The 55,550-nt window shown below is 72.3% G+C and carries 54 protein-coding genes, 2 tRNA genes and 1 other RNA gene (2 of these 57 running past the window's edge); 28 read left to right on the forward strand and 29 right to left on the reverse strand.

The genetic code is table 11. The features are described 5' to 3' along the window. A protein-coding gene (locus ELX43_RS01070; RefSeq protein WP_127781756.1) for a metallophosphoesterase crosses the window boundary here: on the forward strand, positions 1 to 129 show its end. The gene continues 375 nt to the left of window position 1, outside the view; the window shows 129 of its 504 coding nt (coding positions 376-504); its start codon lies beyond the left edge, outside the window; the stop codon is at positions 127 to 129. Here the strand turns inward: ELX43_RS01070 and ELX43_RS01075 are convergent. Genes ELX43_RS01075 through ELX43_RS01085 form a run of 3 tightly spaced genes read right to left on the reverse strand, consistent with a single transcriptional unit; the run spans position 126 to position 3,303 of the window. Continuing rightward, positions 126 to 746 carry a TetR family transcriptional regulator gene (locus tag ELX43_RS01075; RefSeq protein WP_127781757.1) on the reverse strand — a complete coding sequence of 207 codons (621 nt, stop codon included), beginning with the start codon at positions 744 to 746 and terminating at the stop codon, positions 126 to 128. The two genes, ELX43_RS01070 and ELX43_RS01075, sit on opposite strands and share 4 nt — an antisense overlap. Positions 747 to 805: 59 nt before the next feature. Continuing rightward, a complete protein-coding gene (locus tag ELX43_RS01080) occupies positions 806 to 2,011 on the reverse strand; it encodes an FAD-dependent oxidoreductase (protein ID WP_127781758.1) in 1,206 nt (401 codons plus the stop codon). Further along, complete coding sequence (locus tag ELX43_RS01085; RefSeq protein WP_127781759.1) at positions 2,008 to 3,303, reverse strand: cytochrome P450; 1,296 nt, start codon at positions 3,301 to 3,303, stop codon at positions 2,008 to 2,010. The genes ELX43_RS01080 and ELX43_RS01085 overlap by 4 nt, the downstream gene beginning before the upstream one ends. Before the next feature lie 176 nt (positions 3,304 to 3,479). On the opposite strand from ELX43_RS01085, the gene ELX43_RS01090 reads away from it, so the two are divergent. Then, a complete protein-coding gene (locus ELX43_RS01090) occupies positions 3,480 to 4,211 on the forward strand; it encodes a peptidyl-tRNA hydrolase (protein WP_206518067.1) in 732 nt (243 codons plus the stop codon). On the opposite strand, the gene ELX43_RS01095 is transcribed toward ELX43_RS01090, so the two are convergent. Continuing rightward, positions 4,212 to 6,020 carry a thiamine pyrophosphate-requiring protein gene (locus tag ELX43_RS01095; RefSeq protein ID WP_127781760.1) on the reverse strand — a complete coding sequence of 603 codons (1,809 nt, stop codon included), beginning with the start codon at positions 6,018 to 6,020 and terminating at the stop codon, positions 4,212 to 4,214. Between the two features lie 117 nt (positions 6,021 to 6,137). On the opposite strand from ELX43_RS01095, the gene ELX43_RS01100 reads away from it, so the two are divergent. Beyond that, positions 6,138 to 6,647, forward strand: coding sequence for a hypothetical protein (locus ELX43_RS01100; RefSeq protein WP_127781761.1), 510 nt, complete (start codon positions 6,138 to 6,140; stop codon positions 6,645 to 6,647). Positions 6,648 to 6,874: 227 nt separating this feature from the next. Next, positions 6,875 to 8,014: an NlpC/P60 family protein gene (locus ELX43_RS01105; RefSeq protein ID WP_127781762.1), complete on the forward strand. Its 1,140-nt coding sequence runs from the start codon at positions 6,875 to 6,877 to the stop codon at positions 8,012 to 8,014. Positions 8,015 to 8,070: 56 nt separating this feature from the next. Here ELX43_RS01105 and ELX43_RS01110 read toward each other — a convergent pair. Then, positions 8,071 to 8,158: transfer RNA gene (locus tag ELX43_RS01110), tRNA-Ser, on the reverse strand. A 61-nt stretch (positions 8,159 to 8,219) separates the two neighbouring features. Here ELX43_RS01110 and ffs point away from each other — a divergent pair. The 3 genes from ffs to ELX43_RS01125 all read left to right on the forward strand — a co-directional run bounded on the left by ffs (position 8,220) and on the right by ELX43_RS01125 (position 11,880). Next, an RNA gene (ffs, locus tag ELX43_RS01115) (signal recognition particle sRNA small type) lies at positions 8,220 to 8,314 on the forward strand. A 39-nt stretch (positions 8,315 to 8,353) separates the two neighbouring features. Next, positions 8,354 to 9,631: an aminotransferase class I/II-fold pyridoxal phosphate-dependent enzyme gene (locus ELX43_RS01120; protein WP_127781763.1), complete on the forward strand. Its 1,278-nt coding sequence runs from the start codon at positions 8,354 to 8,356 to the stop codon at positions 9,629 to 9,631. 95 nt (positions 9,632 to 9,726) lie between these two features. Continuing rightward, complete coding sequence (locus ELX43_RS01125; protein WP_127781764.1) at positions 9,727 to 11,880, forward strand: DNA polymerase III subunits gamma/tau; 2,154 nt, start codon at positions 9,727 to 9,729, stop codon at positions 11,878 to 11,880. A 54-nt stretch (positions 11,881 to 11,934) separates the two neighbouring features. Here ELX43_RS01125 and ELX43_RS01130 read toward each other — a convergent pair whose 3' ends face one another. From ELX43_RS01130 to ELX43_RS01140, 3 genes are read right to left on the reverse strand one after another with little or no spacing between them, the layout of a single operon-like run. Next, a complete protein-coding gene (locus ELX43_RS01130; RefSeq protein WP_127781765.1) occupies positions 11,935 to 13,740 on the reverse strand; it encodes an alpha/beta fold hydrolase in 1,806 nt (601 codons plus the stop codon). A 3-nt stretch (positions 13,741 to 13,743) separates the two neighbouring features. Continuing rightward, a complete protein-coding gene (locus ELX43_RS01135; RefSeq protein WP_127781766.1) occupies positions 13,744 to 15,063 on the reverse strand; it encodes a class I SAM-dependent methyltransferase in 1,320 nt (439 codons plus the stop codon). 5 nt (positions 15,064 to 15,068) lie between these two features. Then, a complete protein-coding gene (locus ELX43_RS01140; RefSeq protein ID WP_206518068.1) occupies positions 15,069 to 16,487 on the reverse strand; it encodes an FAD-binding oxidoreductase in 1,419 nt (472 codons plus the stop codon). Positions 16,488 to 16,678: 191 nt separating this feature from the next. Between ELX43_RS01140 and ELX43_RS01145 the strand changes: the two genes are divergently transcribed. The 3 genes from ELX43_RS01145 to ELX43_RS01155 all read left to right on the forward strand — a co-directional run bounded on the left by ELX43_RS01145 (position 16,679) and on the right by ELX43_RS01155 (position 18,452). Then, entirely contained in the window at positions 16,679 to 17,011 is a 333-nt protein-coding gene (locus ELX43_RS01145; protein WP_127781767.1) for a YbaB/EbfC family nucleoid-associated protein, read from the forward strand. Positions 17,012 to 17,024: 13 nt separating this feature from the next. Then, entirely contained in the window at positions 17,025 to 17,633 is a 609-nt protein-coding gene (gene recR, locus ELX43_RS01150; RefSeq protein ID WP_127781768.1) for a recombination mediator RecR, read from the forward strand. A gap of 210 nt (positions 17,634 to 17,843) precedes the next feature. Next, positions 17,844 to 18,452: a hypothetical protein gene (locus ELX43_RS01155; RefSeq protein WP_127781769.1), complete on the forward strand. Its 609-nt coding sequence runs from the start codon at positions 17,844 to 17,846 to the stop codon at positions 18,450 to 18,452. Positions 18,453 to 18,548: 96 nt separating this feature from the next. On the opposite strand, the gene leuA is transcribed toward ELX43_RS01155, so the two are convergent. The 3 genes from leuA to ELX43_RS01170 all read right to left on the reverse strand — a co-directional run bounded on the left by leuA (position 18,549) and on the right by ELX43_RS01170 (position 23,378). Next, positions 18,549 to 20,363 carry a 2-isopropylmalate synthase gene (gene leuA / locus ELX43_RS01160; protein ID WP_127781770.1) on the reverse strand — a complete coding sequence of 605 codons (1,815 nt, stop codon included), beginning with the start codon at positions 20,361 to 20,363 and terminating at the stop codon, positions 18,549 to 18,551. 182 nt (positions 20,364 to 20,545) lie between these two features. Continuing rightward, the gene (locus ELX43_RS01165; RefSeq protein WP_127781771.1) at positions 20,546 to 21,781 is read right to left on the reverse strand and encodes an ROK family protein; all 1,236 of its coding nucleotides are present in this window, start codon (positions 21,779 to 21,781) and stop codon (positions 20,546 to 20,548) included. A gap of 262 nt (positions 21,782 to 22,043) precedes the next feature. Further along, positions 22,044 to 23,378, reverse strand: coding sequence for an MFS transporter (locus ELX43_RS01170; RefSeq protein ID WP_127781772.1), 1,335 nt, complete (start codon positions 23,376 to 23,378; stop codon positions 22,044 to 22,046). A gap of 169 nt (positions 23,379 to 23,547) precedes the next feature. Between ELX43_RS01170 and ELX43_RS01175 the strand changes: the two genes are divergently transcribed. The 5 genes from ELX43_RS01175 to ELX43_RS01195 all read left to right on the forward strand — a co-directional run bounded on the left by ELX43_RS01175 (position 23,548) and on the right by ELX43_RS01195 (position 28,755). Next, positions 23,548 to 24,732 (forward strand): LLM class flavin-dependent oxidoreductase, encoded by a 1,185-nt coding sequence (locus ELX43_RS01175; protein WP_127781773.1) that lies wholly within the window; start codon positions 23,548 to 23,550, stop codon positions 24,730 to 24,732. A 102-nt stretch (positions 24,733 to 24,834) separates the two neighbouring features. Next, complete coding sequence (locus ELX43_RS01180; protein ID WP_127781774.1) at positions 24,835 to 25,770, forward strand: TauD/TfdA family dioxygenase; 936 nt, start codon at positions 24,835 to 24,837, stop codon at positions 25,768 to 25,770. Positions 25,771 to 25,927: 157 nt separating this feature from the next. After that, the gene (locus tag ELX43_RS01185) at positions 25,928 to 27,193 is read left to right on the forward strand and encodes an aspartate kinase (RefSeq protein WP_127781775.1); all 1,266 of its coding nucleotides are present in this window, start codon (positions 25,928 to 25,930) and stop codon (positions 27,191 to 27,193) included. Further along, positions 27,190 to 28,245 (forward strand): aspartate-semialdehyde dehydrogenase, encoded by a 1,056-nt coding sequence (locus ELX43_RS01190; RefSeq protein WP_127781776.1) that lies wholly within the window; start codon positions 27,190 to 27,192, stop codon positions 28,243 to 28,245. Before ELX43_RS01185 ends, ELX43_RS01190 begins: the two co-directional genes overlap by 4 nt. A gap of 72 nt (positions 28,246 to 28,317) precedes the next feature. Next, on the forward strand, positions 28,318 to 28,755 hold the full coding sequence (locus ELX43_RS01195) for a Fur family transcriptional regulator (RefSeq protein ID WP_127781777.1): 438 nt from the start codon (positions 28,318 to 28,320) through the stop codon (positions 28,753 to 28,755). On the opposite strand, the gene ELX43_RS01200 is transcribed toward ELX43_RS01195, so the two are convergent. The 3 genes from ELX43_RS01200 to ELX43_RS01210 form a co-directional block, all read right to left on the reverse strand. Further along, on the reverse strand, positions 28,752 to 29,327 hold the full coding sequence (locus ELX43_RS01200; RefSeq protein WP_206518165.1) for an NAD(P)H-dependent oxidoreductase: 576 nt from the start codon (positions 29,325 to 29,327) through the stop codon (positions 28,752 to 28,754). The genes ELX43_RS01195 and ELX43_RS01200 overlap by 4 nt on opposite strands. 157 nt (positions 29,328 to 29,484) lie before the next feature. Beyond that, a complete protein-coding gene (locus tag ELX43_RS18120) occupies positions 29,485 to 31,338 on the reverse strand; it encodes a prolyl oligopeptidase family serine peptidase (protein ID WP_127781778.1) in 1,854 nt (617 codons plus the stop codon). Positions 31,339 to 31,393: 55 nt separating this feature from the next. Further along, positions 31,394 to 31,966, reverse strand: a complete 573-nt coding sequence (locus tag ELX43_RS01210; RefSeq protein ID WP_164860548.1) for a dihydrofolate reductase family protein — start codon at positions 31,964 to 31,966, stop codon at positions 31,394 to 31,396. 127 nt (positions 31,967 to 32,093) lie between these two features. Between ELX43_RS01210 and ELX43_RS01215 the strand changes: the two genes are divergently transcribed. Next, on the forward strand, positions 32,094 to 32,924 hold the full coding sequence (locus ELX43_RS01215; protein ID WP_127781780.1) for a hypothetical protein: 831 nt from the start codon (positions 32,094 to 32,096) through the stop codon (positions 32,922 to 32,924). A gap of 59 nt (positions 32,925 to 32,983) precedes the next feature. Here ELX43_RS01215 and ELX43_RS01220 read toward each other — a convergent pair. From ELX43_RS01220 to ELX43_RS01230, 3 genes are all read right to left on the reverse strand, one after another. Beyond that, positions 32,984 to 33,060, reverse strand: a tRNA-Pro gene (locus ELX43_RS01220). Between the two features lie 67 nt (positions 33,061 to 33,127). Continuing rightward, positions 33,128 to 33,802 (reverse strand): TetR/AcrR family transcriptional regulator, encoded by a 675-nt coding sequence (locus ELX43_RS01225; protein ID WP_127781781.1) that lies wholly within the window; start codon positions 33,800 to 33,802, stop codon positions 33,128 to 33,130. Then, positions 33,762 to 34,751, reverse strand: a complete 990-nt coding sequence (locus ELX43_RS01230) for a metallophosphoesterase (protein WP_127781782.1) — start codon at positions 34,749 to 34,751, stop codon at positions 33,762 to 33,764. The genes ELX43_RS01225 and ELX43_RS01230 overlap by 41 nt, the downstream gene beginning before the upstream one ends. 45 nt (positions 34,752 to 34,796) lie before the next feature. Here ELX43_RS01230 and ELX43_RS01235 point away from each other — a divergent pair, with 45 nt between their 5' ends. Beyond that, a complete protein-coding gene (locus ELX43_RS01235) occupies positions 34,797 to 35,267 on the forward strand; it encodes a GatB/YqeY domain-containing protein (protein WP_127781783.1) in 471 nt (156 codons plus the stop codon). 106 nt (positions 35,268 to 35,373) lie between these two features. On the opposite strand, the gene ELX43_RS01240 is transcribed toward ELX43_RS01235, so the two are convergent. After that, positions 35,374 to 37,719, reverse strand: coding sequence for a transglycosylase domain-containing protein (locus ELX43_RS01240; RefSeq protein WP_127781784.1), 2,346 nt, complete (start codon positions 37,717 to 37,719; stop codon positions 35,374 to 35,376). Between the two features lie 297 nt (positions 37,720 to 38,016). Here ELX43_RS01240 and ELX43_RS01245 point away from each other — a divergent pair, with 297 nt between their 5' ends. Further along, positions 38,017 to 38,334 carry a WhiB family transcriptional regulator gene (locus ELX43_RS01245; protein ID WP_346773859.1) on the forward strand — a complete coding sequence of 106 codons (318 nt, stop codon included), beginning with the start codon at positions 38,017 to 38,019 and terminating at the stop codon, positions 38,332 to 38,334. 77 nt (positions 38,335 to 38,411) lie between these two features. Here ELX43_RS01245 and ELX43_RS01250 read toward each other — a convergent pair whose 3' ends face one another. After that, complete coding sequence (locus ELX43_RS01250) at positions 38,412 to 39,629, reverse strand: ArsA family ATPase (RefSeq protein ID WP_127781785.1); 1,218 nt, start codon at positions 39,627 to 39,629, stop codon at positions 38,412 to 38,414. Then, positions 39,626 to 40,654, reverse strand: coding sequence for an ArsA-related P-loop ATPase (locus ELX43_RS01255; RefSeq protein WP_241249563.1), 1,029 nt, complete (start codon positions 40,652 to 40,654; stop codon positions 39,626 to 39,628). Before ELX43_RS01255 ends, ELX43_RS01250 begins: the two co-directional genes overlap by 4 nt. 34 nt (positions 40,655 to 40,688) lie before the next feature. On the opposite strand from ELX43_RS01255, the gene ELX43_RS01260 reads away from it, so the two are divergent. From ELX43_RS01260 to ELX43_RS01275, 4 genes are all read left to right on the forward strand, one after another. Next, on the forward strand, positions 40,689 to 40,853 hold the full coding sequence (locus ELX43_RS01260) for a DUF4177 domain-containing protein (RefSeq protein WP_127781787.1): 165 nt from the start codon (positions 40,689 to 40,691) through the stop codon (positions 40,851 to 40,853). Positions 40,854 to 40,865: 12 nt separating this feature from the next. Further along, a complete protein-coding gene (locus ELX43_RS01265; protein ID WP_127781788.1) occupies positions 40,866 to 41,345 on the forward strand; it encodes a RidA family protein in 480 nt (159 codons plus the stop codon). Between the two features lie 123 nt (positions 41,346 to 41,468). After that, entirely contained in the window at positions 41,469 to 42,203 is a 735-nt protein-coding gene (locus ELX43_RS01270) for an NUDIX hydrolase (protein WP_241249837.1), read from the forward strand. Next, positions 42,200 to 42,988: an MBL fold metallo-hydrolase gene (locus ELX43_RS01275; protein ID WP_127781790.1), complete on the forward strand. Its 789-nt coding sequence runs from the start codon at positions 42,200 to 42,202 to the stop codon at positions 42,986 to 42,988. Before ELX43_RS01270 ends, ELX43_RS01275 begins: the two co-directional genes overlap by 4 nt. Positions 42,989 to 43,104: 116 nt before the next feature. Here ELX43_RS01275 and ELX43_RS01280 read toward each other — a convergent pair whose 3' ends face one another. The 3 genes from ELX43_RS01280 to ELX43_RS01290 all read right to left on the reverse strand — a co-directional run bounded on the left by ELX43_RS01280 (position 43,105) and on the right by ELX43_RS01290 (position 44,999). Continuing rightward, positions 43,105 to 43,800: a dienelactone hydrolase family protein gene (locus ELX43_RS01280; protein WP_127781791.1), complete on the reverse strand. Its 696-nt coding sequence runs from the start codon at positions 43,798 to 43,800 to the stop codon at positions 43,105 to 43,107. A gap of 113 nt (positions 43,801 to 43,913) precedes the next feature. Then, a complete protein-coding gene (locus ELX43_RS01285; protein ID WP_127781792.1) occupies positions 43,914 to 44,600 on the reverse strand; it encodes a Crp/Fnr family transcriptional regulator in 687 nt (228 codons plus the stop codon). Between the two features lie 114 nt (positions 44,601 to 44,714). Beyond that, positions 44,715 to 44,999, reverse strand: a complete 285-nt coding sequence (locus ELX43_RS01290; RefSeq protein ID WP_241249565.1) for a hypothetical protein — start codon at positions 44,997 to 44,999, stop codon at positions 44,715 to 44,717. A 168-nt stretch (positions 45,000 to 45,167) separates the two neighbouring features. On the opposite strand from ELX43_RS01290, the gene nth reads away from it, so the two are divergent. The 4 genes from nth to ELX43_RS01310 are packed head-to-tail and all read left to right on the forward strand — an operon-like array spanning position 45,168 to position 48,386. Next, a complete protein-coding gene (nth, locus tag ELX43_RS01295; protein WP_127784574.1) occupies positions 45,168 to 45,857 on the forward strand; it encodes an endonuclease III in 690 nt (229 codons plus the stop codon). Further along, positions 45,854 to 46,510: a TlpA disulfide reductase family protein gene (locus ELX43_RS01300; protein WP_127781793.1), complete on the forward strand. Its 657-nt coding sequence runs from the start codon at positions 45,854 to 45,856 to the stop codon at positions 46,508 to 46,510. The genes nth and ELX43_RS01300 overlap by 4 nt, the downstream gene beginning before the upstream one ends. Then, the gene (locus ELX43_RS01305) at positions 46,507 to 47,205 is read left to right on the forward strand and encodes a CoA pyrophosphatase (protein ID WP_127781794.1); all 699 of its coding nucleotides are present in this window, start codon (positions 46,507 to 46,509) and stop codon (positions 47,203 to 47,205) included. The genes ELX43_RS01300 and ELX43_RS01305 overlap by 4 nt, the downstream gene beginning before the upstream one ends. Then, the gene (locus ELX43_RS01310) at positions 47,202 to 48,386 is read left to right on the forward strand and encodes a MarP family serine protease (protein ID WP_127781795.1); all 1,185 of its coding nucleotides are present in this window, start codon (positions 47,202 to 47,204) and stop codon (positions 48,384 to 48,386) included. The genes ELX43_RS01305 and ELX43_RS01310 overlap by 4 nt, the downstream gene beginning before the upstream one ends. A 28-nt stretch (positions 48,387 to 48,414) precedes the next feature. Here the strand turns inward: ELX43_RS01310 and ELX43_RS01315 are convergent, their stop codons facing one another. The 3 genes from ELX43_RS01315 to acs form a co-directional block, all read right to left on the reverse strand. Then, positions 48,415 to 49,347 (reverse strand): alpha/beta hydrolase, encoded by a 933-nt coding sequence (locus tag ELX43_RS01315; RefSeq protein WP_127781796.1) that lies wholly within the window; start codon positions 49,345 to 49,347, stop codon positions 48,415 to 48,417. 1 nt (position 49,348) lies between these two features. Continuing rightward, complete coding sequence (locus ELX43_RS01320; RefSeq protein ID WP_127781797.1) at positions 49,349 to 49,813, reverse strand: phage holin family protein; 465 nt, start codon at positions 49,811 to 49,813, stop codon at positions 49,349 to 49,351. Between the two features lie 138 nt (positions 49,814 to 49,951). Beyond that, positions 49,952 to 51,913, reverse strand: coding sequence for an acetate--CoA ligase (gene acs, locus ELX43_RS01325; RefSeq protein WP_127781798.1), 1,962 nt, complete (start codon positions 51,911 to 51,913; stop codon positions 49,952 to 49,954). A gap of 104 nt (positions 51,914 to 52,017) precedes the next feature. Here acs and ELX43_RS01330 point away from each other — a divergent pair, with 104 nt between their 5' ends. Further along, positions 52,018 to 52,809 (forward strand): oxidoreductase, encoded by a 792-nt coding sequence (locus tag ELX43_RS01330; RefSeq protein WP_127781799.1) that lies wholly within the window; start codon positions 52,018 to 52,020, stop codon positions 52,807 to 52,809. A 107-nt stretch (positions 52,810 to 52,916) separates the two neighbouring features. Further along, a complete protein-coding gene (locus ELX43_RS01335) occupies positions 52,917 to 53,354 on the forward strand; it encodes a pyridoxamine 5'-phosphate oxidase family protein (RefSeq protein ID WP_127784575.1) in 438 nt (145 codons plus the stop codon). Positions 53,355 to 53,696: 342 nt separating this feature from the next. On the opposite strand, the gene ELX43_RS01340 is transcribed toward ELX43_RS01335, so the two are convergent. The 3 genes from ELX43_RS01340 to ELX43_RS18125 form a co-directional block, all read right to left on the reverse strand. Then, entirely contained in the window at positions 53,697 to 54,512 is an 816-nt protein-coding gene (locus ELX43_RS01340) for an HAD-IB family hydrolase (RefSeq protein ID WP_241249573.1), read from the reverse strand. A gap of 245 nt (positions 54,513 to 54,757) precedes the next feature. Next, complete coding sequence (locus ELX43_RS01345; protein WP_127781801.1) at positions 54,758 to 55,354, reverse strand: TMEM175 family protein; 597 nt, start codon at positions 55,352 to 55,354, stop codon at positions 54,758 to 54,760. Then, positions 55,351 to 55,550, reverse strand: partial view of a DapH/DapD/GlmU-related protein gene (locus ELX43_RS18125; RefSeq protein WP_127781802.1) — the final stretch only. Its footprint extends 388 nt past the window's final position; the window shows 200 of its 588 coding nt (coding positions 389-588); its start codon lies beyond the right edge, outside the window — the gene reads right to left on this strand; its stop codon occupies positions 55,351 to 55,353. Before ELX43_RS18125 ends, ELX43_RS01345 begins: the two co-directional genes overlap by 4 nt.

Consider the following 55,550-nt stretch of genomic DNA (forward strand, 5'->3'; position numbering starts at 1 on the left):
CGCGTGCTCAACCCCGGCTCGCCCACCGACCGCCGACGTCAGCCGCACTGCACCTACCTGACAGCCCAGGTGGGCGGCGGGGTGCTCAGCGACGTGGTGCTGCACCGCCTGCCGCCGCGGGCCGGCTAGAGGCGGAAGTAGCGGATCGCGACCTCGGCGACCTGGTGGCTGGTCTCGGCGCTGTCGGCGGCCGGCAGCACCAGGTGGCTGACGGTGAGCCGGACGACGGCGTCGATGCCGTGCCTGGCGTCCGCGTCGGTGACGTCGGGCAGGTGCTCGGTGAGCCAGCTGACCAGCTGGTCGGAGGCGAGCTCGAGCAGCGAGATGGACGTGGTGAGCAGCGGCAGGATCCCGCCGTCGCGGTGGGCCTCCGGCACGGTCTCGGCCTGCGTGGCCGCTCGCGGGCTGGTCAGCACCGCCTTGAGCAGCGGGCTCGCCGCGGCCTGGTCCATGGTGTGCTGCACCGCGGCGGTGATGCCGGTGCGGACGTCGTCGGGGTGGGCGTCGAGCGCGTCCCGGATGCCGGTGAGGAAGCGGTCGGCCTCCTGCAGCACCAGCGCCTCGCCCAGGCCCTGCTTGTCGCCGAACTCGTTGTAGAGGGTGGTGCGGGAGGTGCCGACCGCGGCCGCAACCTCGCTCACCCGAACTCGGTCCCACCCCTTCTCGGCGGTGAGGGCGTGCGCGGCGGCCAGCGCCTGGGCACGCAGGTGCTGGCGGTAGGACACCCGGAGCGAGTCGGCCGACACGCTGGAGACCCTACGGAGCCGGCTCGCGCCGGCCCACGCGCGGGGCAGGGCCTGGCGGGCTACCGGGCACCGGCAAAGTCGAGCGCGTCCGCCCAGCTGCCCCCGGCGGCGATGCGGGCGCGGTACTTCATGGTCTTGCCGGGCAGGTTCAGCGTGAGCGCCCCGGTGAGCTGGTCGCCGCGACGGAACAGCGCCACCCACTGGTCGCCGGCCAGCGCGTCCGGCCCACCCACCACGTGCACCTCGTCACCGTCGGCGACACCCACCATCTGCAGCTTGTTGCCGTACCACTCCGACCAGAAGTAGGGCACCGCGCGGTGCTCCGTGGCGCTGGCGGGGTCCAGGGCGTTGCGGGCGGCGGTGCCCGCCTGCTCGGTGGCGTTGGTCCAGTGCTCCAGGCGCATGCTGGTGCCGAACAGCGGGTTCACCCAGCGGGCGACGTCGCCGGCGGCGTACACCCCGTCGGCGGCGCGCAGCGTGGGGTCGCACACCACGCCGTCGTCCAGCGTCAGCCCCGAGCCGGCCAGCCAGCCGGTGGCCGGCTGCGCCCCGATGCCCACCACCACCAGGTCGGCGTCCAGGTGGGTGCCGTCCTCGAGCACCACGGCCTCCACCCGGTCGGTGCCCACCAGCCGCTGCACCCCGGACCCGCACAGCAGCCGGGTGCCGTACCGGTGGTGCAGGTCGGCGCAGGCCTGGGCCATCTCCGCGCCCACCGCCCGCACCAGCGGCAGCGGGGCGGCCTCCACCACGGTGACGTCCACCTGGCGCCGGGCGGCGGCCGAGGCCACCTCCGAGCCGATGAACCCGCCACCGACCACCACGGTCTGTGCCCCGGCGTCCAGCGCCGCGCGCACCTGGCGGGCGTCGTCGAGGGTGCGCAGGGTGTGCACCCCAGCCAGCTGCTCCCCGGGCAGGGTGCGCGCGGTGGCGCCGGTGGCGATCACTGCCGCGGCGTAGTCCAGCCACTGCCCGTCGACCTGCACGCGGTGGCCGGCGGGGTCCAGCGCGGTGGCGGGGCTGCCCAGGTGCAGGTCCACGTCCAGCTCCGCCAGCTGCTCGCGGGTGCGGTAGCTGCTGGGCGCGGTGCTGCCGTCGGCGTCCAGGAACGCCTTGGACAGCGGCGGACGGTCGTAGGGCAGGTGCTCCTCGGCGCCGAGGAGGGTGATGGGCCCGGTGTGGCCGGTGCGCCGCGCCGCCTCCACCGCCCGCAGCCCGGCCAGCGAGGCGCCGACGACGACCAGCGGCGGTTGGCTGCTGCTCACGCCGGGCGGCGCTCGGGGGTGAAGGTGACCGGCAGGTGGTTCACGCCGTGGAAGAAGTTGCTCACCGTGTAGCTGGGCTCACCGCTCACCGCGATGTCGGGCAGCCGGTGCAGCAGCTCCCGCCAGGTGGCGGTGATCTGGCGGCGGGCGAGCTGGCCGCCCAGGCAGTGGTGGATGCCGCCGCCGCCGAAGGCGATGTGCGGGTTGGGGTTGCGGCCCAGGTTCAGGCGCTCGGGGTGGTCGAAGACCTCGGTGTCCCAGTTGGCGGAGGCGTAGAACAGCACCACCTTGTCGCCGGCGGTGATCTGCGCACCGTTCAGCTCGCAGTCGCGGGCGGCGGTGCGGCGGAAGGTCATGATCGGGGTGGCCCAGCGCACCATCTCCTCCACCGCGGGCTTGATCCGGCCGTCGAAGTCCGCCATCAGCCACTCCCGCTGGTCGGGGAAGTCGGTGAGCGCCTTCATGGTGTGGCTCAGGCTCTGCCGGGTGGTGTCGTTGCCGGCCACGGTGAGCAGGCCGAAGAAGCTGATGATCTCCTCGTCGGTCAGCTGCTCGCCGTCCACCTCGGCCTGCACCAGGTTGGTCATCAGGTCAGCCTCGGGCTTGCGGCGCCGCTGGGCGATGAGGTCGCTGGCCACCTCGAAGATGTAGCCCGACGCCTCGAACAGCCGGGGCAGTGGCTCCGCGCCGTCCAACAGCTCGGGGTCGTTCCAGCTGCCGGCGAACTGGGCCTCGTGGGCGACCTTGGCGCGCACCTCCTGCGGCACGCCCATCATGTCGCAGATGTTGTGCATGGGCACCAGCGCTGCGACCTCGGCGACGAAGTCCACCGAGCCCTTGGCGGCGATGCCGTCCACCACGGCGGCGGCGTTGGCGTCGATCTGGCCGTTGATCCGGTCGAGCTGCCTGGGGGTGAAGGCGGAGGTGAGCAGCCGGCGGATCTTGGTGTGCCGCGGTGGGTCCATCGCGATGAAGCCCTGTGCGGTGTCCAGCAGCTCCTGGGGCATGGACTCCATCAGGATGCCCTCGCCGGAGAGGAAGTCCTCGTGCCGCTTGGTGGCCTCGATGAGGTCGGCGTGCCGGGTGACGGCCCAGAAACCCTGGTCGTTGGGGTCCTCGAACATCAGGCCCTCGATGGGGGCGTGCCAGCTCACCGGACGCTCGGCGCGCAGCTCGGCGAAGGTGGTCTCCCGCTCGGCCGCGGTCTTGGACCAGAACGCGGTGGAGGAGATGTCGGCCGGGTCCTTGGGGCGGGTCTCGCGGGGGTGGGCGGCGTGGGGGGTGGTGGTCACGGTGAGCCTCCTGCTGTACACGGCACCCCCTGATGACCAGAAGGTGAACAAAAAAGATCTAGGTGTCAATCATCTTTACACGCACTGATCCTTTGTCAAGGGTGGGGTGGGCGCGCCGCGAGTGGTGCCGGGCAGCATGGTGACCGGCCGCCCGGGCGCACAGGAGGAGACGACGCATGACTGATCCCGCGGAGGGCGAGCTCGCCGAGGACGGCGGCGAGCTCATCGAGCCCAGCGGTGACGCCGACCCCGAGGGCCAGGCGCCGTGGGTGATGCAGCTGGTCACCCGCATCGAGAAGACCGACCCACCCACCCGCTCGGCGGTGTGCGCGGCCTCGGCCACTGCCGTGGCCACCCTGCTGGACGACCCCCGGGCTCGCACCGGGGGTGAGTGGGCGCCGGAGGTGGTGCGCTGGACCGACGGGCGCATCCGCAAGCACTCCCGCCGCGCCCGCGGGGCGGCGTGGCAGGCGGTGCAGACCCTGCCCGGGGTGACCGCCGAGGTGCAGGGCGCGCAGGTGCGAGCCTTCGTGCCGTGCGCCACCGACGCCATCCCCGCTCCCATCGCCAAGCTGCAGCTGGCCGGCAGCGAGCTGGCCGACCCGGACGCGCGGGCCGAGGTCGAGGCGGTGGTGGACGGACCGGTGGTGGTGACGCTGTGCGCCGAGCCCCCGCTGTCGCTGGGCAAGGCCGCCGCCGCGGCCGGGCACGCCGCGCAGCTGGCCCTCTACCGGATGGACGACCGGCGCCGGGCGGCGTGGGCCGCGGCCGGGTACCCCGTGGTGATCGAGCAGCCCACCCCTGCCCGGTGGGCGCACGAGCGCACCCGGCAGCCGGTGCAGGTGATCGACGGCGGGCTCACCGACGTGGCGCCAGGCACCTGCACGGCCACCGCCCGCTGGCGCTGATCAGCTGCGCGCCTGGCGCTGCTCGGTGAGCGCGTCCTCCATGGCTCGGTAGATCTCCAGCAGCTCACGGGCGTGCTCGCTGCTCGGCTCCTGCTCGAGGCCGGCGCGGAACTTCGCCAGCTTCTCCGCGCCGGCGGGGTAGGGCGGCAGCAGCGGCACGTCGGCATCGGTGAGCACCTCCAGCACCACGGGGCGCTGCGCGGCCAGCGCCTGGCTCCAGGCGTCGCTCAGCTCGGCCGGGTCAGTGACGCGGATTCCGGTGAGCCCCAACAGCTCGGCGTAGCCGGCGTAGGGGAACGACGGCAGCGCCTGGCTGGCCTCGTACCGCGGGTCGCCCTCCATCTCGCGCTGCTCCCACGTCACCTCGCCCAGCTCCTCGTTGTGCAGCACGCACACCACGAACCCGGGGTGCGTCCACCGTGGCCACATCCGCGCCACCGTGATCAGCTCGGCCAGGCCGTTCATCTGCATGGCGCCGTCCCCGGCCAGGGCGACCAGCGGGCGGTCGGGGTGGGCCAGCTTGGCGGCGATGCCGTACGGCAGGGCCGAGCCCATCGAGGCCAGGGTGGAGGACAGGTGCGCGGGCACCCCGGGGGGCAGGCGCAGCTGCCGGGCGTACCAGTAGACGACCGAGCCGACGTCCACGCTCACCTGTGCATCAGCGGGCAGCTGCGCCGACAGCGTCCGCACCACCAGCTCGGGGTTCACCGGGCGGGCGGGGACCTGCGCCCGGTCGGCGCTGACCTGGTGCCAGGCTGCGACGTCGGCGCGGACGCTGCGCTCCCAGGCGTGGTCGGTGCGCTCGTGCAGCAGCGGCAGCAGGGCGGTGAGGGTGGCCGCGGCGTCACCGGCCAGCGGCACCTCAATGGGGTAGCGGTTGCCCAGGTGCTCGCTGGCGGCGTCCACCTGCACCGCCCGGGCCTGCCCCGGCGGTGGGTAGTACTCCGTCCACGGGTCGTTGGAGCCGACGACGAGCAGGGTGTCGCACTCGCCCAGCACGTGGGCGCTGGCGGTGGTGCCGAGGTGGCCCATGGTGCCGGCCACCAGCGGGTGGTCCTCGTCCACGTAGGGCTTGCCCAGCAGGCTGGTGGCGATGCCTGCGCCGAGCCGCTCGGCCACCGCCAGCACCTCCGCCTGCGCGTCTCGGGCGCCCTGGCCCACCAGCAGCGCCACCCGCTCGCCGGCGTTGAGCACCTCGGCGGCGGCCGCGAGGTCGTCGGCGTTGGGGACGGCCACCGGGCGGCGCCACACCGGCGTGGTCACCATGATGGCGTGGGCGTGCGGCAGGTCCGGGGCCGGCAGCTGCTGCACGTCGTGCGGCAGCACCACCACCGTCGGGGTCCGGGTGGTCAGCGCCGTGCGGAAGGCGCGGTCCAGCAGCATCGGCACCTGCTCGGCGGTGAGCGCGGTCTGGCAGAACCGGGCCGCGACGTCGGCGAAGAGCCGCTGCAGGTCCACCTCCTGCTGGTACTGCGAGCCGATGATGGAGCGGTTCTGCTGTCCCACCAGGGCCACCACCGGCACGTGGTCGAGCTTGGCGTCGTAGAGGCCGTTGAGCACGTGCACCGCGCCCGGGCCCTGCGTCGTCATCACCACGCCCACCTGCCCGGTGTACTTGGCGTGGCCCACCGCCATCAGCGCGGCGTTCTCCTCGTGGCGGGCCTGCACGAACTCCGGGTCGTCGCCCGCCCGGCGCAGCGCGGCCATCAGCGGGTTGGCACCGTCGCCGGGGTAGCCGAACAGCCGTGGCACGCCCCAGCTGCGCATCCGCTCGACCACCACGTCGGCCACCAGTCGCTCGTCGCTCACGTCAGATCTCCCTTGGGGCTCGCCGAGATTCACGGGCGCGGCCAGTATGGGACGCCGCTGCGGGGCGGCGCTGAACGAGCCCTTGTGGAGGCTCGCCCCGGCGGCCAGGGTGGTCGGATGAACTCGCGCACCGCTGCCGCCCTCGGGCTCAACGCGCTGTACCTGGCCTCGCAGACGTTCATCGGCCGCCGCCTGGGTCCGATGACCAAGGACCTGTTCCGGCTGCAGCTGACCACCTCGGCGCCCACGTTCCGGTCCATCGTGGACGGCTGGGACGAGGGGCAGCTGGCGCGCTACCGCTCGCACCTGCCGCCGGACATGGTGCACCCGGTGATCTACGGCTGCAGCCTCACCGCCAGCACGCTCAAGCTGGACGAGCTGGTGGCGCTGCCACCGCGGGTGCGCACGGCGCTGCTGGTGGCGCCGTGGGTGGCCGCGGCCTGCGACTACGCGGAGAACGTGGCGCACCTGTACCTGCTCGACCACCGCGAGGCAATAACCCCGCCGGTGATCACCGCGACCGGCGTGGCCAGCACCACCAAGTGGGCGTTGGCCGGGTCCTGCGTGGTGACCCTGGCCGCGGGGTACGCCCGCGCCGGGTGGCGGGCGGCGCACAGCAGCCGGTGACGGCTGGTGCCGGCCGATTGGGACGCGGCGCTCAGGTTCGCCGGCCGCTGGGCGATGGGAACGGTGAGCTCCTCGTCGGAGGTGAAGACCTCCGGGGGTCGTGGACAGGGGCTGCCGAGGCGGACACGTGCCGCTGGCGACCTGCTTCCCGCTGCCGGCGTGCACGCCGACGGCTGCCCCACCGTGCGAGGACGCCTGCTGGGCAAGCGTGGAAGGAAACACTGCAGATGGGTCTCACCGACCGCCTGCGCAGCGTGGCGGTGCTGGCCGCCGTCGCTGCCGCGACCGTGACGGGAGCCGGGCTCCAGCCCGCGGCGGCGCAGGTCGCACCGGCGTGCCAGCCCTACGGGGCCATCGGCGCCTACTGGCAGGGCGTGGGAGCGGAGAGGTCGTTCCTCGGCACCTGCACCAAGGACGAGCACGCGGTGCCCGGTGGGCGGGCCACCGGCTTTGGCGGAGGCACCGTCTACTGGAGCGCGGTCACCGGGGCGCACAGCGTCAAGGGCCTGATCCGGGACGGCTACACCGCCGCCGGAGCCACCGGCTCGTTCCTGGGCTTCCCCACCACCGACGAGGCCTTCACCCCGCGCGTCTTCGGGGCGTTCAACCACTTCCAGGGCGGCAGCCTGTACTGGTCGCCGGGCACCGGGGTCCGCGAGGTGCACGGCTCCATCCGGGACAAGTGGGCCGCGCTTGGTTGGGAGGGCGGCGCGCTCGGGTTCCCCACCACCGGCGAGGCCGGCACCCCCACCAAGGCGGGCGCGTTCAACCACTTCCAGGGCGGCAGCATCTACTGGTCGCCGGCCACCGGTGCGCACGAGGTGCGCGGCGCCATTCGCGAGCGGTGGGCCGGGCTGGGCTGGGAGACCAGCGCGCTGGGTTTCCCCACCAGCGACGAGTACGTGGTGGCCGAGGGGCGGCGCACCGACTTCCAGGGCGGGTCGGTCATCTGGACCGCGGCCAGCAACACCACCCGGGTGGTGGGTGCGGCCGCCACCCCCAGCCCCCCGCCGGCGGCTGAGTCCAAGGGCAAGCGCGCCCTGGCCGTCGCGCACACCAAGCTGGGCGCCCGCTACGTGTGGGGCGGCAACGGCCCCACCGTGTTCGACTGCTCGGGGCTGACGTCGTGGGCGTTTCGCCAGGTCGGGGTGACGCTGCCGCGGGTGGCGGCCGACCAGGCCAAGGTGGGCACCTACGTGGACAAGAGCAACCTGCAGGCCGGCGACCTGGTGTTCTTCTACAGCCCGGTCACGCACGTCGGCATCTACGACGGCAACGGCAACGTGCTCAACGCCCCGACCGAGGGCCAGGGCGTGCAGTACACGCCGATCAAGTACCTGCCCTACACCACGGCCCGCCGGATGTGACGGACCTGCAGAAACGACGTGAGCCCCGACCGCTTGGTCGGGGCTCACGTCGTTCGTGGCGGAGGATAGGGGATTTGAACCCCTGAGGGCGTTAACCCAACCCGCGTTCCAGGCGAGCGCCATAGGCCACTAGGCGAATCCTCCGAGGGGGACTCTACCGGGCGACGGGCGTCGAACCCAATCGCCCCCTGCGGCTACACTGATCCACGGACCCCGCGCGGCGTCCATCCTGTGAACTCCCCCAGGGCCGGAAGGCAGCAAGGGTCAACGGGCTCTGCCGGGTGCGCGGGGTCCCCTTCATGTCTGGACCATCGGCCACCACGGAAGGGCAACGGGTACATGTCACTGACGACGCTCGGTCAGCACGAGCTCGCGGACCTGCGAGACGCCCAGCGCCCGGCCTACGAGGAGCTCGTCGCCAAGGCGGTGTCGCTCGACCTCACCCGTGGCAAGCCCGGTCCCGAGCAGCTGGACCTGTCCAAGGAGCTGCTGGAGCTGCCCGGCGTCGAGCACCACCGCTCCGCCGACGGCACCGACGTCCGCAACTACGGCGGCCTGCAGGGGCTGCGGGAGATCCGCGAGATCTTCGCCCCGCTCGTGCGCGTCCCCGTCGACCAGCTCATCGCGGCGGGCAACTCCAGCCTGACGCTGATGCACGACTCGATCATCTTCTCGCTGCTGCACGGCACGCCCGACTCCGAGCGCCCGTGGAGCCAGCACCCGCGCGTCAAGTTCCTCTGCCCCGCGCCTGGCTACGACCGGCACTTCGCCATCTGCGAGCGCTACGGCATCGAGATGATCCCCGTGCCGATGCGCGAGGACGGCCCGGACATGGCGCTGGTCTCCCAGCTCGTCGCCGCCGACCCGCTGATCAAGGGCATGTGGCTGGTGCCCACCTACGCCAACCCCACCGGCACGGTCTGCTCGCCCGAGGTCGTCGCGCAGCTGGCGAAGATGCCCACCGCGGCCGCCGACTTCCGGCTGTACTGGGACAACGCCTACGCGGTGCACCACCTCACCGACAGCCCGGCGGAGCCGGTGGACGTGGTGGGCCTGTGCGCCGAGGCGGGCAACCCCAACCGGGTGCTGGTCTTCGCCTCCACCTCCAAGATCACCTTCCCCGGCGCCGGGGTCAGCTTCCTGGGCGGCTCGTCGGCCAACGTGGCCTGGTACCTCAAGCACCTGGCCGCGCAGAGCATCGGCCCGGACAAGGTTAACCAGCTGCGGCACGCGCAGTTCCTGCAGAGCCCGGACGGCGTGCGCGCGCTGATGGAGCGCCACCGCCAGATCCTGGCCCCCAAGTTCGCCCTGGTGCTGGAGATCCTGGAGAACCGCCTCGGTGAGCTCAAGGCCGCCAGCTGGAGCGAGCCCGCCGGTGGGTACTTCGTCAGCCTGGACGTGCTCGACGGCACTGCCTCCCGGGTGATCGCGCTGGCCAAGCACGCCGGCATCGCCATGACCCCGGCCGGTGCGGCCTTCCCCTACGGCGACGACCCGCACGACCGCAACATCCGCATCGCCCCCACCTACCCCGGCGTCGAGGAGCTGCGGGTGGCCATCGACGGGCTGGCCACCTGCGTGCTGCTGGCGGCGGCGGAGAAGCTGCTCAGCTCCTGACCTGACCGCCTGAGCACCCGGGCCCGGCCGAGGTCACAGCGGCGGTGTGCTGCTGCTGACTGATGGCTGTCAGTGCGCGCCGGTACCCTCACCCCGTGGCCCTCTACCGCAAGTACCGTCCGGCGACCTTTGCCGAGGTCGTCGGCCAGGAGCACGTCACCGAGCCGCTCAGCGTGGCGCTGACGTCCGGCCGCATCAACCACGCCTACCTGTTCTCCGGCCCGCGCGGCTGCGGCAAGACGTCCTCGGCCCGCATCCTGGCCCGCTCGCTCAACTGCGAGCAGGGTCCCACGGCCACCCCGTGCGGGGTCTGCGAGTCCTGCATCGGCCTGGCCCCCGGTGGGGCGGGCACCCTCGACGTGGTGGAGCTCGACGCCGCCAGTCACGGTGGGGTGGACGACGCCCGCGAGCTGCGCGACCGCGCCTTCTACGCCCCCGCCTCCTCGCGCTACCGCGTCTTCATCGTGGACGAGGCGCACATGGTCACCACGCAGGGCTTCAACGCGCTGCTGAAGATCGTGGAGGAGCCGCCGGAGCACCTGGTCTTCATCTTCGCCACCACCGAGCCGGAGAAGGTGCTCGCCACCATCCGCTCGCGCACCCACCACTACCCGTTCCGGCTGCTGCCCCCGGCCACCATGCGTGGTCTGCTGGAGCGGATCTGCCAGCAGGAGCAGGTGCAGGTGGACGCCGCGGTGTACCCGCTGGTGATCCGGGCCGGCGGCGGCTCGCCGCGCGACTCCCTGAGCGTGCTGGACCAGCTGCTGGCCGGGGCCGGACCCGAGGGCGTCACCTACCAGCGGGCGCTGGCCCTGCTCGGGGTCACTGACGTCGCGCTCATCGACGACGCGGTGGACGCGCTGGCCGCCGACGACGGGGCCGCGCTGTTCGGCACCGTGCAGACGCTGGTGGACGCCGGGCACGACCCGCGCCGCTTCGCCGTCGACCTGCTCGACCGGGTGCGCGACCTGATCCTGCTGCGCGCGGTGACCGACGCCGGGGAGCGCGGTCTGGTGGAGGCTCCCGGCGACGTGCTGGAGCGGATGCGCGACGAGGCCGAGCACCTGGGCGGGGCGACCCTCGCCCGCTACGCCGAGATCATCCACAGCGGACTGGGCGAGATGCGTGGGGCCACCTCCCCGCGGCTGCTGCTCGAGGTGATGTGCGCGCGGATGCTGCTGCCCTCCGCGTCGGACGCCGAGTCAGCCGTGCTGCACCGCCTGGAGCGGGTGGAGCGGCGCATGGTCATCACCCCGCCCACCGAGGAGACCGACCAGGTCGCCCCCGCCGAGCCGGCGTTCCAGCGGCCCTCCCGCCGCGTCGAGCCGGCCGCCGCGCCCGCTCCCGCCGCCGCGCCGGCTCCCGCTCCTGCGCCTGCGGCCGCCGAGCCCGAGCCTGCGGTGGCCGAGCGTCCGGTCGCCGCGCCCGCACCGGCGGCCGCCCCGCAGCCGGCTGCCGTGCGCCGCCCCGAGCCGGCAGCCGAGTCGGCCCCGGCCGTGCCCCGGCAAGCGCCCACGCCACCGGCAGCCCCACCACCGGCAGCCCAGGCCAAGCAGGCGCAGCCCCCGGCCGCACCCGAGCGCCGGGCACCCGCCCCAGCACCCGCCGCCCCAGCCCCCGCCGCGCCAGCACCGGAGGCGCCCGCGGCTACCGGTCCGGTGGCCGGGCAGCCCGACGCCGCCACCGTGCGCACCGTGTGGTCGGAGGTCCGCTCCGCCGTCCGGGAGCGCAGCCGCACCACCGAGGTGATGCTCTCCAGCGCCACCGTGCGCCGCCTGGACGGCAACACCCTGGTGCTCGGCCACGACTCCGCGCCGCTGGCCAAGCGGCTCACCGAGTCCCGCAACTCCGCGGTGGTCTCCGCGGCCCTGCGCGACGTGCTGGGGGTCGACTGGGTGGTGGTGTGCGAGACCGGTGGCGAGCCGGCCGCTGCCCCGGCGGCGCCGCCCGCCGCCGCGCAGCGCCAGGCCCCCGCCGCCCCGCCGCGCTTCACCCGTCCCTCCGGTGGCTCCACCGGGCAGGCGGCGCCGGCCGACGAGGTGCCGCTGCCCGACGGCCCGAGCGACCCCGACGACCCCGACGACGCAGGGCGCCACGCCCCGGAGCCCGAGCCGCTGGACGAGGAGGCGATGCTCGCCGAGGCCGCCAGCGGCGACCTGGGTGACCCGGCCGGCCGACGTGACCCCGAGGAGGTCGCCCTGGAGCTGCTGGCCGCCGAGCTGGGTGCCCGCCCGCTCGACCCCCGCTGAGCGGCGGGCCGAGCGGACCCTCGCGCCGAGCGGTCCGGCAGGCCGAGCGGGCCGTCAGGCCAGGTGCTTGGCCAGGAACTCCACCGCGCGCGGGTAGGCGTCCATCCGGTTCACCCGCTTGGCCAGCCCGTGACCCTCGTCGGGGTACACCAGCAGGTCGCACTCCACCCCACGGGTGGTCAGCGCGTCGTGCAGCTGCTCAGCCTCGCTGAGCGGCACCCGGGGGTCGTTGGCCCCGTGGATGACCAGCAGCGCGGCCTGGATGTCGTCGATGCGGCTCAGCGGTGACGCCTGCTCGAGGAACTCGCGGTCGTGCTCCAGCGTCCCGTACTCGCGCTCCCGCGCCGCCCGCCGGTACGGCGAGGTGTTCTCCAGGAAGGTCACCAGCGAGGACATGCCCACGATGTCCACGCCGGCGCGCCAGCGCTCGGGCTGGAACGCGCACCCGGCCAGCACCATGTAGCCGCCGTAGGACCCGCCGTAGAGCGCGGCCCGAGCCGGGTCGCAGTCCACGGTGGGCAACCAGTCGTGGATCGCGCCGAGGTCGGCCACCGAGTCCAGCCGCAGGCGCACGTCGTCCAGCGACACCCAGCGCTTGCCGTAGCCGGCCGAGCCGCGCACGTTGGGCACCACCACGGTGTGCCCGGCGGCGGTCAGCGCCACGATGACGGGACTGAACAGCGGGCGGCTCTGCCCCTCCGGGCCGCCGTGCACCACCAGCACCGCTGAGCCGGCCAGCGCCGTCCGTGCCGTCGGGGGATAGGTGAAGCAGGGGATCTGCTCGCCGTCGGCGGCTGGGACCCGGTGCACCTGCGGCACCGACACCGGCCCGTCCAGCGCGGCACCGGAGTCGGTGAGCGCACGGATCTCCGCGGTCGCCACGTCCAGCACCAGCACGTCACCGGGCACCGACGGCGCCGCCAGCGACAGCACCACCGTCGCCCCGTCCGGGCTGAACCGCGGATCGGGGTAGGGCGAGGTGACCACGCCCGGGGTGGGCAGGGCCAGGTCGCGCAGGTGCTCGCCGGTGCGCCCGTCGTGCAGCGCCAGCTCGCTCCAGCCCTCGGCGTTGCGCTCCACCAGCAGGGTGGCGCCGTCGGGGGACAGCCAGCCGGTCAGCTCGTGGTCGTCGTCGGTCACCAGCCACGTCAACCGCTCGTCGTGCACGTCGTAGCGGGCGAGGGCGGCCAGGTCCCGGCCGTGGTTGCTGGTGAGCACGAAGCCCGAGGAGTCCGGCAGCCAGTGGGCGTTCTCGTAGGCCGCGTGCTCGTCGGCGGCGGTGAGCGCCCGCACCCGCTGGTCGGCGGTGACGGCCAGGCTGTCCACCAGCACCAGCTGGGTGGACACCGGCTGCGCCCCCACCAGCAGCACCAGGGTGTAGCGGGAGTCCGGCGACACCGCCACCGAGGAGACGTTGCCACCGCCGGAGTAGACGACCTCCTCGACGCCGCTGCTGACGTTGCGCAGCACCACCTCGAAGTCCACCCCGTTGCCGCGGTTGGTCCGGTAGACCACCCGTCCGGGCAGCACCCCGGCCAGGGAGTGGATGTAGTCCGGGTCGTGCACCAGCGGCGTCAGTCCGAGGCTCCCGTCCTCCCACGCACGGTCGGGGTGCAGCAACGACAGCTGGGCACGCTCGTTGCCGCCGTCGTCGTGCTGCACCACGATGGTGCGCTCCCCGGGCAGGTACCGCCCCGAGCACGACCCGGGCAGGTCGGTGAGCACGGTGGGCGGGCCGTCCGGCGACAGCTCCACCAGCTGGACCGACCCGGAGTCGTCCCAGCCGGCCAGCACGCGGCCGGAGTCGTCGACGTCGAAAGCCCGCCAGGTCCTGACGTCGAGCAGCTCGGTGATCTGCACGGGCTAACCGCTCCACCACGGGCGCAGCGGCACGGCCGCGTCGCCCTTCTCGCCGACCTTGACCGCCAGCACCTGGTGCAGCTGCACCACGTTGCGCTCGAAGCCGAGCCGGGACCCGGCCATGTACAGCCCCCACAGCTTGGCGGTGCCCTCGCCGACCTCGGCCACGCACTCGTCCCAGTGCTCCACCAGGTTGCGGTTCCAGTCGCGCAGGGTCAGCCCGTAGTGCTCCCGCAGGTTCTCCTCGTGGCGCACCTCCAGGCCGACGTCCTGGATCTCGCTGATGATGGTGCCCGAGCCGATCAGCTCGCCGTCGGGGAAGACGTAGCGGTCGATGAACTGGCCGGTCTTCACTCGCCGGTCGTTGTGCGGGCGGGTGATGCAGTGGTTGAGCAGGCGTCCGCCCGGGCGCAGCGTGTCGCGCAGGGTGGCGAAGTAGGCCGGGTACTGGTCGATGCCGATGTGCTCGGTGAGGCCGATGGAGGAGATGGCGTCGAAGCCGGTCTCGGGCACGTCGCGGTAGTCCATGAACCGCACCTCGGCCAGCTCGGTCAGCCCCTCGGCCGCGATCGCCTCGCGCGCCCACTGCGCCTGCTGGGCGGACAGCGTGGCACCGATGGCGTGCACGCCGCGGCGGGCCGCGAAGCGCACCATGCCGCCCCAGCCGCAGCCGATGTCCAGCAGCCGCATGCCGGGCTGCAGGCCGAGCTTGTCGAAGACCAGCTGGTACTTGGCTTCCTGGGCGTCCTCCAGCGAGGTCTGCGGGGTGGCGTAGGTGGCGCAGGTGTAGGTCATGGACGGGCCCAGGACGTGCTCGTAGAAGGCGTTGGAGACGTCGTAGTGCTTGCGGATCGCCTCGGCGTCGCGGGTCCTGGAGTGCCGCAGCCCGTTGGCGATGCGCCGCCAGCGCGGCAAGGTCTCCTGTGGCGGCGGGGCCACCGGCTTGAGCAGCTCCCAGCCCAGCGACCGGGTGATCTGCGCGAGCACGGCGGGCGAGGGGCGCTGCAGCTTGACGTCGTCCATCATCGTGCGCAGCACGGGGTAGGGATCACCCGGGTGCACGCCGCTGATCTGCAGGTCGCCGGCGATGTAGGCGCGGACCATGCCCAGGTCGCCGGGTGCGGTGGCGAGGTAGGTGGTGCCGCGCGGGGCGGTCAGGTGCAGCCCGATCTCGGCGTTCTCGGGTCCGGTGGCGCTGCCGTCGTAGGCGGTGAAGCGCACCGGGACCCGTCCGTCGGCCAGGGTCTCGACGATGTCGGCGAGGTTCATCTTCGGTGCAGGCGTCCGGTGCGACCGGACCGGGGGCTTCCGCAAGGTGGTCATCTGTCCTACTTCCTCCGCACAGCCTTCGCGTAAAGGTCGAGCAGCCTTGACTCGGGGTCGTAGCGCCGCTTGAGCGCCTGGTAGGTGCTGTCGCCGTAGAGCTCGGCGAACGTCTCTGGGGTGTAGTAGGAGTCGGAGTACAACGACTTGTGGCCGTCGAACTCGGTGACGATCTCCTCGATCTTGCGGTTCGTCGCGCCCTCCGGCCCGGCCGGATCCACCGGGACGGACGACCAGAAGCCCACGTTGACGTACGTCCGGCCCGGGTGCAACGGGTACAGCGGCCAGGTGCGCCGGCCGGCCTCGGTGCCGGTGGCCCCAGCGACCTCGCGCAGCCGCAGCGGGCACAGCCACAGCGGCTCGATGGGGATGGTGTCCAGGAACCACCGCAGGAAGTCCGCCGTGCGCTCGATGGGTACCTCGACGTCCTGCACCACGCGCTCGCGCGGGGGCCGGCCCTTGCGGGCCTCCAGCCGGTCGGCCACGTCGTACTTGTGGTCCAGCGCGATCAGCTTCCAGTAGAAGGAGCTGCGCAGCAGTCGCTTGGGCCAGAAGCGGCGGATCGTGGGGTTCTGCGCCCCGAACGCGCGGGAGCACCAGAACCAGTCGGTGTCCCAGCGCCACAGGTAGTCGTGGATGGTCAGCCGGTCGGTGCTGCGCTGCTGGAGGGAGCGGTAGTAGATGTCCCGGCCGGTGTAGTCGCTGACCGGACCCGGCTCGGCGGTGAGGGTGCCCAGGGTCAGGTAGCTCTCCGCGGCGGTGAAGACCACCCCGTCGAGGTAGTCCACCCGCACGCCCTCGTGCTCCCCGGCGGAGGCGATGGCGTCCATCTGCTGCTGCAGCTGGTCGAGGTCGTGCAAGCGCAGGTGCCGCAGCGCCACGTAGGGCTGCACCGGCTCCAGCTCGATGCGCAGCCGGGTGCAGTAGCCGAGCGTGCCGTAGGAGTTGGGGAAGCCGTGGAAGAGGTCGGCGTGCTCGCCGTCGGGCGTCACGGTGAGCACCTCACCCGCACCGGTGAGGATGTCCATCTCCAGCACCGACTCGTGCGGCAGCCCGTTGCGGAAGCTGGTCGACTCGATGCCCAGCCCGGTGACCGCCCCGCCCAGGGTGATCGTCTTCAGCTGTGGCACCACCAGCGGAGCCAGCCCGTGCGGGAGGGTCGCGGCGACCAGGTCCTCGTAGGTGCACATGCCGGCGACGTCGGCGGTGCGGTTCACCGGGTCGACGCGCAGGACGCCGGTGAGCCCGGAGACGTCGAGCCCAGGGGCGTTGGCAGCAGCCCGGGCGCGGAAGAGGTTGGAGGTCTTCTTGGCCAGGCGCACAGTGGCATCGCGAGGAATGGCCCGGTAGGAGGCGATCAGCTGCCGCACGGCGGCGTCGTGGCCGGCGGTGTCTCCCGTGGCGGCGGGCACAGGCGTTTGCACTCGTGTCAGGTTAGACCCGCACGGTGGTCCGGCGCATGTCTCGCGCCGGTGAGTCTCGACCCGCCACCGACGGCGGATGGCACTGCGCGGCCTGCTGCGGACTACCCTCGGGAACCGACAGCCGACCCCCCGCGCTGTCGGCACGAGTCCGGCCTGGACTCGCGTGCGTCTCACCGAGAGGACCTGAATCCGTGCAACCCGGTGGCCAGCCCGACATGCAGCAGCTGATGCAGCAGGCACAGAAGATGCAGGAACAGCTCATGAGCGCCCAGGCCGAGCTGGCGCAGACGCAGATCACCGGCCAGGCCGGCGGCGGCCTGGTGACGGCGACGGTGACGGGCACTGGTGACGTGATCGCCCTCGGCATCGACCCCAAGGTGGTCGACCCCGAGGACGTGGAGACGCTGCAGGACCTGGTGATCGGTGCCATCGCCGACGCCAGCCAGAAGGCGCAGGAGAAGGCGGCCCAGCTGATGGGACCGCTGGCTGGTGGCGGCGGCGGGCTGGGCCTGCCGGGAATGTGAGTGCTCGACCCGAATGTATGAAGGCCCGGTTCAGGACCTGATCGACGAGCTGGGCAGGTTGCCCGGCGTGGGCCCCAAGAGTGCGCAGCGCATCGCCTTCCACCTGTTGACGGTGGAGCCGGCGGACATCGCGCGGCTGCAGGCTGCCCTGCAGAAGGTGCGCGACGGCGTCCAGTTCTGCGTGGTGTGCGGCACCGTCTCGGAGAAGGAGACCTGCCGCATCTGCGCCGACCTGCGCCGTGACCGCAGCATCATCTGCGTGGTGGAGGAGCCCAAGGACGTGCAGGCGGTGGAGCGCACCCGGGAGTTCCGGGGGCGCTACCACGTGCTGGGCGGGGCGCTGGACCCGATGTCGGGGGTGGGCCCCGACCAGCTGCGCATCCGGGAGCTGCTGGCCCGGCTGGGCAACCAGGAGGACGGCGTCGACGTCACCGAGGTGATCATCGCCACCGACCCCAACACCGAGGGCGAGGCCACCGCCACCTACCTGGTGCGGATGATGCGCGACTTCCCGGGACTGAGCGTCACCCGGCTGGCGTCCGGGCTGCCGATGGGTGGTGACCTGGAGTTCGCCGACGAGGTGACTCTGGGCCGGGCGCTGTCGGGTCGCCGGGCGATGTAGCCGCCGGGCGAGGCGGCTGCCGGGTCGGCTCACCCGGTGGCGGGGTGCTCCAGACATGGGTAGCGTTCGAATCTTGCTGGTGGGCCATGCTGAGGGTGCTCGACGGCCCTTTCGCGGTGGTTCGCCTGCAGCTGTGCGTACGCCCGCCCTGCACCCCCCGATGTCGCGGACACCGCGAGATGGAGATGATCGCCTGTGAACGTCTCGAGCTTGGCACTCACTGCGCTGCGCCCGGCCTACACCGCCGTGCGCCTGCCGCTCACGCTGGTGCAGGAGCAGGTGATCGACCGGTTCGTGCCGGCCGGCGCCGAGCCGCGGGCCACCACCTCGCGCCTGCTGGGCACCGCTGACCAGCTGGTGGGCATGGTGCTGCAGGACGAGTCGTTGATCGAGCGTGGCACCCGCCTCAAGGGCGACGGCGAGAAGCCCGCCCCCGCCGACAAGCCCGCGCCCACCCTGCAGGACGCCGCGGCCAAGGCGGCGAGCGCCACCCTGCCCAAGGACGAGCCGCGCCCGGTCCCCACCGCCGAGCCGGTGAAGCCCGCCCCGCAGGTGCGTCCCGCGCCAGTGCTCGACCCGGACGCCCTCACCGAGAAGATCGAGGCGGAGAACGCCCGCGCCGACGCCGCGGCCGCGCTCGAGGCGATCGACCTGGTGCCGGCCGCCCCCGGTGACGAGACCAGCCTGGTGAGCGAGCCTGCCGCGCCTGCCGCGCCTGCTGCGCCGGTGGACAAGGCCACCTTCGCCGAGCTGCAGAAGGAGAAGGCCGACCGTCAGATCGCCGCCGACGAGGCCGCGCGGAAGGCCCGCCAGAGCTAGCCTGACCGCGCCACCCCCGACAGACAGCTGACCCCCGGCGCGAGGCGCCGGGGGTCAGCTCTGTCCTGTGCCGCTCGCGCGGGCGCGGTGGGTGGGTCAGGCCCGGCTGGCCGCCCGGTTCACTGCGGAGAGCACCGCTCGCAGCGAGGCCGTGGTGATGGAGGGCGCGATGCCCACCCCCCAGACGACGGTCTCGCCCACCGCGCACTCCACGTACGCCGCCGCGCTGGCGTCCCCGCCGGCGGACATGGCGTGCTCGGAGTAGTCCAGCACCCGCACGTCGAAGTCCAGCTCACCCAGGGCGTCGACGAAGGCCGCGACCGGGCCGTTGCCGGTGCCGGTGATCTCGTGCTCCGCGCCGTTGAGCAGCACCTTCGCGGTGATGGTGTCCAGCCCGTCGTCGGTCTCGGCGGCGGTGACCTTCTGGCTGATGCGCTCCAGCGGGCTCACCAGGTCCAGGTAGTCCTCGGAGAAGACGTCCCACATCGCCTTGGGGCTGACCTCGCCCCCCTCGTTGTCGGTGACCCGCTGGACGCTCTGGGAGAACTCGATCTGCAGCCGGCGCGGCAGCGTCAGCTGGTGGTCGGTCTTCATGATGTAGGCGACGCCGCCCTTGCCCGACTGCGAGTTGACCCGGATGACGGCCTCGTAGGTGCGGCCCACGTCCTTGGGGTCGATCGGCAGGTAGGGCACCTCCCAGGTGATGTCCTCCACGGTGGAGTCCGCCTCGTCGGCGGCCACCTTCATCGCGTCCAGGCCCTTGTTGATGGCGTCCTGGTGCGAGCCGGAGAAGGCGGTGTAGACCAGGTCGCCACCGTAGGGGTGCCGCTCGGGTACCGGCAGCTGGTTGCAGTACTCGACCGTGCGCCGCACCTCGTCGATGTCGGAGAAGTCGATCTGCGGGTCGACGCCGCGGCTGAGCAGGTTCAGGCCCAGGGTGACCAGGCAGACGTTGCCGGTGCGCTCCCCGTTGCCGAACAGGCAGCCCTCGATGCGGTCGGCGCCGGCCAGGTAGCCCAGCTCGGCGGCGGCCACCCCGGTGCCGCGGTCGTTGTGCGGGTGCAGGCTGAGGATCACCGAGTCGCGCCGCGCCAGGTTGCGGTGCATCCACTCGATGGAGTCGGCGTAGACGTTGGGGGTGGCCATCTCCACGGTGGCGGGCAGGTTGATGATCGCCGGCTGGTCGGGGGTGGGCTGCCAGATCTCGGTGACGGCGTTGCAGATCTCGGCGGCGTAGCCCAGCTCGGTACCGGTGAACGACTCCGGCGAGTACTGCCAGCGCCACTGGGTGTCGGGGTAGCGCTCGGCCAGCCGCAGGGTGAGCTCGGCGCCGTCCGTGGCGATCTTGGTGATGGCCGGACGGTCGGCGCGGAACACCACGCGGCGCTGCAGGATCGAGGTCGAGTTGTAGATGTGCACGATGGCGCGCTCGGCACCCTCGCACGCGGCGAAGGTGCGCTCGATCAGCTCCGGCCGGCACTGGCTGAGCACCTGGATGGTGACGTCGTCGGGGATGGCGTTCTCGGTGACCAGCTCGCGGACGAAGTCGAAGTCGGTCTGGCTCGCGGCCGGGAAGCCCACCTCGATCTCCTTGTAGCCCATGGAGACCAGCAGGTCGAACATCCGACGCTTGCGGGCCGGGCTCATCGGGTCGATCAGCGCCTGGTTGCCGTCGCGCAGGTCCACCGCGCCCCACAGCGGTGCCCGGTCGATGACCTTCTCCGGCCAGGTGCGGTCGGGCAGGGAGATGCGCTCGACCTCGTCGGCGAAGGAGCGGTACCGGTGCGTGGGCATCGACGAGCCACGCTGGGTGTTCCACCGGGGCTGGTCGGCCGGGGCAGGCCGGGACGGGGTGTTGATGCGTCCGGTCCTGGACGCACCGGTGGAGACGAAGGAGTCATGGTTTGGCATGTGCGTGGGGCTCCGAAGGTGTGGCGGGTGATCGACCGGCACGGCGCGTGCGCCAAGAACCCGCGCCGGGGAGCCAGTCTGGACTCAGACCCCGTCGCGGCGGCTAAGCAGGAGCGCACGCTGCATGCCCGCCACGATACCCGCGGGCGCAAGACGTGCCGTGGTGGGCCGCGGCTCGGACGCTAGAGGGCGGTGTGGCGCAGCGCTGCAAGGGGTTCGGAGAACACCGCGGCCAGCGACACCGCGCCGGCGGCCTGCTGCTGGACGTGCTCGCCGGCAGCCGTCACCCGCACGTCGCGCTGCGGTGCAGCCGAGTGCGTGTTGATGGCCGCGGCCACCTCGCGCAGCGTCTGCGGAGCGTCGGTGAAGGCCTGGCCGCCCAGGATGATGTGGTCGGGGTTGATGATGTCGCTGATCAGGCCCACCGCCCGGCCGAGCACCAGGGCGCGCTCGCTGAGCAGGGCCACGGCCGTCGGCTGCCCCGCCGCAGCCTGCTCGTGCAGCTGGGCGATGTCGGTTACCGCCAGGCCCACGGCCACCGCGGCGTCGACCAGCCCGGTGTCACCCACCGCGGCCTCGAGGCGGCCGGTGCGACGGGGGTCCAGCAAGGTGGTGCCACCGGTGGGCAGGTGCCCCAGCGTGCCCGGACCCGACGTGGGGGTGTGCACCGCGCCGTTGATGGTGAGCGACACCCCGACCATCTCGCGGGCGTAGAAGTACAGCGTGGACTCGCGGGGACTGGTCTCCGGCGTGAGCATCAGCTCGGCTGCCGCCATCGCCTCCACGTGCGGGGCCACCGAGACCGGCAGGCCCAGGCTGGCGCTGAGCACCTCCCCGACCGGGGCGTCGGTCCACCCCAGCCGTGGGTGGTCGACCCGGCCGTTGGGGTGCACCCGGCCGCCGATGGCCACGCCGGCCCACAGCACCCGCCGGCTCGCCCATCGGGCCAGGAACCGCTTGGTGCGCAGGCCGATCGCGCGGAGGATCTCGGGCACGCTGGCACCGGGGTCCGGGACCGTGGTCAGCTGCAGTCCACCGATGATGCGTCCGTGCAGGTCGTGCGCGGTCACCACGGTGACCTTGAAGCCGATGTGCAGCCCCACGGTGACGAAGGCGGTGTGGTTGACCTCCACGGGCAGCCGGGGCCGGCCGATGGCCCCCGCGGGGGAGAGGTCGGCACGCTCGCGCAGCAGGCCGGCGGCGAGCAGCGCACCGACCTGGCGGTTGACCGTGGCGCTGCTCAGCCCGGTGGCCGTGGCGACGGCGTCGCGAAACAGCGGTCCCCGCAGGCGGACGGTGCGGAACACCGCGGCAGCGGGCGTGGTGGAGAGCTGCAGCGACGGGGTGCTCACGTGCAGGCGGCGGGTGGCTACGGGTGACGCAGTCGGGCTGGTGGGCTGGTGCAAGGCGGCGGTCATGGGTCCTCAGGGAGCGGCGTGCGACCGCCGGCCCCACGGGGAGCTGGCGGCTCCGCTCGGGGTGCGACGACTGGTCGCGGGGGAGGGATGGGCGAGGTCGGGCGGCTGTGTGGTGCCGAGGGCACTCAGCAGCAGCCGGGACAGTGCGCCACTCGGTCTCCGAGCGCTCGCGGTCGAGGCAGCCGGCACCCCAGCGCGACGGTCACGTAGGTGACGCGCACGGGGTTCCAGGACATGGCAGCGAATCTAGCAGCGATTGGCGCTACAGGTGCAGGTCACGCGGGCGGATCAGCACCGTCGCGACCACGCTGATCACCGAGGTGGCCACCAGGAACCCGCAGGCCAGCCACGGCGCCCCGTTGGTGGCCGCGATCAGCGAGGTGAGGATCAGCGGGGTGAGGCCCGAGGCGTAGATGCCGGAGAACTGGTACACCACCGACAGGCCGGTGTAGCGGATCTCGGTGGGGTACAGGCTGGCGTAGAGGGTGCCCTGGGCGCCGTAGAACAGCGCGTGCACGATGCCGAACACCAGGATCAGGCCCAGCCCGAACAGCGCCAGGTTGCCCGTGTGGAACAGCGCGAACACCGGGAACACCAGCACGCCGTAGGCGGCGATGCCGGCCAGGTACACCCGCTGGGCGCCGTGGCGCTCCACCAGCAGCCCGGAGACCGGCAGCAGCACGGCCATCACCAGCGAGGCCACCGTCACCGCCAGCAGCACCGACACCTTGTTCATGGCCAGCGTGCCGGTGGCGTAGGTGATGGCGAAGACGCCCCAGGTGTTGAACGCCGCGCCCTCGCCCCACCGGGACAGCAGCCCGAGGATGCTGTTGCGGATGTTGCGGCGGCCGGTGAAGACCTGCTTGAACGGCGCGGTGGAGCGCTGCTGCAGGTGCTCGACCTCCCGGAAGGCGGGGGTCTCCTCCACCGCCAGGCGGACCACGATGCCCACCACCACCAGCACCAGGCTCAGCAGGAACGCGATGCGCCAGCCGTAGCTGAGGAACTGCTCCTCGTCGAAGACCACCTGCAGCAGCGCGAACACCCCGGTGCCCAGGGCCAGGCCCAGGGCCAGGCCGATCTGGGGGATGGAGCCGAAGCGGCCCCGCTTGCCCGGCGGGCTGTGCTCCACCGCCAGCAGCACCGCGCCGGCCCACTCCCCACCGAGGGCGAAGCCCTGCAGCACCCGCAGCAGCAGCAGCAGGATGGGTGCCAGCACGCCGATCTGGGCGGTGGTGGGCAGCACGCCCATCAGGGCGGTGGCCACGCCCATCAGCACCATGGTCAGCGCCAGGGTCTTCTTGCGGCCGATGCGGTCGCCGACGTGGCCGAAGACCACCCCGCCGACCGGGCGAACCACGAAGCCGACCGCGAAGGTGGCGAAGGCGAGCATCGTGCCCACGGTGGAGCTGGTGTCGGGGAAGAAGATCTTGTTGAAGACCAGGCTGGCCGCGGTGGCGTAGAGGAAGAAGTCGTACCACTCGATGGTGGTGCCGAGCAGGCTGGCAGCCACGACGGTGCGCAACCGCTTGCGCCGGTCCTCGGCGCTCTCGTCCGCACCTCCCGGCGTCGGCTGGACGTCGGACAGAGTGGTCATGCGCAGCCAATCGCGGGGGTGGTTCGGGCAGGGAAGGGCGACGCTAACGTGGTCGCTGCCGCCGGCGTCGAGTTCAAATCACGCAGAGAAAAACTGCGTGCAGAGGTGCGCGGCCGCGCTGAGATGCTCTTGACTGGGCTAGTTCTGACCCGTCGTCGAAGAGGCCCTGATGTCGCTGCGCTTCCACTGGTTCCTCCCCACCTACGGGGACTCCCGCAACCTGATGGCCGGGGGCCACGGCAGCTCCATGTCCGGGGACCGACCCGCGACGCTGAAGTACCTGAACCAGATCGGCGCGGCTGCGGAGACCAACGGCTTCGAGGCGGTGCTCACCCCCACCGGGCAGTGGTGTGAGGACGCGTGGCTGACCACGGCGATGATGATCGACGCCACCGAGACGCTGAAGTTCCTGGTCGCGCTGCGCCCGGGCCTGATGAGCCCCACGCTGGCCGCGCAGATGGCGGCCACGTTCCAGTGGCAGTCGCAGGGCCGGCTGCTGCTCAACGTGGTCACCGGCGGGGAGTCCGCCGAGCAGCGCACCTACGGCGACTTCCACGACAAGGAGCAGCGCTACGCCCGGTGCGGGGAGTTCCTCGACGTCATCCGCCGACTGTGGGCCAACACCGGCCCGGTCACCTTCTCCGGCGAGCACGTGCAGGTGGAGAACGCCGTGCTGGGCCGCTTTCCCGACCCGGTGCCGCCGATCTTCTTCGGTGGGTCGTCCCCGGCGGCGGGCACGGTGGCCGCGCAGTTCGCCGACGCCTACCTCACCTGGGGTGAGCCGCCCGCCGCGGTCGCCACCAAGATCGACTGGATCCGCGGGCTGGCACAGGCGCAGGGGCGCACCCTCGACTACGGCATCCGGCTGCACGTGATCAGCCGCGACACCGCCGAGCAGGCCTGGGCCGAGGCCGGCCGCCTGCTCGGCGCGCTCGACCCGGAGACGGTGGCCACGGCCCAGCGCAACCTGGCCCGCTCGGAGTCAGAGGGTCAGCGCCGGATGCTCGAGCTGCACGGCGGCGGGTCCAGCTACACCGGCAGCGGCGACGCCCGCGCCCTGGAGATCTCGCCCAACCTGTGGACCGGCGTGGGCCTGGTGCGTGGTGGGGCGGGAACCGCGCTGGTGGGCTCGCACGAGGAGGTGGCCGAGCGCATCGCGGAGTACGCCGCGGTGGGTTGCGACCACTTCATCCTCTCCGGCTACCCCCACCTGGAGGAGACCTACCAGTTCGGCGAGGGCGTGCGCCCGGTCCTGGAGCGCCGTGGCCTGCTCACCCCTCGCGCCCTGGACGGCTCCCAGGTGGTGCGCACCCCGTTCATCTCCGGCGACCCCGCGCCCGCAGGCGCCTCCTGAGCGGTTCGAGAGTTCAAATCAGCGTGCGGCCAACCCTTGGCGGGAGAGCGCTCAGCGGGTGACCTGGAGGGCGGTCCCACCCGCACCCCGAAAGGTCGCACCATGACGCTCGCCGACCACACCCGCACCAGCACCGCCGCCACCGACCTGCGCGTGGTGAAGCTCGGCGCCCACATCGGGGCCCGGGTGGAGGGGGTGGCGCTGGGCGGTGACCTGGATGCGGCGACCGTGCGCGCGATCAACCGGGCCCTGCTGGAGCACGAGGTGCTGTTCTTCCGCGGCCAGCACCACCTGGACGACGCGGGCCAGCGGGCGTTCGCCAGCCTGCTCGGCGTGCCCACCGCGGCACACCCCACGGTGACCTCGCTGGGAGCAGACGTGCTGCCCATCGACTCCGAGCACGGCACCGCCAACAGCTGGCACACCGACGTCACCTTCGTCGACCGCGTGCCCAAGGCGTCGGTGCTGCGGGCGATCGCCCTGCCGCCCTACGGCGGCACCACCACCTGGGCCTCCACGGTGGCTGCCTACGCGCAGCTGCCCGCCCCGCTGCGGGCACTGGCCGACACCCTGTGGGCGGTGCACACCAACGTCTACGACTACGCGGCGGAGGCCGCCGAGCAGGTGCGCAGCGCCGCGGTGGCCGCCCACCGCGCGGAGTTCCAGTCCTCCTACTACGAGACGGTGCACCCGGTGGTGCGGGTGCACCCGGAGACCGGCGAGCGGTCGCTGCTGCTGGGCCAGTTCGTCAAGGCCCTGGTGGGGCTGGGCACCAAGGAGTCCCAGGCCGTCTACACGCTGCTGCAGGACCGCATCACCCGGCTGGAGAACACGGTGCGCTGGAGCTGGGAGCTCGGCGACGTGGCCCTCTGGGACAACCGCAGCACCCAGCACTACGCGGTGGCCGACTACGACAACCAGTACCGCCGGCTGCACCGAGTGACCCTGGCCGGCGACGTTCCGGTGAGCCCGAGCGGTGAGCACAGCCGAGTGGTGGCCGGCGACGCCTCCCGCTACTCGCCCGTGGTGGCGCCCTGAGATCCTTCGTGGACAGCCGCCCACACCCTTCCTGAACAGGGCACACGCGGTCGCCGAACAACCTCGCTGCGGTGCGAGCGCCACCGCCGCCGCGCGGCATCGGTAGAGTCGGCCCGGACATTCACCCTGAGCTCGACCATTCCAGGAGGTTGACGGCGTGGCGCTCGTCGTGCAGAAGTACGGCGGATCATCGGTCGGCAGCGCCGAGCGGATCCGACGCGTGGCCGAGCGGATCGTCGACCGGAAGAAGGCTGGCGACGACGTGGTCGTGGTGGTGTCCGCCATGGGCGACACCACCGACGAGCTCCTCGACCTCGCCCGCCAGGTGTCCCCGGTGCCCCCGGCCCGCGAGATGGACATGCTGCTCACCTCTGGCGAGCGCATCTCCAACGCGCTGGTGGCCATGGCCATCCACTCCCTCGGTGCCGAGGCCCGCAGCTTCACCGGCTCCCAGGCCGGCGTCATCACCGACGGCTCGCACGGCAAGGCCCGCATCATCGACGTCACCCCGGGCCGGGTCCGCGCCGCGCTGGACGAGGGCTCGATCGTGCTGGTCGCCGGGTTCCAGGGCGTGAGCCAGGACAGCAAGGACGTCACCACCCTGGGACGCGGCGGGTCGGACACCACCGCCGTGGCGCTGGCCGCAGCGCTGGAGGCCGACGTCTGCGAGATCTACACCGACGTCGACGGCGTGTTCTCCGCCGACCCGCGCATCGTCCCGGACGCCAAGCGCCTCGAGTCCGTCACCTACGAAGAGATGCTGGAGATGGCCGCGGCGGGCACCAAGGTGCTGATGCTGCGCTGCGTGGAGTACGCCCGGCGCTACAACGTTCCCGTGCACGTGCGTTCCTCCTACTCGACCAAGCCGGGCACCGTGGTGTCCGGATCGATTAAGGACATTCCATTGGAGCAGGCAATTCTCACCGGCGTCTCGCACGACCGGTCCGAGGCCAAGGTCACCGTCGTCGGTCTGCCGGACAGCCCCGGCAAGGCCGCGCAGGTCTTCCGTGCCGTCGCCGACGCCGAGATCGACATCGACATGGTGCTGCAGAACATCTCCGGCGCCTCCACCGGAACCACCGACATCACCTTCACGCTGCCGCGCAGCGACGGCCCCACCGCCGTGGAGAAGCTGACCAAGCTGCAGGCGGAGATCGGCTTCACCCAGGTGCTCTACGACGACCACGTGGGCAAGGTGTCGCTGATCGGGGCCGGCATGCGCAGCCACCCCGGCGTCACCGCCACCTTCTGCGAGGCGCTGGCCAAGGCAGGGGTGAACATCGACATCATCTCCACCTCGGAGATCCGCATCTCGGTGCTGTGCAAGGACACCCAGCTCGACGACGCGGTGCAGGCCATCCACGGCGCCTTCGAGCTGGGCGGCGAGGACGAGGCCGTGGTCTACGGGGGCACGGGCCGATGAGCGCCCACGACTCGGGTGCCGGCCTGCGCGTCGGCGTGGTCGGCGCCACCGGGCAGGTCGGTGCCGTGATGCGCCGGCTGCTGGACGAGCGTGACTTCCCGCTGGCGGAGCTGCGCTTCTTCGCCTCCGCGCGCTCGGCGGGCACCAAGCTGCCGTGGCGGGACGGGGAGATCGTGGTGGAGGACGCGGCCACCGCCGACCCCAGCGGGCTCGACGTGGCGCTGTTCTCCGCCGGAGCCACCACCTCCCGGGCGCAGGCACCGCGCTTCGCCGCTGCCGGCGTCACCGTGGTGGACAACTCCTCGGCGTGGCGCCGTGACCCCGAGGTGCCGCTGGTGGTCAGCGAGGTCAACCCGCAGGACCTGCAGAACCTGCCCAAGGGCATCATCGCCAACCCCAACTGCACCACCATGGCCGCCATGCCGGTGCTCAAGGTGCTGCACGACGAGGCCGGTCTGCGCCGCCTGGTGGTCAGCACCTACCAGGCGGTCTCCGGCAGCGGCCTGTCCGGCGTCGCCGAGCTGGAGTCGCAGGTGCAGGCCGTGGCGGCCGACGCCGCGCAGCTCACCCACGACGGTGGCGCGGTGGAGTTCCCCGCCCCGGACAACTACGTCGCCCCGATCGCGTTCAACGTGCTGCCCATGGCCGGCAAGCTGGTCGACGACGGCTCCTTCGAGACCGACGAGGAGCAGAAGCTGCGCCACGAGAGCCGCAAGATCCTCGGCATCCCCGAGCTGCTGGTGTCCGGCACCTGTGTGCGGGTCCCGGTGTTCACCGGCCACTCGCTGTCCATCAGCGCGGAGTTCGACCGGCCGCTGTCGGTGGAGCGGGCGCGGGAGCTGCTGGCTGACGCTGCGGGAGTGCAGCTGGTCGACGTGCCCACCCCGCTGGCTGCCGCCGGCGGCGACGTGAGCCTGGTCGGCCGGTTGCGCCAGGACGAGGGCGTGCCCGACGGGCGGGGACTGACCCTGTTCGTCAGCGGCGACAACCTCCGCAAGGGTGCCGCGCTGAACACCGTGCAGATCGCGGAGCTGCTCGCTGCCGCAGGCTGAGTCGCCCCCCGGGGGGTGTGGACCGTGAGGACAGACTTGCACGGTTCCAGAGAGACGCGGACACTCGGGCAGATGGACCTGCAAACCGCTCACCTCGACCCTCGCGCCATGCTGCGCCAGGTGGGGCTGCGGGTGACCGCTCCCCGGGTGGCGGTGCTGACCGCGCTGCAGGAGCACCCGCACTCGACCGCCGACATGGTGGCCTCGTGGGTGCGTGAGGCACATGGTCGCGTCTCCACCCAGGCCGTCTACGACGTGCTGCGGGTCTGCGTGCAGCACGGACTGGTCCGACGCATCGAGCCGGCCGGGTACCCGGCGCTGTACGAGACCAGGGCCGGGGACAACCACCACCACCAGGTGTGCCGGTCCTGTGGTGCGATCGCCGACATCGACTGTGCCACCGGCGCGGCGCCCTGCCTGACACCCTCGGAGGACCACGGCTTCGTCGTGGACGAGGCAGAGCTGGTCTTCTGGGGCTGCTGCGCCGCCTGCCAGGCTGCGAAGGTCTAGCGCCCTGCCTCGCTGCCCAGCGGCCGGCCCGGCTGCTGCCGGGCGAAGCCGACCACCTGGGCAGCCAGCAGCCCCAGGTTGTTCGCCACGGTGGCGTCGCTGACTCCGCCGTCGTCGTCGAAGCGGGCGACGGCGGAGTTCACGGCCGCCCCCAGCGGGGTGGGCCAGCCGCGCAGCGCGTGCACCACCGACCGCAGCGCGGTCAGCGTGGTGACCGAGGCCTGCCAGCCGTAGGCGGTGGCCACGCAGCCCACCGCCCGCCCGTCCAGGTAGGGGCGGGCGTCCTGGCGCAGGTCCTCCACGTAGTCCAGGGCGTTCTTGACCAGACCGGAGATCGTCCCGTGGTAGCCGGGGCTGGACAGCACCACGCCGTCGGCCTCGCGCACCGCGTCCACCAGGGCGCGGGCGGCGTCGGTGCGCTCGGTGAGGGCGGGATCGTAGAACGGCATCACCAGGTCGGCGCCGGTGACGACGGTGGTCTCCGCGCCCAGCTCGCGCGCGGCGGCCAGCACCACCCGCAGGGCCCGCTCGCTCTGCGACCCGCTGCGGGTGGAACCGCCGATGCCCACGATCCTCAGCGGCGACTGGATCTGCGACGCCTGGTTCTGCGACGCCTCGTTCTGCGGTGTGCTGCTCTGTGGTGTGCTGCCCTGGGCCACGCTGGTCCCCCCTCGCCCGGTGCTGACCAGGGAACCACACCGCGGAGGCCGCCGACAGGTGTGAGCCGAGTCAGCCGAGGCCGAGCATCCGCCGGGCGAAGTCCACCTCGGTGGCCACGTGCTGCACCAGCTCGGCCACCACCAGCGACCCGTGCCCGGCGTCGTAGCGGACCATCTCGTAGCGCTTGCCGCCGGCAGCCAGGCCGTCCAGGTAGTTGTCCACCTGGCGGATGGGGCAGCGCGGGTCGTTCTCGCCGGCCAGGATCAGCACCGGGGCGCGCACCGCGTCGACGTAGGTCAGCGGGGAGCACTCGGCGTAGAGCTCGGGCAGCTCCTCGGGGGAGCCGCCGAACAGTGCGCGGTCGTAGGCGCGCAGCGGCTCCATCTCGTCGGCGAAGGCCGCCAGGTAGTCGGCCACCGGCACGCCCGCGATGACTGCCGCCCACCGGTCGGGCTGGGTGCCCGCGGCCAGCAGGCTCAGGTAGCCGCCCCACGACCAGCCCTCCACCACGCACCGGTCCGGGTCGGCCAGCCCGGAGGCCACCGCCCAGTCCTGCACGGCCGCGACGTCGGCCAGCTCGGTGAGGCCGGGACGTCCCTCGATGGCGTCGCGCCAGGCGCTGCCGTAGCCGGTGGAGCCGCGGTAGTTCACGTGCACCACCGCGAACCCGGCGTCCAGCCAGGTGGCCCGCATCGCGGAGTAGCGGTCCTCGTCAGCAGCGTGCGGCCCGCCGTGCAGGCTGAACACGGTGGGCAGCGGGCCGTCGGCGCCGGCCGGGCGGGCCACGAGGGCGTGCACGTCGCCCACCCAGGCGTCCTCCAGCGGCTGCGAGGCGGGCGCGGGGTCGGCGTCGGGCGGGGTGAGCAGCACGGCGTCGGTGCCGTCGGCGTAGCGCACCCGCACCATGGACGGCTGCTCGGCGCTGGACCAGGAGTACTCCACCGAGGCGTCCGGGCGGGCGTCGGCGCCGCCGATGCTGCCGGGCGGGGTGTCCAGGTCCGACAGCGCACCGGTGATGAGGTCGTAGCGGTGCAGCGTGGAGCGCCCGGCGTGGGTGTGCACCACCACCAGGGCGGTGCCGTCGAGGTAGAAGTCGCCGCTGAGGTCGCCCGGCAGGTCGATGGCCAGCTCGGTCTGCTCGCCGGTGGCCACGTCCCAGATCACGAGCTCGTCCCGGCCCCGGCGCTCGTGGTTGACCAGCAGCCGGGTGTCGCCCTCCACCGGGGCGAAGGCGAGCGCGTCCAGGCCCTTGCCCTCGCCGTCGTGCAGCTCGGCCACCGTCTCGGTCACCGAGCCGTCGGCGGCCAGCCGGAACACCCGCAGCGCGGGGTGGCGGGAGTCGCCGTGCTCGGAGTGGTGGATGGCCAGCAGCGTCTCGTCGCGCGAGAGCGCGCCGGTGCCCGCGTCCTGGGCGTGGGCGTAGACCACCTGGGTGGCTGCCGCGCGGGTGCGGTCCGCGGTGGCCCAGATGGTGGTGCCCTCGTCGGTCGAGGCGGCGATGGCGGTGATCTTGCTGCCCAGCTCCAGTCCCGCCGGGTACCCGGCGGTGGTGCCCGCGACCGCTTGCTGCGGGGTCCAGTCGGTGGGTCGGCCGGCGAAGGGCTCCGCCACCCAGTGCCCGAACTCGTCGCCGTCGGTGTCGTCGAACCACCACACGTGGGCGCCGTCCGGGCTGATGGTCGCTCCGTGCGTGCCCGAGGGGCGGTCGGTGACCTGGCGACGCAGGTCGGTGAGCCGGTCCCAGGTGTAGATCTCCCAGGTCCCGGAGGCGTTGGAGGAGAACACGTTGCGGTCGGGAGCGTGCAGCGCCCAGTCCGGCAGGCTGATCCGTGGGGCGGTGAACCGGGCCCGCCAGCGTGCCTCGGCCGCGGGGTCGTCGAACAGGGTCTCGGGCACGGGTGCTGCGGGATGCTGGGTCGTCACCCCCGCGATGATGCCAGCCGCGATGCACCCCATCCCCGCGCAGTGCGGGAGCCGGTCAGCGGAGGACGTCCCAGACGTTCTTCTGCACACCGTTGGCGTAGACCTCGTGCTCGACGAGCGCCAGCTTCTGGGCGTCCTTGTCCGCCGGGCTGAAGAGCCGCTTGCCGGCTCCGAGCAGGAGCGGGAAGACGAGCAGATGGTATCGATCCACCAGCCCGGCGTCGGAGAGAGCGTGGTTCAGCGACGCGCTGCCGTGGACGATGATCGGGCCGCCCTCGGTCTCCTTCAGCGCGGCGACCTCCTCGGGCGAGCGCAGGATCGTGGTCTCGCCCCAGCCTGACGCCAGCTGGTCCTCGGTCAGCGTGGTGGAGACGACGTACTTCGGCATCACGTTGTAGTCAGCGAAGTCCTCCATGTCGGGCCACACCGGACTGAACGCCTCGTAGCTGGTCCGGCCCAGCAGCATCGCAGTGGCTTCCTCCTGCTCCCGGCCCTTGATCTCGTACGCCTCGGGGAGGAACTCCACGTCCTTGAAGCTCCACCCGGCGTTGCGGTAGCCGGGTTCGCCGCCCGGGGCTTCCATGACGCCGTCGAGCGAGAGGAAGGCGGTGCTGATCAGGGCGCGCATGGGTGGTCCCTCCGTGTTGTCGTGTCCTCCTGCCTTCTGACTGCGGCTGACCGGCAAACTCATCGGTCACCGTGGGCTGTGGGCTGGCTCACCAGGGACGGTGGGTGAACCAGGCATGATGTGGCGCATGAGTGAGAAAACCGTTCTCCGTGGCACCGTCGTCCTGGCCTCCGGGGTGCTGGCCGCGGCCGTGCTGGCCGGCTGCGGGTCCGACACCAGCTCGCTGGACGGGGAGGGCCCCACCAGCGCCCTGCCCGCCACCACCCAGGACGCTGCGACGGCGACCGCCGCACCCAGCCCGGACGCCAGCAGCACCACGGCGGGCGTGCCCACGCCCACCGCGGCCGGCGAGGCCACCCCCGGCGCTCCGGCGACCGGTGGGTCCACCGGCACGGCAGCACCGGGCGCAGCTCCGGGCCCGGGTGGCACCGGGCCGGGTGGAGCCGGGAGCGCCCGCACCGGCAGTCCCGCAGCCCCGGCCGCTCCCCCGGCCAGTGGTCAGGCCGTCAGTGCCTACGCCAACCAGGTGTGCGGCGCGGTCACCCCGCTGTACTCGCTGAAGGAGCGCTACCAGAATCCCGACCTCTCCGGGATCACCAACGGACAGCAGGCCAAGGACCTCGCGGTGCGCATCCTGGGCGAGGCTGTCGCCCAGGGCAACGCCTCGCTCAGCGCGGTGAGCTCGCTCGGCCCCGCCCCGGACGCCCAGTCCGCCGCGGGCATCGCCGGCTTCGCCCAGGCCCTGCGCGCGGGCGTCGGATCCGCCCAGACGTACCTCGGCCAGGCTCGTGCGGTCGACCCCAACAACCCGCTGGCCCTGGTCAGCCTGGCGCAGCAGGCCCGGCAGCAGGTGCAGACCACCGCGAGCTCTGGGGTGGCGTCACTGCGCTCGGGCAGCAGCCCGGCGATGCTCTCGGCGCTGCGGGCCAGCCCCGGCTGCTCCGCCCTGGGCCTGTAGCCAGCAGAAACAGCAGAGGCCCTGGCCGGCGAACCGGCTAGGGCCTCTGCGTACTGCACTGGTCGGGGTGACAGGATTTGAACCTGCGCCCTCTTCGTCCCGAACGAAGCGCGCTACCAAGCTGCGCCACACCCCGGTGCGGCTCGCCAAGTCTAGCGGATGTTCCTGGCGTCGTTGACCGGGTACCCCCTAGACGGTCCGCCCTACGACGTGGCGGCCGGCTCTTCCGGCCAGCGCCGCTCGATCTCCTCGAGCGTGGTGCCGTAGATCGCCCCGACCCAGATGCGCAGCAGGGCGTCCGCCGCGTCCTCGGGGGCCACCGCGGGGTGGGCCACGCCGTACCAGCGGATCAGGGTCGACTCGGTGAGCAGCGTCAGGGCCTGGGCGACCAGGTCGGCGTTGCACTCCGGGGCACGGCCGGCGGCGATCTCCTCGCGGATGCGCCCGGCGGTGGCTGCAGCGAAGCGATCCTCCACCTCCGTGCGGCCCTCCTTGATGGCGGTCTCGTGGTAGGAGGCCTCCACCAGCGCGTTGATCAGCGTGCCGTGCTCGCGGTACAGCGCGACCAGCCCCTCGATGGCCTGGCGGGAGATGGTGGCGGGGCTGCCCTCCCCGGCCAGCCACTGCGCGCGGTCGCTGCGCTCGGCCAGGGTCACCGTCACCGCCGCACCCAGCTGGGCCAGCAGGTCGAGCCGGTCGGTGAAGTGCACGTAGAACGAGGGGCGGGACAGCGTGGTGCACGCCATCACCCGGTCGATAGTCAGGTCGTGCCAGGGGTTGTCGCGAAGAAACTCCTCGGCGCCCGCCAAGATCTCCTTGCGCGCGTCTTCCGGCGCCCTACGGCGCCGCACCTTCGTGGGGCGCTGCTGAGGAGTCACCGTTGAAGTGTAGATCGTCAATAGCGCTCTGCCCCGCATGCGCAGCTCCACCTCGCGAGGCGGGAACCAGGGTGAGCAGGCTCGCCTCGGGGCGGCACGCGAAGCGCACCGGCGCGTAGGGCGAGGTGCCCAGCCCGGCGGAGACGTGCAGCCAGGTGTGCGCCCCCCAGTGCGAGGCACCCTTGGCCCGGCTGCTGTCCAGCTCGCAGTTGGTGACCAGGGCACCGTGGAAGGGGACGCACAGCTGCCCGCCGTGGGTGTGCCCGGCCAGCACCAGGTCGTACCCGTCGGTGGCGAAGGCATCCAGCACGCGGGGCTCGGGGGAGTGCGTCAGGCCCAGCCGCAGCTCCACCTCGGTGGGGGCCCGGCCGGCGATGGTGGCGTACCGGTCGCGCTCGATGTGCGGGTCGTCCACCCCGGCGGCGGCGACGCGCACCCCGGCCACCTCGAGCTCGCGGCGCACGTGGGTGAGGTCCAGCCAACCGCGCTCGGTGAACGCCGCCCGCAGGTCCTGCCAGGGCAGCGCGACACCGTGCACCCGCTTGTGGTTGGTGCGGAAGTACTTGAACGGGTTCTTCGGCTGCGGCCCGAAGTAGTCGTTGCTGCCGAAGACGAACAGGCCGGGCCGGTCGAGCAGCGGTCCGAGGGCCTGCACCACGGCGGGCACCGCGCTGGGGTGGGCGAGGTTGTCGCCGGTGTTGACCACCAGGTCGGGGTTGAGCTCGTCGAGGGCGCGCACCCACGCCTGCTTGCGGCGCTGGTTGGGCATCATGTGCAGGTCGGACAGGTGCAGCACCCGCAGGGTCGGCGACCCCGGGTCCAGCACGGGCAGGGTGACCTCGCGCAGCGCGAAGGCGTTGCGCTCGATGCCCGCGGCGTAGCCGACGCCTGCGGCGACGGTTCCTGCGGCGGCCAGGGCGACTAGCGGGGTGCGGGAGCTGGGGGACACACCTTTAGGGTACGACGCCCCCTTTGCCGCGTAACGTCAGAGCACATGGCAGAGCTGAAGCAACGCATCAAGGCAGACCTCACGACGGCGATGAAGGCCAAGGACGCGCTCACCGTGTCCACGCTGCGAATGGTGCTCTCGGCGCTGCAGTACGAGGAGGTGTCGGGCAAGCAGGCCCGCGAGCTCACGGACGAGGACGTGCTGCGGGTGCTGGCGCGGGAGTCCAAGAAGCGCGGCGAGTCGGCCGAGGCGTTCGACGGGGCCGGGCGAGGCGAGCTGGCGGACAAGGAGCGCGCCGAGGCGCAGGTGATCGACGCCTACCTGCCCACCCAGCTCAGCGACGCCGAGGTGGACGACGTGGTGGCGCGCGCGGTGGCAGCGGTGGCGGAGACCACCGGGGAGCAGCCCGGGCAGCGCCAGATGGGGCAGGTCATGAAGGAGGCCGGCGCGCTGGCCGCGGGCCGGGCCGACGGCAAGCGGCTCTCCGCCGCGGTGCGGGCGGCGCTGGCGGGCTGAGTCGCGACCGGCGGACCTCCGCCAAGACCCGAGAACCGCCGAGGGCAGAGAAGACGCGAGGCGCGTCCCCAGTGGGGACGCGCCTCGCGTGGCGTTCGGGGACGGCCTAGCCGGGCGGGATGCCCGGGATGACCACGCCGGGCGGCAGCACGATCGGCGGCACTCCCGGCACCGGAACCTGGATGGTCTGCTGGGGAGCAGACCCACCCGAGCCGCTCGAGCCACCCGGGGACGACGACGCCGACCCGGGGGCCGACCCGGGTGCCGGCGACGTCGACCGGCCGGAGGGGGCCTGTCCGGTGCTCACCGACAGGGTGACCGTCGAGCCGGGCTGGGCGGTGCCGGTGACGCTCTGGTCCACCACGGTGCCCTTGGTGGAGCCGTTGGGCTGATCGGTCTGGGCCACCTTGAAGCCAAGATCGGTGAGCCGCTTGGACGCGTCGCCGACGGTCAGGCCCTTGACGCTGGGCACGGCGCCCTTGCCGCTGCCGTTCAGGTACTTCTCGTCCACCGGGGGCAGCACCACGGGCCCGTAGTTGAGGGCGATCGGCTTCATCGCCGCGAACCAGGTGCGCGCGGGTTCCTGACCACCGGTGAGGTCGGGCTTGACGCAGCTGCGCAGCGGGTCGTGGCAGATGCCGCCCGGGTTGCCGGAGTCGTCGAACACCAGGTTGGCCCCGGCCAGGGTGTTGGTGAAGCCGAGGAACGCTGAGGAGTACTCGCGGTCGGTGGTGCCGGTCTTGGCTGACATCGGCAGGTCCCAGCCGACGGTCTTGGCCGCACCCGCCGCGGTCCCGATGGTGTCGTCCTTGCTCATCGCGTTGGCCAGGGCGTGCGCCAGGCCGGGCTCGACCACCTGCTCGCAGGCGGGGGAGCTGACCTTGACCGGCTGCCCCTTGGAGTCGGTGATCGAGTCGATCGGGTTGGGCGGGCACCACACCCCGCCGGAGGCGATGGTGGCCGCCACGTTGGCCATCTCCAGCGGGTTCACCTGCACCGGGCCCAGGGTGAAGGACGCGGAGCCCTCCGCCTTCAGCTTCTCCGCGATGGAGATGTTCGGGGTGGCCGGGCTGGCGGGGGTGGTGGCGTAGGAGCGCAGGCCCAGCTTCACCGCCATGTCCACCGTCGGGGCGACGCCGGTGGCGGCGATCAGCTTGACGAAGGCGGTGTTGGGGGAGAAGGCCAGGGCGTCGGTCACCGTGTACTTCAGCTTGTAGGACTCGTTGTAGTTCTTGACGCAGTAGTCCTTGCTGCCGTCCTCGCAGCCACCCACGCCAACCCCGCTGACCCGCACGGTCTGCGGGGAGTCGAGCACGGTGTTGATGCCCATGCCCTGTTCCATCGCGGCAGCCGTGGTGAACACCTTGAAGATCGATCCCGCGCCGTCGCTCTCCAGCGTGTGCGTCTGCGGGAAGGAGGTCTCCTTCCGGGCGGAGTCCAGGCCGTAGGTACGGCTGCTGGCCATCGCCAGCACCTTGTGGTCGGTCTGGCCCGGCTGGATGATGTTCATGACGCTGGAGATCTTGGGCAGGTCGGCCGGGGCGAACTTGTTCACCGCCGCCTTGGCCGAGGCCTGCACCACCGGGTCGAGCGTGGTCTTGATGGTGTAGCCGCCCTTGTTCACCTGGTCCGGGCTGATGCCGGCGTCGGCGAGGTAGTCCACCACGTACTTGCAGAAGAACCCGTTGCTGGCCGAGTCGCCCACGCCCATGCACCCGTTGTTGGTGCTGTTGGGCTTGGGCAGCACCCCTAGCGGGGATGCCTTGGCGGCAGCGGTGTCCTGGGCGTTGAGCACGCCGTTGGTCTGCATGGTGTCCAGCACGACGTTGCGGCGAGCCAGCACGGCCTCGGGGTTGGTGTAGGGGGTGACCGAGCTGCGCTGCACCATCCCGGCGAGCATGGCGGCCTGCGGGACCTTGAGGTCCTTGGCGTCCACGCCGAAGTAGGTCTGTGCCGCCGACTGGATGCCGTAGGCCCCGGAGCCGAAGGGCACCAGGTTCAGGTACCGGGTGAGGATCTCCTCCTTGCCCAGCTCCTTGTCCAGGGCCAGGGCGATGCGGATCTCCTTGAGCTTGCGTGCCGAGGTCGCCTCGGTGGCCTCCTGGCGCTCGGCGTCGTTTTGGGCCACCACCAGCAGCATGTAGTTCTTCACGTACTGCTGGGTGAGCGTCGAGGCGCCCTGCTGGGTCTCGCCCGAGGAGGTGTTGGTGAGGAAGGCGCGGAAGGTTCCCCGCCAGTCCACGCCCTGGTGGTCGAAGAAGCGCCGGTCCTCGACGGACACGATGGCCAGCTTCATCGCGTCGGAGATCTGGTCCGCCTCGACCACGGTGCGCCGGCCGGCCGGGTCGTAGAGGTAGGCGATGGGGTTGCCCTGGTTGTCGAGCATCGTGGTCGTCTGGGGCGCCTCACCTTGGGCTAGCTCGGTGGAGACGCTGTCGACGGTGTCACTCATCTTGTTCGAGAGCAGGCCCGCGCCGCCCACGGCAGGGAAGAGCAGACCTGCGAGCAGGACCCCCGCGATGAGACAGCAGCCGGCGAGCCTGACAAAGGGATTAGCTGGAGCCACAGGCACAGGGTACGCAAGGACCCTGGCAAAGCAGGGATCTCACCCTCAGGGGACTACCGAATGGCGAGCGTCACTGCGACACTGTGGAACCCAGGTGGTTAGCGATGCGTCACACACGCCTGGGTGCCGCAGGGGAGCGGCAGGCGCAGATCGACACAGGTAGTTGACGAGGGGGGATCAGCTGTGCGGAGACCAGAGCAACCGTTGGCCGGCGACGAGCGCGCGGCGTGGACGGCCCAGGCGGCGTGCACCGGGGTCGACCCGGAGGAGCTGTTCGTGCAGGGCGCCGAGCAACGGGCGGCCAAGGCGATCTGCCGGCCCTGCCCGGTGCAGCTGGAGTGCCTGGCCGACGCCCTCGACCACCAGGTGCCCTTCGGTGTGTGGGGCGGACTGACCGAGCGAGAGCGCCGCGCCCTGCTCAAGGCTCGGCCGGACGTGCGCTCGTGGCGCGAGCACCTGGAGCGGGTCGAGGCCGGCCACCCCGTGGCTCAGGTCGGCTAGCCCAGGTCGGCTGGCCCAGGTCGGCTGGCCCAGGTCGGCTGGCCCAGGTCGGCTGGCCCAGCCCGTACCGGGCTGGGCTAGCCGGCCCCGGTGAGCTCGTCGCCCAGCGCGCGCAGCGCGTCCAGGTCAGCCACCTCGAAGGGCAGGGCGGGCACGCCGATCAGCGGCACCCTCGGGTGGGCGTGGGTGAACCGGCTGAGCAGGTGCACCTCCCGCTCGGCGGTCACCGCCTGGTCGGCGTGCACCCGCAGCGCACCGGCGGCCAGGGCGTTGTCCCCGGTCTTCTCCAGCGTGCCGGCGGCCTCCTCGGCCAGCGCGGGGCTGAGCTCCACCAGGGTGGGATGGGTGCGGTTGAGCACCAGCCCCACCAGCGGCATGTTCTCGGTGGAGAGCCGGTCGACGAAGTACGCGGCCTCGCGCAGGGCGTCGGGCTCGGGTGCGGAGATCACCATGAACGCGGTGCCCGGGCGGCGCAGCAGCTCGTAGGTCGCCTTGGATCGCTCGCGGAAGCTGCCGAACATCGTCTCGAAGGCCTGCACGAAGGCGGCGGCGTCGTTGAGCATCTGTCCGCCGATGATGGTGGACACCCCCTTGGCGGCCAGGCCCACCGCGCCGCCCACCACCTTGCGCAGCCCCAACCCGCCGGCGCGGGCGGGGGCGGAGAGCAGCCGGATCATCCGGCCGTCCAGGAACGCCGAGAGCCGCTGCGGGGCGTCGAGGAAGTCCAGCGCCGAGCGCGAGGGCGGGGTGTCGACCACGATGAGGTCCCACTGCCCGGAGGCCGCCAGCTGGCCCAGCTTCTCCATGGCCATGTACTCCTGCGTCCCGGAGAACGAGGTGGCGATGGTCTGGTAGAAGGGGTTGGACAGGATGGCCTCGGCCCGGCCGGGCTCGGCGTTCTCCAGCACCATCTCGTCGAACGTGCGACGCATGTCCAGCATCATCGCGTGCAGCTCACCGCCGTGCTCGGGCTCGTCGTCCTTGTCGCCGGTGAGGTCCACCCGCTGCGGGGTGTTGGTCAGCTCGGCCACACCCAGGGCCTGAGCCAGCCGCCGCGCGGGGTCGATGGTCAGCACCACCGCGCGGCGACCCTGCTCGGCAGCGCGCAGCGCCAGCGCGGCCGCGGTGGTGGTCTTGCCGACGCCGCCGGCACCGCACACCACGATGACCTTCGTCTTCTCGTTGGCCAGCAGCGCGCCCACGTCCAGCAGCCCCGACCCTGCGGCGGTGGCCTCGACGGCCGTGGTGTTGGTGGCGGCGGCGTTGGTGGGCACCGGGGCCTTCTTGGCGCTCATCGCACACCCTGCTCAGCGAGAACCTCGGCGAGCTCGTACAGGGCACCGAGATCCACCCCGTCGGCCAGCGCGGGCAGCTCCACCATCTCGGCTCCTGCCTTGGCCAGCCGAGCTCGACTGGCCTGCTCGGTGCGCACGCGCAGGGCGTGCTGCACGGTCTGGGTGACCAGCCCCGCGATGTCGTCGTCGCTGAGCTTGATGCCGGCGACGTCCAGCCCGGCGCGCAGGGCCTCGGTGTCCACCGCTCCGTCGGCCGCGGCCTGCAGGGCGTCCTCCGGCAGCTCGTGGGCCTTGGCGCGGTTGACGATCACCGCGCCGGTGCGCAGGTCGGCCGCCCGCAGCTCCTCGAGCGCGTCCAGGGTCTCCTGCACGGGCAGCTCCTCCAGCAGCGTCACCAGGTGCACCACCGTCTGGTCGGAGTGCAGCAGCTCGATGACGCCCTCGCTCTGCGCGCGGATGGGACCGCTCTTGGCCAGGTCGGCCATGGCCCGGGTGACGTCGAGGAAGTTGACCACCCGGCCGGTCGGTGGTGCGTCGACGACCACCGCGTCGTAGGTGCGGCGCCCGTTCTTCTCGGTGCGCACCACGCACTCCTTGATCTTGCCGGTGAGCAGCACGTCGCGCAGGCCCGGCGCCAGGGTGGTGGCGAACTCGATGGCACCCACCCGGCGCATCGCCCGGCCGGCGAAGCCGAGGTTGTAGAACATGTCGAGGTATTCCAGCAGAGCCGTCTCGACGTCGATGGCCAGTGCGCGCACCTCGCCGCCTTCGGCCGCCACCGCGATCCGCTTCTCCTCGTGGGGCAGCGGGGGCGTGTCGAACATCTGCGCGATGCCCTGCCGCCCCTCCACCTCCACCAGCAGCACCTTGCGCCCGCCCGCGGCGAGGGCCAGGGCGAGGGAGGCCGCCACAGTGGACTTTCCGGTTCCGCCCTTGCCGGAGACCACGTGCAGGCGGGCCTGGGCGGCTGCGGCGGGCCAGTGGGTCTCGGCGGCCGCAGCAGTAGTCGTGTCGGTTGCAGGCACGCGCAGCACTCTATGCGCGCCGTACAGTGAGCGCATGACCACCTGGGAATACGCCACAGTTCCGCTGCTCACGCACGCCACCAAGCAGATTCTCGACCAGTGGGGTGCCGACGGCTGGGAGCTCGTCGCGGTGCTGCCCGGGCCCACCGGCGAGCAGCACGTCGCCTACCTCAAGCGCCCGCGCTCCTCCCAGGGCTGAGCGGGCACCCCGATGGCTGACTGGTCCACCCGGCTGTCCTTCCTCGGCATCACCCTCCCGCCGGTCGCGGCGCCGGTGGCCGCCTACGTGCCCGCGGTGCGCTCGGGCAGCCTCGTCTACACCTCCGGCCAGCTGCCCTTCGTCGACGGCGCCCTCGCCGGCACCGGCAAGGTCGGCGACGCGGTGAGCCCCGAGCAGGCCAAGGAGCTCGCCCGGGCCTGCGCCCTCAACGCGCTGGCGGCTGTGCACGCCCTCGTGGGCATCGACTCCGTGGTGCGGGTGGTCAAGGTCGTCGGCTTCGTCGCCTCCGCCGAGGGCTTCACCGGCCAGCCCGGCGTGGTCAACGGTGCCTCGGAGCTGCTGGGCGAGGTCTTCGAGGAGGCCGGCCAGCACGCCCGCTCCGCCGTGGGGGTGGCCGAGCTGCCGATGAACGCCCCCGTCGAGGTGGAGCTCGTCGTCGAGGTGCTGGCGCCGGCCGCCGTGCTCGTCTGATGCTGTGACGACGGCGACACCGCCGGACGTAGCATCACGAAGGTGACCTCACCAGACGCTGCTCCGGCAACCCCGCTGCGGGACGCCTCCACCATTGCGCTGGTGCGCGACACCGATGCCGGCATGGAGGTCTTCCTCCTGCACCGCACCACCGCGATGGCCTTCGCCGGCGGGATGACGGTGTTTCCCGGTGGTGGTGTGGACGCGCGCGACGCGGAGACCGACCTCGGCTGGGTGGGACCGCCGCCGAGCTGGTGGGCCGAGCGCTTCCGCTGCCCGGAGAGCACGGCAGCCGCCCTGGTGTGTGCAGCCGTGCGGGAGACCTTCGAGGAGTGCGGCGTGCTGCTCGCCGGCCCCACGGCCGACACCGTCGTCGCCGACACCTCCGGCTACGGCCCGGCCCGGCAGGCGCTGGTGGACCGCGAGCTGTCGTTCGCGCAGTTCCTCGCCCGCGAAGGGCTGGTGCTGCGTGCCGACCTGGTGCGTCCCTGGTCCAACTGGATCACCCCCGAGGCGGAGACCCGCCGCTACGACACCCGCTTCTTCGTGGCCGCCATGCCGCAGGGGCAGATCGCCGACGGCGTGACCACCGAGGCCTCCGACGCCGGCTGGCAGCGACCACAGGACGCCATCGCCGACTGGCAGCAGGGCCGGCGGGGACTGCTGCCCCCCACCTGGTCCACGCTCCGGGAGCTCGACGCCTGCGGCGACGTGGCCGGGGTGCTCGGCGCGGAGCGCGACCTGGACCCGGTGGCCCCCAGGCTGGTGTCGGACGGCACCGCGGTGCGCATCGAGTTTCCCGGCGGGGACGACTACCCGGTGGGCCTCGGTCGCCAGTCGGCCCAGGACGCGTCATGAGCCTGGTGCACCCGGCGTACGGGCAGCTGCGACAGGTGACCCCCAGCGCGGCGGTGCTGCTGTGCGAGAACCCCTCGGTGATGACCCTGGAGGGCACCAACACCTGGGTGCTGCGCGCGCCCGGCTCCGAGCAGTGCGTGGTGGTGGACCCCGGACCGGACGACGAGGCGCACCTGCGGCGGGTGGCGGCGGTCGGTGACGTGGTGGCCACGGTGCTCACCCACGGCCACGTCGACCACGCCGCGGGAGCCAAGCGGTTCGCCGAGCTGACCGGCTCCGTGGTGCGCGCGGTGGACCCCGCGCTGCGGCTGGGCTCGGAGGGTCTCGCGGAGGGGGACGTGGTGGCCGCCGCGGGGGTGGAGCTGCGGGTGCTGGCCACTCCGGGCCACACCGCGGACTCGGTGTGCCTGGTGCTCGACGGCGACGGCGAGCGCGGCAGCGTCATCACCGGGGACACGGTGCTCGGCCGCGGCACCACGGTGATCGCGCCGCCGGACGGTGCGCTGGGCCCGTACCTGGAGTCGCTGCGGATGCTGGCCGAGCTGCCCGAGGGGGCCACCGTGCTGCCCGGGCACGGGCCCGACCTGCCCGACGCCCGTGCCGCGGTGCAGTACTACCTGGCCCACCGCGAGGAGCGCCTCGAGCAGGTGCGCGGCGCGCTGCAGACGCTGGGCGCCGACGCCACGCCCCGGCAGGTGGTGGAGCTGGTGTACGCCGACGTGGACCAGACGCTGTGGCCGGCGGCGGAGTGGTCGGTGCGGGCCCAGCTGGACTACCTGCGCTAGCGGACGGGGACTGGGCGCGGGCCCTGCACGCACCACCGCCGCCCACGGGGTGCGGACGGCGGTGGGTAGCGGTTGCAGACGCAGCCGGGCGCGCTTGGTGGTACTTGCAGACGCCCCTAGCCGAGCTCGGCGTGCAGCGCGTCCAGGGTGCGGTCCCAGGCCAGCTTGGCCTTGTCGGCGTCGTAGGTGCCCATCAGGTTCTCGTCGTTGAAGAACGCGTGCCCGGCGTCGTAGCGGTAGAACTCCGGGGCGCGACCGCTGCCCTCGGTGATCTTGGCCTCCAGCTCGCCCAGCGCCTCCTCGGAGATCATCTGGTCGTGGGTGCCGAAGTGGCCGACCATCCGGGCGGTGAGGTTGGTGAAGTCCGGCTCGGTCTGCAGGATGCCGTAGAAGGGCACGGCCACGGCGATCTTGTCGCCGAGCTGCGCCGCCATCGAGATGACGAAGCCACCGCCCATGCAGAAGCCGACCACGCCGACCTTGTCGGAGGTGACGGCGTCGTTGCCCAGCAGGAAGTCCACCGCACCGGAGAGGTCACGGGCGGCCTGGTCCACGGGCAGCTTCTGCATCAGCTCGCCGGCCTCGTCGGCGTCGTGGGCGGTGGCACCGCCGTAGAGGTCGGGTGCCAGCGCCACGAAGCCCGCTGCGGCCAGCCGGTCGGTCACGTCCGCGATGTGGGTGGTCAGGCCCCACCACTCCTGGATCACGATCACACCGGGGCCGCTGCCCGACTCCGGGAGCTTCAGGTAGCCGTGGGCGGTCGAGCCGTTGCTCGGAAAGGTGACGTTCTGCACGGGGTTCTCAGCTGTCATGTGCCCAATGAGAGCACGGGTGGTGCGGTGGTGCCGAATGCCCTGGGTGGCGGGCGCGGCCCGACCGGGAGCCTGAGCGGGGGTGGTGCTCACCGGCTCCCGGACGTCAGCGGCTAGCGCGCGCGGCGAGCCAGGCGCTCGGGGTCGGAGATGAGCACGCTCTTGCCCTCCAGGCGCAGCCAGCCGCGCTGGGCGAAGTCGGCGAGGGCCTTGTTGACCGTCTCGCGGGAGGCGCCGACCAGCTGGGCGATCTCCTCCTGGGTGAGGTCGTGGGTGACCCGCAGCGCGCCAGCCTCCTGGGTGCCGAAGCGCTGGGCCAGCTGCAGCAGGGCCTTGGCGACGCGGCCGGGGACGTCGGTGAAGATGAGGTCCGCCAGGTTGTTGTTGGTGCGGCGCAGCCGGCGGGCCAGCACGCGCAGCAGCTGCTCGGCGATCTCCGGGCGCTGGGTGATCCACGACTTCAGCGCGGAGCGGTCCATGCTCACCGCGCGCACCTCGGTGACCGTGGTGGCGCCGGACGTGCGGGGGCCGGGGTCGAAGATCGACAGCTCACCGAACATGTCCGAGGGGCCCATGATGGTCAGCAGGTTCTCGCGGCCGTCCGGCGAGCGCCGACCGATCTTCACCTTGCCCGAGATGATGATGTAGAGCCGGTCGCCAGGCTCACCCTCGTTGAAGATGGTGTGACCGCGGGGGAAGTCCACCGGCTGCAGCTGATGCGTCAGCGCCTGCACCGCTGCGGGCTCGACGCCCTGGAAGATGCCCGCCCTGGCGAGCACCTCGTCCGTGTCCGTGTCCACTACCACTCCTCTTTCGATCACCAGCCGCACAGGTTTTGCCCGGGTGCGCGCCGACGTTGATGCCGGGACCAACCATCTTAGTGCGCTGATGTCACTGGCATCACACCACGTCGGTCAGTGGGATTGCGCACCCAGCCCGGTCGCGGTGGCCGCGACCTTGGCCTGGCGACGGCGCGCCCGACGGCCCGCCCGGCGACGGCGAATGCGGAAGACGTCCATGCTGCGCGGCAGCCCCTCGCGGACAAAGGTGTTGACCTCGTCGTCGCTCGCCTGGGCGAAGAACTGCTCGAGGTCCTCACCACCCACGGAGCTGCGACGCAACCGCGACTCGACCCGCTCCATGGACAGCGCGAAGAACATCAGCAGCACCGGGAAGATGACAACAGCGAGGCCCTCCATGCTTGCGAGTATCCCCCATCTCACTGGCCGCTCTCCCGCGGAGGGCGCACGGTGACCGAGCCGTGACCCGCGGCGGCCACGGCTACGTACTGTGTGGCTGTGACGAGAGGACTGGCCCGCAGCCGCGCTGCGGAGACGCGGCTGGGGCTGGTGCGCCGAGCGCGCCGGATGAACAGGGCGCTGGGCGTGGCGTTCCCGCACGTCTATTGCGAGCTGGACTTCAGCACGCCGCTGCAGCTGGCGGTGGCCACCATCTTGTCCGCCCAGTGCACCGACAAGAAGGTCAACCAGGTGACGCCGGCGCTGTTCGCCCGCTACCCCGACGTGTACGCCCTGGCCGGGGCCGACCGCACCGAGCTGGAGGAGCTGATCCGCCAGACCGGCTTCTACCGCAACAAGGCGTCGTCGCTGCTCGGTCTGGCCCAGACGGTGGTGGAGCAGCACGACGGGGTGCTGCCGAGCACGCTGCCCGAGCTGGTGGCACTGCCCGGCATCGGCCGCAAGACCGCGAACGTGATCCTGGGCAACGCCTTCGGGGTGCCGGGCATCACCGTGGACACCCACTTCGGACGGCTGGTGCGCCGCTGGGGCTGGACCGCCGAGGAGGACCCGGTGAAGGTGGAGCACGCCGTGGGCGCGCTGTTCGAGCGTCGGGACTGGACAGTGCTCTCGCACCGGGTGATCTTCCACGGCCGCCGGGTGTGCCACTCGCGCAACCCGGCGTGCGGGGTGTGCGTGCTGGCGGCTGACTGCCCCGCCTACGGCACCGGCCCCACCGATCCCGCGGCCGCCGCCAAGCTGGTGCGTGGGCCGGAGGCTGAGCACCTGCTGGCGCTCGCCGGGCAGCAGCCTGCATGACGCGACTGCGAGCCGCGCTGCTGAGCCCCACGGTGCGGTGGAACATCGTCGGCGTGGCCGTGGTGCTGGCCCTGGTGGCCGCGCTGTGGCCCCGGACCGACTCCGCGCCGGTGCCGGGCTCCGCCGGAACCCAGGCCACCCAGCAGCAAGACCCTGCCCGGCTCGCCGAGGTCGCGGCGGCCGCCAACCTCGACCCCTGTCCTGCCGCCGACGGCCCGCGCAGCACCGGCCCGCTGGCTGACCTGCGGCTGCAGTGCCTGGCCGGCGGGCAGACGGTGGACCTGGCCACCGCGCTGGGTGGACGACCGGCGGTGCTCAACCTGTGGGCCTGGTGGTGCGGCCCCTGCGCCAAGGAGCTGCCGGTGATGGCCGAGTTCGCCGCGCGAGCCGAGCCGGAGGTGGCGGTGCTGACCGTGCACAGCGACCCCAACCAGCTGCGCGGGCTGCAGGCGATGCGCGACTACGGGGTGCACCTGGCCTCGGTGCAGGACTCCCAGCAACGCCTGGGCGCGCTTGCCGGGGCGCCGGCGGCCTACCCCGTTACTGTGCTGCTGCGGGCGGATGGAACTGTCGCGCAAGTGCTCGCGGTCGCGTTCAGCAGCGTGGACCAGGTCGCCAGCGCAGTCGACCGGTGGTTGGGGGTGCAGGTATGACCGTGCGGCTGGCTGGGCCGGAGGTGCACGTTCCCCCGTTGCTCGAGGGGTTGCTGCGCACCCTGCAGGACGTGTCCATGGCCGACCTGACCCGGATGCGCACGCCGCCGGTCTCCGCGCGTCCCGCGGCCGTGCTCATGCTGTTCTCCGGTCACGACGTGGACGACGCCGACGTGCTGCTGCTGGAGCGCGCCAGCTCGATGCGCACCCACAGCGGCCAGGTGGCCTTCCCCGGCGGAGCCCTCGATCCCGGCGACGACGGACCGGTGGGCGCGGCGCTGCGCGAGGCGGAGGAGGAGACCGGCCTGGACGCCTCGGGAGTGCGCCCGCTGGCCCTGCTGCCCGAGCTGAACGTCCCGCCGTCGGGCTTCCGGGTCACCCCGGTGCTCGCACACTGGGCCCAGCCCAGCCCGGTCCGCGTGGTCGACCCCGCCGAGGCCGCCCGCGTGGAGCGCATCCCGCTGCGCACCCTGCTCGACCCGGCCAACCGCTTCCAGCTGCACCACCCCTCCGGCTACACCAGCCCCGCCTTCACCGTGGATGGGTTGCTGGTCTGGGGCTTCACCGGCGGTCTGCTGGCCACCCTGTCGTCGCTGGCCGGCTGGGACCGCCCCTGGGACACCGGCGACGTCCGTGACCTGGACACCGTGCTGCGGCGCACCGGCACCGACCCCGAGCCCGAGGTGACCGCGTGAACTGGGTGGACCTGCTGGTCATCGTGCTGGCGCTGCTGGCCGCGGCATCGGGCTGGCGGCAGGGGGTGGCCGTCTCGCTGCTGGCCTTCGCCGGCGTGCTGCTGGGCGCGGTGGTCGGCCTGCGGCTGGCGCCCACCTTCGTGGAGATGGTGGACGGCGCCGCCGCCCGGATCGCCGTCGGTGTCGGCGTGGTGGTGATGCTCATCGCCGTGGGGGAGACCCTCGGGGTGCTGGTGGGGCGCACCATCCGCGGCACCATGCGCGTCGCCGCAGTGCGAGTGGTGGACAGCGCGCTGGGCGCGGCGGTGCAGGCGGCGGCCGTGCTCATCGCCGCGTGGCTGCTGGCGGTCCCGCTGGCCTCCGCCGGCGACGCCGACCTGGCCAGCGCGGTGCGTGACTCGCGGGTGCTCGGCGAGGTCAACGACGTGCTGCCCGACAGCGCTCAGCGGCTGCCCTCGGAGTTCGGCGACCTGCTGGACACCTCCGGGCTGCCCACCGTGCTCAGCCCGTTCGCCCGCACCCCCATCACCGAGGTGGAGGCCCCGGACACCGAGGTGCAGGCCAGCCAGGTGGTGCAGCGCACCCGGGCCAGCGTGCTCAAGGTGCGGGCCGCCGCGCCGTCGTGCTCGCGCGGCCTGGAGGGCACCGGGTTCGTGGTGGCCCCGCAGCGGGTGATGACCAACGCCCACGTGATCGCCGGGGCCAACAAGGTGGCGGTGGAGACCGCCGGCGGCCAGCTGTCGGCCACCGTGGTGCTCTACGACCCGCAGAGCGACCTCGCCGTGCTCGCCGTGCCGGGGCTCACCGCGCCGGTGCTCTCCCTGGCCCAGGAGCCGGCCACCACCGGGGAGTCGGCGATCGTGCTCGGCTACCCCCTGGACGGGCCCTACACCGCCACCCCGGCCCGGGTGCGCTCGGAGATCTCCCTGCGCGGGCCCAACATCTACGACGACTCCACCGTGGTGCGCGACGTCTACACCGTCCGCGGCCAGATTCGCAGCGGCAACTCCGGCGGGCCGATGATCGACACCAACGGCTTCGTGCTGGGGGTGGTGTTCGGCGCTGCCCTGGACAACGCCGACACCGGCTACGTGCTCACCGGCCCGGAGGTGCGCGACGAGGTGGCCGCCGCGGCTGGGCTGGACCGCCCGGTAGCCACCGGCACCTGCACCGCGTCCTGACCCGGGACCGCCGGGCGCCCGACCGGCGCTAGGGCAGTCGCTGCAGGAAGCCGGCCAGCAGCGCGTTGGTGCGCTCCGGGGCCTCCTGGTGCACGAAGTGGCCCACGCCCGGCAGCAGGTGGTAGTCGCGGTAGGGCGCCCACGGGCCGGACGCCGCTGCGGTCGCGGGCAGCAGGCAGGGGTCGAGCTCGCCGTGCAGCTGCAGCACGGGGATGGTCAGCGGCCGGTCCAGCTCCACGCTGAAGCGGTGGCCGTCGCTGCGCAGCTGGCTGCGCATGGCCCAGCGGTAGTACTCCATCGCGGAGTGCACCACCCCGGGCACCTGCATGGCCTGCTGGTTGCAGCGAGCCACCTCGGCGAACTCGGGGGAGGCGGCCCAGTCCGGACCGGACCACTTCCGCAGCACCCGTCCGATGGCGGCGGCGTCGTCGGCGGGCAGCGTGCGCTCCGGCCAGCGAGGCAGCTGGTAGCCGGCGGCGTGGCGCAGTGCCTTGGCCTGGGCGCCGCCGCTGCGCAGCGCCCGGCGCAGCGCCACCGGGTGCGGGGCCCCGAGCACGGCGAGCCCACGGACCAGCCGCGAGTGCAGGGTGGCGGTGGACCAGGCGATGAGCCCGCCCCAGTCGTGGCCGACCAGCACCGCGCTGGTCTCGCCCAGGGCCCGGATCAGCCCGGCGACGTCGCCGGCGAGGGTCCAGCCGTCGTAGCCGCGGGGCGGCTTGTCGGAGTCGCCGTAACCACGCAGGTCCACCGCGACCACCCGGGCACCCTGCTCGGCCAGCCCGGTCAGCTGGTGCCGCCAGCTCCACCAGAACTCTGGGAACCCGTGCAGCAGCAGCACCAGCGGGCCGGAGCCGTCACGGCCGTCAACCTCGGCGACGTGGAAGCGGATCCCGTTGGCGTGCACGTCGCGGTGCGTCCAGGGACCCTCGATCCGGACGCTGGAGGGATCCAGCGGGGACATCTCAGCTCGCGCGCTTGACGATCTTCGCGTTGTCCTTGATCGCGTCGATGGTCTTCTCGGGCTTGCGGACCTTGCGCACCTTGCGGTAGCCGAGCAGGCCGAACACCGCGGCCACCACGACCATGAGCGCGAAGACGATGCCGAAGGCGGCCGAGCGCGGCAGCCAGATGTCGATGACCTCGGCGATGGTGAAGAACAGGAAGAACGCGCTGAACAGCGCGACGGTGAGGGCGATGACGAAGAAGATGCTGCCCTGCACGCCCTTCTTGACCTCGGCGGTCACCTCCTGCTTGGCCAGCTCCACCTCGGCGCGCACCAGGGTGGAGACCTGCGCGGTGGCGTCCTTCACCAGCGTCCCGATGCTGGGGTTGCCCCGGTCGATCTCGGACAGCGGGATGGAGGCCACCGTGGTGGGCACTCCCTCTCCCGTGCTGCGTTGGCCGGTGCTGCGGTCGCTAGTGCTCAACTCGCCCCTCCACGTGCGTCTTGTGGGCGCCACGGCGCAAGGCCCGGCCACCGCTCGTCAGGGGTCATGGTGCCACGGTTGGTCGCGGACAAGCCGATCAGGCACTGCCCGCGACCAACCCGTGGTGTGCATCGCGGCTCAGGAGGGCTTGTTCAGTCCAGAGGAGATGAGGTCCATCACGGTGGAGTCGGCCAGTGTGGACACGTCGCCCACCTCGCGGTTCTCCGCGATGTCGCGCAGCAGCCGGCGCATGATCTTGCCGCTGCGGGTCTTGGGCAGCTCCGGCACCACCAGGACCTGGCGGGGCTTGGCGATGGGGCCGATCTCCTTGCCGACGTGGTTGCGCAGCTCGGCCACCAGCTCCTCGCCGCCGTCGTCCTGGCCGCCGCGCAGGATCACGAACGCCACGATGCCCTGCCCGGTGGTCTCGTCCGAGGCGCCCACCACGGCGGCCTCGGCCACGGCGTGGTGGCTGACCAGCGCCGACTCCACCTCGGTGGTGGAGATGCGGTGCCCGGAGACGTTCATGACGTCGTCCACCCGGCCGAGCAGCCAGATGGCGCCGTCGGTGTCGATCTTGGCGCCGTCCCCGGCGAAGTACCAGCCCTGCTCGGCGTAGCGCGACCAGTAGGTGTCCTTGTACCGCTCCATGTCTCCCCAGATGCCGCGGAGCATCGCCGGCCAGGGCTGGTCGAGCACCAGGTAGCCGGAGACCTCGCCGTCCTCGGCGTGCAGCACGTTGGCCTCCTCGTCCACCACGGCGGCGGAGATGCCGGGCACGGTGGCCATGGCGGAGCCGGGCTTGCAGGCGGTGACGCCGGGCAGCGGGGAGATCATGATGGCGCCGGTCTCGGTCTGCCACCAGGTGTCCACGATCGGGCAGCGGCCGCCACCGATCACCTCGTGGTACCAGAGCCAGGCCTCTGGGTTGATCGGCTCGCCCACGCTGCCCAGCACCCGCAGTGACGACAGGTCGTGGGCGTCGGGGATCTCGCGGCCCCACTTCATGAACGTGCGCACCAGCGTGGGGGCGGTGTAGTAGATGGAGACCTGGTACTTCTCCACGATGTTCCAGTGCCGGTGCTCGTCGGGGGAGTTGGGGGTGCCCTCGTAGACCACCTGGGTGGCACCGTTGCTGAGCGGTCCGTAGACGATGTAGGAGTGCCCGGTGACCCAGCCGATGTCGGCGGTGCACCAGTAGACGTCCTGGCCCGGCTTGTGGTCGAAGACGTAGTGGTGGGTGTACGACGTCTGCGTCAGGTACCCGCCGGAGGTGTGGATGATGCCCTTGGGCTTGCCGGTGGTGCCGGAGGTGTAGAGCACGAACAGCGGGTGCTCGGAGTCGAAGGCCTCGCAGGTGTGCTCGGGTGAGGCCTGTGCGACCGTCTCGTGCCACCACAGGTCACGGCCCTCGGTCCAGGCCACCTCGGAGTCGGTGCGGTTGACCACCAGCACGTGCTCGACCGACTTGGCTCCGTCCACCGCCTCGTCCACCGCGGCCTTGAGCGGGGCGGCCTTGCCGCGGCGCCACTGCCCGTCGGTGGTGATGACCAGGCGCGCTGCGGCGTCGTCGATCCGGGAGCGCAGCGCGCCGGCGGAGAACCCGGCGAACACCACGGAGTGGGTGAGGCCGAGCCGGGCGCAGGCCAGCATGGAGACGATGGCCTCGGGGATCATCGGCATGTAGATGGCCACCCGGTCGCCGGTGACCAGGCCCAGCTCGACGAAGGTGTTGGCGGCGCGGCTCACCTCGGCGAGCAGGTCGCGGTAGGTGATGTCGCGGGAGTCGCCGGGCTCACCCTCCCAGTGGATGGCCACCCGGTCGCCGTTGCCGGCCTCCACGTGGCGGTCCACGCAGTTGTAGGCGACGTTGAGCTTGCCGTTGACGAACCACTTGGCCACCGGGGCGTCGGTCCAGTCCAGGACCTGCTCGAACGGCTCGTGCCAGTGCAGGCGCCGGGCCTGCTCGGCCCAGAAGGCGTCCCGGTCGGCGTCGGCCAGCGCCTGCAGCTCGGTGCCGGCGTTGGCCTGCGCGGCGAACTCGGGGGTCGGTGCGAACACCTCGGTCTCGGCGTGGGGGGTCTCAGCGCTGGGGGTCATGAGATCAACATATGCGTCGTGCGTCACACCGGCGACCGTAGGTGGGGGTGACGTGGCGCAACTCCGTGCGGTAGTGGCGGTGCACGCCGGTAGCGTTACTCGACGTGTCTGCCGCCGCTCGTTCCTCCGCGCAACCCTCCGCCGACGACCCCCTGGTGCCGATCCTGCGGCTTCCTGGTGTGGCCGAGGCCGCAGAGTCCGCCGGGGCGGCGATCGCCGAGGTGCACCGCCACCGCGCCAACCGGCGGGGCTTCCCGCTCTCGGCCACCGAGGCCTCCATCCGGGCCGCCCGTGCGTCGGCCACCCTCGACGGTGGCGCGCCCGAGCTGCCGGCGGAGGACTCCGACGGCGAGGTGGCCGACCCCGTGCTCGCCGGCTCGGTGCGGGTGGCAGCGGCGCTGGACGGCACCGCCCTGGAGGCCACCCTGCGGGTGTGGAGCCGGGCCCCGCTACAGGTGCTGGCGCGGCTGCACCTGCTGGCCGCGTCCGGGCTGAGCGATCCCGACGCGCTGGGCCGGCCGCGCCCGGGCGCCGGGGTGGCCCAGCGGCTGGACCTGCTGGCCCAGCTGGTCACCGGGGGCACCAAGGTCCCGGCCGCGGTGCTCGCCGCGGTGGTGCACGGCGAGCTGGTCACGCTGGCGCCCTTCGGCACCGCCGACGGGGTGGTCGCCCGTGCCGCCTCCCGGCTGGTGGCGGCGAGCACCGGGCTGGACCCGAAGAACCTCACGGTGCCCGAGGTGTACTGGATGCGCCGTCCGGCCCAGTACCGCGACGAGGCGGCCGCCTTCGCCGCCGGCAGTGCCGACGGCATCGCCACGTGGGTGCTCAGCTGCTGTGCCGCGCTGGAGGCCGGTGCGCGCGAGGCGACCTCCATCGCCGACGCCCACCCGGGCTAGTGCCCTACGCTCCGGAGCAGTTGTGGTCCGCGTCACCAGGATCGGCCACGGACGTGAAGGAGATTTCCGTGAGTGCTGCAGAGCAGAAGCGCGGCCGCAAGATCGCCATGTCTGCGCCCGAGCGAGACGCGTTCCTGGCCGAGCAGCGCACCTGCCGGATGGCCACCGTCAGCGCCGACGGCGCCCCGCACGTGTCACCGCTGTGGTTCATCTGGGACGGCGAGGCGCTGTGGATGCAGAGCATCACCCGCAGCAAGCGCTGGGCGAACCTGGCCCGTGACCCCCGGGTGGCGGTGGTGGTGGACGACGGTCACGACTACCTGGAGCTGCGCGGGGTGGAGCTGCACGGCAGCGTCGAGGTGGTGGGCGAGGTGCCCCGCACCGGTGCGCCCGACGAGGTGCTGGTGCCGATGGAGCGCAGCTTCGCCCAGAAGTACTTCGGTCTGGACGAGCTGCCGCACGACGGCAAGCACGCGTGGCACCGGCTGGTGCCGACCAAGATCGTCAGCTGGGACTTCCGCAAGCTCGCCGAGCTGGGCCGCTAGCCCGCCTCGCCCCGCGCACGCGGAACGACGCCCCGCCAGGGGTGGCCGGGACGCCGTTCACGGCCACGAGCAGCTCGGGTACCAAGCGTGCACGGTGCGCGGAGTTGGTAGGCCTCGGCGTCAGAGGACATCTGTCGACTGTCGCAGGCCCTGCCACGCTGCCTTTGTCGTCGGCCTGCGCGTGGGTTCCGAGCGTTTCGCGTCGAGCCTCGAGTGGGGGGTGAGACCTTCTCATCCGATCCCACCGTGGCCGGTTCGCGGCTCTGCCCTCAGTTCTACGCCGTGATTTCGCCCACATCAAGACTCTTCGGGCAACGACTCCTGCCCCGTGCTGGTGGCGGATCAGCGCCCGCGGCGACGGCGGGCGAGGCCGTACCAGGTGGCGCCGGCCGCCGCGGCGCCCAGCCCTACCGCGGCGGTGGCGACGGCGGAGGAGGAGGCCGTGGGGATGCGGGCTCGCAGCGGCACCGGTGCGGAGAAGGTGAGCATCGGCCAGCCCCGCTGGGTGGCCTCCTTGCGCAGCAGCCGGTCGGGGTTGACGGCGGTGGGGTGCCCGACCGCGGTGAGCATCGGCAGGTCGGTGGAGGAGTCGCTGTAGGCGTAGCTGGCCTCGAGGTCGTAGCCGCGCTCGCCGGCGAGCCGTCGGATCGCCTCCGCCTTGGCCTCGCCGTAGCAGTAGAAGTCGACCTCGCCGGTGTAGCGCCCGTCGGCCTCCACCATGCGGGTGGCCACGCTGTGGTCAGCACCGACCATCCGGGCGATGGGGGTGACCATCTCGTCGCCCGACGTCGACACCACCACCACGTCGTGGCCCCGCGCCTTGTGCTCGGTGATGAGCTCGGCGGCCTCGACGTAGACCAGCGGGTCGACCACGTCGTGCAGCGTCTCCTCGACGATGGCCCGCACCTGCTTGACGTCCCAGCCCGCGCAGAGGGAGGTGAGGTGGGCACGCATGCGCTCCACCTGGTCGGCGTCGGCGCCGGCGAGCAGGAAGAGGAACTGCGCGTAGCTGCTCTTGAGCACTGCTCGGCGGTTGATCAGGCCCTCGTGGAAGAACGGGCGGCTGAACGCCAGCGTGCTGGACTTGGCGATGATCGTCTTGTCCAAGTCGAAGAACGCCGCTACCGGGCGCTGGTGGGTGGGCACGGCAGCGGTCACACGAGGCAGCATAGGGCGCGGCCCCGACATCGGCCGGGGAAGTATCGACACGGGTGGTGCATGTGTCGAAGTTTTGGGGGTAGAGTCGACGTCGCCTGGACTTGTTCCAGGTGTGCTCAGCCCGACCCCCCGGGGCTGAGCTCGACGACCCCCGCCCCTCCCCCCTGGCGGGGGTCGTCCCTTAACTTCCGGACGCTGTCGTCAAGGACGAGTTCTCCTGTATTTCGGAGTCCCGACCTCCAGCGTTACCGCATCCGCAGGAACAGCCGCAGCAGCGGTCCCTGCAGGACCAGCAGGAGCAGGGCCCACAGCCCCACGGTCGGCACGGCCACCCCGAGCGCCAGCGCTGCGGCCAGCGCGACCGCGGCGCTCGCTGCGTGCAGGACGCCGAGCCCGGTGCGCTCGCTCGGGGCCGTCAGTGCCTCGTCACGACTCATCAGCACCGCCATCGCCAACCCCGCAGCGCTGGTCACCAGCATGGTGCCGATGTAGAGGCCCACCGCTCCACGGTGCTGACCGTCGAGCGTGGCCACCACCTGGGTGGGAAACGGCAGGAACACGATGCTGAGCAGCCACAGCATGTTCAGCCACACCAGCGCCGGCGTGTGTCCCCGCAGCGGTTGGAACAGGCGGTGGTGGGCCGCCCAGAGGCGGCCGATCACCACGAAGCTGAGCACGAACGCGAGCAGCTGGCTGCGGTGGTCGGCGAGCACCTCACCGAGCGGTCTGGCCTGCACCTCGGGCGCGATGTCCACCAGCGGCAGCACCAGCAGCGTGGCGGCGATGGCCACGACCGCGTCGCTGTAGCTGATCAGCCGCTCGACGGCGCGTTGCTCGCTCACCCGCTCGGGAAGGCGTCGTACCCGGTCATGCGGATGAGCTTGGCCGGCACGCCAGCGACGATCGCGTTGGCCGGCACGTCCTTGGTCACGACCGAACCAGCTCCCACGATCGCGCCGTCACCGACCGTCACGCCCGGGACGACGGTCACCCCAGCACCGAGCCACACCTTGCGGCCGATCACGACCGGCGCCGGGG

The organism is Rhodococcus sp. X156 (genome assembly GCF_004006015.1).
Taxonomy (GTDB): domain Bacteria; phylum Actinomycetota; class Actinomycetes; order Mycobacteriales; family Mycobacteriaceae; genus X156.

Excerpts from the sequence above, each read along its gene's own strand:
- ELX43_RS01195 (WP_127781777.1), top strand. The coding sequence starts at position 28,318 with ATGGACCTGCAAACCGCTCACCTCGACCCTCGCGCCATGCTGCGCCAG.
- ELX43_RS01305 (WP_127781794.1), top strand. The coding sequence starts at position 46,507 with ATGACCGTGCGGCTGGCTGGGCCGGAGGTGCACGTTCCCCCGTTGCTC.
- ELX43_RS01190 (WP_127781776.1), top strand. The coding sequence starts at position 27,190 with ATGAGCGCCCACGACTCGGGTGCCGGCCTGCGCGTCGGCGTGGTCGGC.
- ELX43_RS01105 (WP_127781762.1), top strand. The coding sequence starts at position 6,875 with ATGGGTCTCACCGACCGCCTGCGCAGCGTGGCGGTGCTGGCCGCCGTC.
- ELX43_RS01315 (WP_127781796.1), bottom strand. The coding sequence starts at position 49,347 with ATGTCCCCGCTGGATCCCTCCAGCGTCCGGATCGAGGGTCCCTGGACG.
- ELX43_RS01265 (WP_127781788.1), top strand. The coding sequence starts at position 40,866 with ATGGCTGACTGGTCCACCCGGCTGTCCTTCCTCGGCATCACCCTCCCG.
- ELX43_RS01335 (WP_127784575.1), top strand. The coding sequence starts at position 52,917 with ATGTCTGCGCCCGAGCGAGACGCGTTCCTGGCCGAGCAGCGCACCTGC.
- ELX43_RS01240 (WP_127781784.1), bottom strand. The coding sequence starts at position 37,719 with ATGAGTGACACCGTCGACAGCGTCTCCACCGAGCTAGCCCAAGGTGAG.
- ELX43_RS01280 (WP_127781791.1), bottom strand. The coding sequence starts at position 43,800 with ATGACAGCTGAGAACCCCGTGCAGAACGTCACCTTTCCGAGCAACGGC.
- ELX43_RS01165 (WP_127781771.1), bottom strand. The coding sequence starts at position 21,781 with ATGACCGCCGCCTTGCACCAGCCCACCAGCCCGACTGCGTCACCCGTA.
- ELX43_RS01260 (WP_127781787.1), top strand. The coding sequence starts at position 40,689 with ATGACCACCTGGGAATACGCCACAGTTCCGCTGCTCACGCACGCCACC.
- ELX43_RS01100 (WP_127781761.1), top strand. The coding sequence starts at position 6,138 with ATGAACTCGCGCACCGCTGCCGCCCTCGGGCTCAACGCGCTGTACCTG.
- ELX43_RS01270 (WP_241249837.1), top strand. The coding sequence starts at position 41,469 with ATGGAGGTCTTCCTCCTGCACCGCACCACCGCGATGGCCTTCGCCGGC.
- ELX43_RS01275 (WP_127781790.1), top strand. The coding sequence starts at position 42,200 with ATGAGCCTGGTGCACCCGGCGTACGGGCAGCTGCGACAGGTGACCCCC.
- nth (WP_127784574.1), top strand. The coding sequence starts at position 45,168 with ATGAACAGGGCGCTGGGCGTGGCGTTCCCGCACGTCTATTGCGAGCTG.
- acs (WP_127781798.1), bottom strand. The coding sequence starts at position 51,913 with ATGACCCCCAGCGCTGAGACCCCCCACGCCGAGACCGAGGTGTTCGCA.
- ELX43_RS01135 (WP_127781766.1), bottom strand. The coding sequence starts at position 15,063 with ATGACCACCTTGCGGAAGCCCCCGGTCCGGTCGCACCGGACGCCTGCA.
- ELX43_RS01300 (WP_127781793.1), top strand. The coding sequence starts at position 45,854 with ATGACGCGACTGCGAGCCGCGCTGCTGAGCCCCACGGTGCGGTGGAAC.
- leuA (WP_127781770.1), bottom strand. The coding sequence starts at position 20,363 with ATGCCAAACCATGACTCCTTCGTCTCCACCGGTGCGTCCAGGACCGGA.
- ELX43_RS01090 (WP_206518067.1), top strand. The coding sequence starts at position 3,480 with ATGACTGATCCCGCGGAGGGCGAGCTCGCCGAGGACGGCGGCGAGCTC.
- ELX43_RS01120 (WP_127781763.1), top strand. The coding sequence starts at position 8,354 with ATGTCACTGACGACGCTCGGTCAGCACGAGCTCGCGGACCTGCGAGAC.
- ELX43_RS01180 (WP_127781774.1), top strand. The coding sequence starts at position 24,835 with ATGACGCTCGCCGACCACACCCGCACCAGCACCGCCGCCACCGACCTG.
- ELX43_RS01170 (WP_127781772.1), bottom strand. The coding sequence starts at position 23,378 with ATGACCACTCTGTCCGACGTCCAGCCGACGCCGGGAGGTGCGGACGAG.
- ELX43_RS01175 (WP_127781773.1), top strand. The coding sequence starts at position 23,548 with ATGTCGCTGCGCTTCCACTGGTTCCTCCCCACCTACGGGGACTCCCGC.
- ELX43_RS01250 (WP_127781785.1), bottom strand. The coding sequence starts at position 39,629 with ATGAGCGCCAAGAAGGCCCCGGTGCCCACCAACGCCGCCGCCACCAAC.
- ELX43_RS01290 (WP_241249565.1), bottom strand. The coding sequence starts at position 44,999 with ATGGAGGGCCTCGCTGTTGTCATCTTCCCGGTGCTGCTGATGTTCTTC.
- ELX43_RS01215 (WP_127781780.1), top strand. The coding sequence starts at position 32,094 with ATGAGTGAGAAAACCGTTCTCCGTGGCACCGTCGTCCTGGCCTCCGGG.
- recR (WP_127781768.1), top strand. The coding sequence starts at position 17,025 with ATGTATGAAGGCCCGGTTCAGGACCTGATCGACGAGCTGGGCAGGTTG.
- ELX43_RS01235 (WP_127781783.1), top strand. The coding sequence starts at position 34,797 with ATGGCAGAGCTGAAGCAACGCATCAAGGCAGACCTCACGACGGCGATG.
- ELX43_RS01210 (WP_164860548.1), bottom strand. The coding sequence starts at position 31,966 with ATGCGCGCCCTGATCAGCACCGCCTTCCTCTCGCTCGACGGCGTCATG.